This is a genomic window from Embleya sp. NPDC059213, assembly GCF_042754445.1.
In the GTDB taxonomy this organism is placed as follows: Bacteria; Actinomycetota; Actinomycetes; order Streptomycetales; family Streptomycetaceae; genus Embleya.
In genome coordinates this window covers 1-57,671 of record NZ_JBHZAV010000035.1, presented here as the reverse complement: position 1 = coordinate 57,671, position 57,671 = coordinate 1, and the positions used below count along the sequence as shown (strand labels likewise).

Sequence of the window (57,671 nt, the reverse complement as noted above, 5' to 3'; positions counted from 1 at the left end):
CGCGTTCGTTGAACGGTTCACTGAAGGACCTCGCCGTGTCCACCCTCGAAGCGGCCGGGCACGAAGTACGGGTGAGCGACCTGTACGCGATGAACTGGAAGGCCGTGGTGGACGCGGCGGACTTCGCCGAGCACGCCACGAACCCGCTTCAGGTGGTGCCGAGTTCGGGCCGGGCGTACCAGGCCGGTGCGCTGACGCCCGACGTGGTGGCCGAGCACGAGAAGCTGCTGTGGGCCGACACGGTGATCTTCCAGTTTCCGATGTGGTGGTACACGATGCCGGCGATCCTCAAGGGCTGGGTGGACCGGGTGTTCTCGTACCGCTTCGCCTACGGCGTCGGGGTGCACGACGAGACCCGGTACGGCGAGCGTTTCGGTGAGGGGACGCTGAAGGGGCGGCGGGCGATCCTCTCGGTCACCGTCGGGGGCCCGGAGTCCCACTACGGCGATCGTGGGATCAACGGCCCGATCGAGGACCTGCTGTTCCCGATCCACCACGGGATCCTGTACTACCCGGGCCTGGAGGTGCTGCCGCCGTTCGTGCTGTACGGCGCCGACCGGATCGCGGGCGGCGACTTCGAGGACGCCGCGAAGGCGTGGAAGGAACGGCTGCTGTCGCTGGAGGCGACCGAGCCGATCGCGTTCCGGCGGCAGAACTTCGGTGACTACGAGATCCCGTCGCTGCGGTTGAAAGAGGGCCTGGAAGCGCCGGGCCGCAGCGGTTTCGGCCTGCACGTGCGGGGTTGATCGCCGGCGCGGGACCGGACGGGGGCGGGCCGGCCCGTGTCGGTTCGTCGCGGTCCGGGGCGGCCGCGGTCGACCGCCCCGGTGGCGCGGGTTCAGCCTGCGGCGGCGCGGAGCAGGGATTGCGCCCGGGGCCAGGGGCCGAAGCCGGCGGCGGGGTTGAGGTGTCCGACCGGGCCGAGTTCCACCAACCGGCTGCCCCACGCGCGGGCCGACTCGGCGACCCGCTCGGCCGACGCCAGGGGGTCGTCGGAACTCGCCGCGACGATGCCAGTACGTCGTCCAGGGCCGCGACGCGCGCGGACCTGTGCTCCCTCGACCGCCGACAGCGCGGCCTGCTGCGCCCCACGAGCAGCGAAACGCTCCCCGCCGGCCCGGCGATCCTCGCGCCGGGGGACCGGCCGCTGCTCATCGCGCTCGGCGCCGACGGTCGGCTCGGCTACGGCGAACTCGCCGAGCTCACCGGCATGAGCGAGTCGACCGTGCGCCGCCGGCTGGGCCGGATGTTGCGCGAGGGCACCGTCGTGCCACGCTGCGAAATCGCGCAGAGCGTCTCCGGATTCCCCACCTTCGTGCACTACCTCGCCGACGTGCCCAGCACCGAACTCGCCCACGTGGGCGCCTCGATCGCCGCGGTCAACGAAGTCCGCATGTGCGCCGCGATCGCCGCCCGGCACGGCCTGCTGATCACCGCCTGGGTGCGCTCCCTGCCCGACACCCGACGGCTGGAGGCACACCTGGCCGAACGTTTCCCGCACCTGGTCGTCGAGGACCGCCGGCTGACCCTGGCCAACCCCAAGCGCATGGGCCACCTGCTGGACACCGAGGGCCGCAGCATCGACTTCGTCCCGATGGACATGTGGTCCTGAGCGGCCGCGCCGGCGCGTTCGGCGAGGGGCGGGTCGGGACGCGCTCGGCCGGCTCGGCGACGCGTTGTTCGGGAAAACCGGTCCTGCGGGGTCTTCGCGGGCGACACGATACGGGCACGACCACCGATCGGCCGTGTGGCCGAGCCCGGGAGTCGTGGACCGAACCGGCGGGAGCGCCCGCGGAGTTCGGGGTTCGCGTTCGTCCCGGCCGTCGAGCCGAGGCATCGGCGGGATTGCGCGGGCAGGCGGCCGTCCGCCCCGACAGGCGGTGAATGTTGCTCAACCCCGCGGCCCGAGGGCGCAACCGGTTGCCCCGGGCCGCCCGGCATGGGTGCACTGGACCCGTTCCCGCACAGCCGCGGCGTCGTCGACGCGCCAGGCGGGAGCGCTTTCGGTCCTCCCACCGCGAATCGGGGATCCCATGCTGTCCGCCCGACATACCCTGCTGCCACGATCGGCACGTATCGCCCTGGCCCGGGACGCCCGGCTCGGGGGTGGCAACCTCTGGCGTACCGCGCTGGAGTACAGCCGAGCCCCCGACGCGCCCCTGCTCGTGTCGGATCCGCCCCTCGTGGTCGAAGACGGGACCCTGCGGCGGGAGTTCGGCATCGCCGCACTCGACGCCCTCGCCGACGCGTGGTCGTGCCACTACCTCGACCGGGGCGTGCGACCGCGCGACCGGGTCGCCCTCTACATCGAGGACTCCTTCGAGGACCACCTGCACCTGGCCGCCCTCGCCCGGATCGGGGCCATCGCGGTCGTGCTCAACGGCCGGCTGCCGCCCGAGGCCGCGCTCGGTCTGCTGGAGCGGGCCGACCCGGTCGGTCTGTACACCGACCCCGCGCACCTGGAACTCCTGGGCGGGCGGCACCGGGCACTGCCCGGACTGCGCTGGACGCACACCCGCGCGGACGGGGCCGGGCCGGGCAACGCGCGACTGCCCGACCGGGCGCGATACCGGCACGCAGACAACGACCCGGTGTTCCTGTGCCACTCCTCGGGTACCACCGGCCGGCCCAAACTGGTCACCTGGACCCACCGGCAGAGCGTCGCGGGAACCCGGTTCCGGCTCGCCACCCAACCCGAACCCGAGGATTCGCTGCTGCTGTGCGCGGCTCCCCAGAGCCACGGGGCCGCGATCGCGATCACCTTCTTCGCGCTGGCGGCCGGTCTGCCGGTGGTCTCCTCGGCCGACCGCAGCGCCGCCGGCCTGGCCCGCGCCGCCGCCGCGCACCGGCCGACGACGATCTTCGCGTTCAACCACACCCTGGCCGAACTCGCCGTCTCCGACCCGGACCCGGCGTGCTTCGCGTCGGTGGCGGACTGGGTGAACGTCGGCGACTCCGCCCACGAGGCGCACGTGCGTCCCCTGGTGCGGATGGGCGGGCGCACCGTGGCGGGCCGGGCCGCGGCGGGCTCGGTCTTCAACGACATCCTCGGCTCGTCCGAGCTGGGCTGGGCGGCACTGCGTCGCTCCACCACACCCGACACACCGTCGTCCCCGCGCCACCTCGGCCGGCCCGGCTCGGCGATGAAGGTGGCGGTGCTGCGCGAGGACGGCAGCCACGCCGACGTGGGGGAGGTGGGCCTGCTCGGGGTCCGCGGCGAATCGGTGACCACCGGCTATTGGAACGACTCGGACACCTACCACCGCAGCTTCCTCGGCGGTTGGTTCCTCTCCGGGGACCTGGTGCGCCGGACCGCGGCGAACCACTACTTCCACGTCGACCGCGTCGTCGACACCATCCACACCGCGGGAGCGCCCGGTCACTCCGTCCTGATGGAGGAGGTGATCCTGCTCGCCCTGCCCGAGGCGGCCGACTGCGCGGTGGTGGGCGCGGGCGATCGCGGCGCGGAGGTGCCGGTGGCGGTGGTCCGGCCGCGGGAGGACGGCGCGGATCCGGCGACCCTCCTCGATCGGGCCAACACCGCGCTCGCCGCGGCCGGCCAGCCCGCCCTGGCCGCCCTGGAGATCGCCACCGCCGACACGGACCTGCCCGTCGGCGCGACCGGCAAGGTCCTCAAACGGCAACTGCGGGAGAAGTACCGCGACTTGCCCGGCCATCTCGCCACCGTATCAACGCAGTTCGTGGCGGCCGTCGACGAATCGGGCCGCCCGACACGGCAGGAGGAAGCCATGACTCGTCGAACCACCCCGGACGCCGCGGACGTGCGCGCGATCGTCGCTGCGGTCCTGGAGACGGAGGCCGAACGCATCACTCCCGACGCGGCCTTCCACGCGCACCTGGAGATGGACTCGCTCCAGAAGACCGAACTCGTCGCCCGGATCGAACGCGCCTTCGGGGTGCGGTTTCCGGCCGAGCAAGCGGCCGGGCTGGACTGCCTGGCCGATGTGCTCGCCGCGTTGATGCGGCACGGCGTCGACAACGACCCGAAGACCGAACGAGGAGACTCCCGATGAACCCCGTCGACCTGCTCCTGTTGCGGCACCTCGCGGCCGGCCGCGGCGCCCGGACGAGCGTCACCGACCGCACCGGCTCCCTGACCTATGCGGAACTGACCGACGCGGCACGCGAGTACGCCGGCGCACTGGCGGCCGGCGGAATCCGCCGGGGTTGCCGCGCGCTGGTGGTCACCGACGACACGGCGGACGCGATCGTCGCCGTCCTGGGCCTGTGGTGGTACGGGTGTGTGCCGGTCGTGCTCAACCCGATGCTCCGCGACGCCGAACTCGCCTTCATCGCCCGGGACTGCGCCGCCGAATACGCCGACCTCGACCTGCCGCGCGAGCGCCGCGACGAACTGGCCGCGGCCCTGGGCCCGCTCGGCTTCCGGCACGAACACCTGGACCAGGAAAGGGGGTTCGTCGATCCGGACGCACCGGCTAGGTTCGCCGAGGAAGCCGAGGTATTGGTGCAGTACACCTCGGGCAGCACCGGCCGGCCGCGCGGCGTCCGGCACTCGACGGGCGGCCTGCGCGCCGTATCGACCGGCTTCGGCGGCGTGCTCGCGCTGACCGAGTCGGACACCGTCCTGTCCACCGCCAAACTCTCCTTCGGCTACGGCTTCGGCAACTCGCTGCTGTTCCCCCTCGCGGCGGGCGCCCGCTCGGCGCTGCTCACCGGCCCGGTCGACGCGTTCACCGTGACCGCCGCGATCGACCGGTACCGGCCGACCGTGTTGTGCGCCGTGCCGAGGGTGTACGAATCCCTGTTGGCCGCGGTCGCCGACCGAGGAGCGAGACCGGACACCTCCTCCGTTCGCGTCGCGGTCGCCGCGGGCGAGCACCTGCCCGCCGACCTGGCCCGCCGGGCGACCGAGACCTTCGGATTCCCGCTGGTCAACGGCCTCGGAGCGACCGAGGTCCTGCACATCGTGCTGGCCACCGCGCCGGACGCCCCACCGCACGGATCCACCGGTCACCCGGTACCGGGCGTGACGGCGACCGTGCGGGACGACGACGGACGGTCGGTGCCGACCGGGACCCACGGCCGGCTGCACATCGCGTCCGCGTCCGCCGCGATCGGCTACCTCGACCGGCCCGAGGCCCAGGCGCGCACGTTCGCCGACGGCGGCGTCTACCCGGGGGACGTCGTGTACCGCACCCCCGAAGGGGACTTCCGGCACGTCTGCCGTACCGACGACCTGCTCAACATCGGTGGCCACAAGGTCGCGCCGGCGGAGATCGAGGCACTGCTGAAGGCGACCGAGGGCATCGCCGACTGCGCCGTCGTCGCCGACCGGGACCCGGCCGGCCTGCAACAGGCCGTCGCCTACGCCGTTTTGGTACCGGGCGCCGTGCCGGCGCAGGTCCGCCGGAGCGCCTTGCAGGCCATCCGCGACCGATTGCCGCCGCACCGGCGCCCCTCAAGGATCGAACTCATCGACGCGCTCCCGACCACCTCCACCGGCAAACTCGCCCGCTTCCGGCTGGGCGCCCCCGAGGAGGCCCGATGACCTGGGACATCGTCGGCATGGGTGCGGTCGCCTGCCTCGGGAACGAACCGGAGGCGATCCACCGGGCACTGTGTCGCGGCGAGAGCGGAGTCGCTCTGCTGCGGGCCTTCGACCGTGCCGCGTTCCGGGTGCAGAACGCGTACGAGATCGACGATCGCGCGGTTCCGGGCCGCGACGAGCCCGGCCGAGCCACCCGTTGGCTGCGCGCCGCGGTCGGCGGGGCGCTCGCGGACGCGGGACTGACCGAGGGGGGAGCGGGCGGCGTCGAACGCGGGGGCGACACCGAACGCGCGGGCGGCGGCGAACCGTTGCGGGGTGTGCCGGTCGGCGGGATCGCGGACGTCCCGGTGATCGTCGGAACCACCCTGCGCGAACTGCGCTCGGCGGAACTGTGGTGGCGCGACGGCACCGAACTCGAACCCGCCGACCTGCACTTCGCCCGGGCCATGCGCGAGGCGTTCGGCACCACCCGAACCGACACCGTGGCCGGCGCGTGTGCCGCGTCCCTGTACGCCCTCGGCATGGCCACCGACCTGATCACGCTCGGCCTGGCCGAGACCGTCGTGGTGGCCGGTACCGACTCGATCACCGAAAGCGCCTTCGGTGGACTCGACCGCGTGCAGCACCCGGCGCCGCACTCGATCCGCCCGTTCGATCGCGATCGCAAGGGCATGGTGATGGGCGAGGGCGCGGTGGCCGTCGTGCTGCGCCGCGCCGACACCCACCACCGCCCGGCGCTCGCCCGGCTGCGCGGCGTCGCGATGAACTGCGACGCCGCGCATCCGACGGTGCCCGACCCGGCGGGCGTGACGGCGGCCGTGCGCGAGGCGCACCGGCGCGCCGGGGTCCGGCCCGAGGACATCGACCTGGTCGTCGTGCACGGCAGCGGTACCCGACACAACGACGTGGTCGAATCCCGGGTCCTGGGCGAGGTGTTCGGGCGATCCGGATCCGGCCCGCTGATCACCTCGATCAAATCCGGGCTGGGACACACCTGCGGTGGCTCCGGCTTGATGAGCCTGGTCGTTGCCGTCTTGGCGCTGCGGTCCGGGGAACTCCCGCCGATCGCCGACCTGTACGACCCGATTCCCGAGGCCGGCAACCTGCGCCTGGTCGTGGGCGAACCGGCCGTCGGCAGCTTCGCCACCGCGCAGATCCACGCGATCGGCCTGGGCGGCATCAACGCCGTCGCCGTGGTGGGGAAGGCGCCGTGATGCCCACCGGAACGCCGCACGAGATGTCACCCGTGATCACCGGCTGTGGGCTCGCGGTCTCCGGCCTGCACGACGAATACGACCTGCTGGAACCGGCCGAGGCCGGGGTCGGGTCCCCGGCCGGAGCCGACCGCGACGGCGACGCCGCTCGCGCCGATGCCGGGATGCGGCACAAGGACCGGGCCTCCCGTCTGGCCCTGCACGCCGTGCGCCGGGCCCTGGCCGGCGCGGCGCTGCGCGACCCCGCGACCACCGCCGTCATCGTCAGCAGCAACTTCGGCAACCTCGACACCGTCTGCGACTTCACCGACACCATCGCCGCGGAGACCGTCACCGGCCTGAGCCCGATCCGGGTCCCGCACATGTCGAGCAACGTCACCGCCGGCTGGGTGGCGATGGCGCACGGCCTGCGCGGACCCAACATCACCCTGTGCAGCGGCACGACCGGCGGCCTGGACGCCGTGTTCTGGGCCGCGGCGCTGCTCGCCGCCGGCCGTGCCGAGGCCGCCGTCGTGGTCGGCGTCGAACCGGACACCGCGCCGGTGGCCCGGTTGCACCGCGAGCACGGCGGCGGGCGGTGGTTGGACGGCGCGGCCTGCCTGGTCGTCGAGCGGCCCGAAGACGCCCGCGCCCGCGGCGTGCGAGCGCGGGCCGTGATCGCCGGATACGGCCGAGCGGCCGGCCGCGCCGAAGCGGTCGGGCAGGCGACGAAGGTCTACGACGGCCCGCTCGGGCTGTGGGTGGCGCCCGGCCACCCCGCGTCGACGCTCGATCTGACCGCCCGACTGGGCCGGTGTTCCGGCGCGCTGGGCGTGCTGCAATGCGCGGCCGGGGCGGCCCGGTTCGACCGGTCGCAGGACGACTTCGTGCTGGCCGTCGCCGGCGACGACCACACCGGCGCGGCCGACGGCGAGGGTGATCCCGGTGGTGTGGCGGCCGTGCTGCTCGGCCGCCCCGGCTCCGGGCCCGGCGGGAGGTGGTCGGCATGACCCCCGGGGCCGACGAACACCGGGCCGTGCTGACCGGCCTGGGCGCCGTCTCCTGCCTGGGGGCCGGGGTCGGCGGGTACTGGAACGCGCTGCTCGCCGGTGGCGCCGCGCCGCGCGAGGTCGACTTGCCGCACCTGAACATGCGGGCCAGGCGGATGTATCGGGTGCCCGAGGCCGCCGTCCCCGAGCACCCGCGCCGGCATGCGGGCGTCCCGCTCGGCGCGGTGCCGCGAATGGCGGTGGCGGCTGCCCTCGAAGCGCTCGACGACGCCGGGATCGAGCACCGCGACCGCGCCGACGTGCCGGTGGTGCTGGGCTGCGAAATGGGCAACGCGAGTGTGCAGGAGGAACGACGCGGCGCCGACGGGGCCGGCCATCCGCAGTGGACACCGCTCGCGGTCGCCGCTGCGGCCGTGGGATCGGCCATCGGCTCGCGACGCGGCAACATCAGTGTGGGCAACGCCTGTTCGGCGAGCGGATACGCGCTCGGCATCGCCTCGGACCTGATCCGCTCGGGCGAGGCGTCCGTGGTCCTGGTCGGCGCCGCGGACGGGGTGACCCGGGTCGGCATGGGCGGCTTCGACCGGCTCGGCGCGGCCGACCCGCACAGTTGCCGCCCGTTCGCCCGGGACCGGGCCGGCACCGTGTTCGGTGACGGCGCGGCGATGGTGGTACTGGAATCGGCGGCGCACGCCCGACTTCGCGGTGTCCGTGCGTACGCCGAACTCGCCGGGGTGGCCTGGAGTTGCGACGCCCGACACCCGACCGCGCCCGATCCGGACGCGACCCAGCTCGTGCGCGCGATGCGCGAGGCCCTCGCCGACGCGGACTTGGCTCCGGACCGGGTGGGCTGCGTCCTGCCGCACGCGACCGGGACCCCGCTCAACGACGCGGTGGAGAGCCGTGCGCTGCGCCGGGTGTTCGGCCAAGTGACGGACCGGCTGCCGCTGTTCGCGCTCAAGGCGATGATCGGGCACACCTCCGCGGCGGCCGGGATCTTCGCCTGCCTGACCTCGGCGTTGATCCTGTCCCGAGCGCGGATCCCCGCGAACGCACCGGTGGAGCAGGACCCGGATTGCGAGGTGTGGCTGCCCCGGGAGGCCGCGCTGCGGCCGGCACGCCCGGCGGTGCTGGTGAACACCTGTGCCTTCGGCGGCAACAATTCGTCCTTCGTGCTCGCCGGGCGGGGGTGGCCGGCATGACCGCCCCGGCGCGGATGCGCGTCACCGGCCTGGGAGTGATCGCTCCCGGCGTGGACCGACCCGATCGGGCGCTCGGACCGCGATCCGCGCCCCAGCCCGGCTGGTTCGAGGTCGCCGCGGCCCTGCCCGGACGCGGCTATCGTCGGTTGCCCGCCGGCTGCCTCCACCTGCTCGCCGCGGCCAGGGCGGCTGTGATCGACAGCGGCCCTCGGTTCGCCGAGGTGCCCGCACACCGCCGAGCCGCGATCGTGGGAACCAACAACGCCGGGGCGGCCCTGATCGAGGAGTTCGACCGGACGATCATCGATCTCGGCGCCGCGGAACTGCCGCCCGGCCGCGTCCCGTACATGGCGACGAGCATGTTCGCGGCCCGATTGGCGCCCGAACACCTGCTGCGCGGCTTCGACCTCACCACCAACTCACCGGCCGTGGCGGGGCTGGACGCCCTCCAGAGCGCCGCACGCGCGCTCGCGGCGGGGCGCGCCTCGGTCGTCCTGGCCGGCGCGGTGGAGGAACCGCCCTCGGCCACACAGCGGTCCGGGGCCCGGTTCGCAGCGGCACCGGTCGACATCGGCGCCGCGGTCCTGGTGTGCGAGCCCGAGGAGGTGCCCGCGGGCGGTGCCGCGGGGTACGGCTATTGCTCGACGTACAGCGCGTTTGTTCCCGGCGCCGGCGCGGGCGCCGATCCCGACCGCGCGCGGGCCGTCCTCGCGGGGTTGTGGAGCCGACTCGCCGACGACGGCCCGCCGCGCCGGATCGATGCCGTGCTCGACGACTCCGCGCTCGGCGCGGCCGTTGCCGCCTGGTTGCCCGCATGCGCCCCCGACAGCGAGATCACGGCCGTCCCGGCGGCGATCGGCGGCGGTTGCCTGACGCCGGTGCGCCGTGTCGCCGGTCGGCTCGCCACCCCCGGCGGCCTCACCGATCGCGTCGCGGTCGTCGCCGCCTCCGCCCACGGCCACCTCTCGATCACCGACCTCACCCCGGCCGCCGCCGGCCCCGGGCACCGCATGCCGCCGGTCGACGACCGGACGACACCGGCCACCACGAAGGGACACCGATCATGACCAGGCCCACCCCCACCCGCGAGGAACTGCGCGACTTCTTCGTCGAGGAACTCGAACACGCCGACGAGATGGTCGCCTACGACAGCGAGTTCGCCGTCGACCTCGGCATCGACTCGCTCACCACGATGGAGCTGATGGTGCAGTTGGAGAAGCGCTACGGCGTCCGGCTCGCCGAGTCCGAATTCGCCGAACTCACCTCGGTGAACGCCGTACACGAATTCCTGTCGGCCCGACTCGGGGCGGCCTGAGCATGGCGGACACCCGGCGGCCGGTCGCGCTGGTGACCGGAGGATCGCGCGGCATCGGACGAGCCGTGGTGAACCGGCTGGCCGCGGACGGATTCGACGTCGCCTTCTGCTACCGCTCCCGGTCGGACGCCGCCGCGAAGGTGGTGGCCGAGGCGGGCGCGGCCGGCGCGACCGTGCTGGCCCATCGGGCCGACGTCTCGGCCGCACCCGAGGCCCGCGCCTTCGTCGCCGTCGCCGAGGCGCGACTGGGACCGCCGTCGACCCTGGTCACGTGTGCCGGCGTCGTTCGGGACCGGCCACTGGTGCGGATGTCCGACCACGATTGGGACGAGGTGATCCGCAACAATCTCGACGGGACCTACCACGTGTGCCGTGCCGCCGCCCTCGCGCTGATGCGGCACGGCGGCGGCTGCATCATCACCGTGTCCTCGGTCGCCGCCGCGCACGGCAGCGCCGGACAGAGCAACTACGCCGCGTCCAAGGCGGGCATCGTCGGCTTCACCACGTCGCTGTCCCGGGAACTCGGCCGCTTCGGGGTGCGCTCCAACGTGGTCGCCCCCGGCCTGATCGGCACCGACATGACGGCGGAACTACCGGCCGCGGCACGGGCGGCCATCATCGACCGGATCCCGCTGCGCCGACCGGGCAGCCCCGAGGAGGTCGCCGACCTGGTCTCCTTCCTCGCCTCCGACCGGGCCCGCTACATCAACGGACAGGTGATCGGCGTGGACGGCGGGCTGATCCTGTGAGCGCCCGCCCGACCTTCTTCGAGTGCCGCCCGGGAGCCAGGAGTTCGCCATGTACGACGTGATCGTGGTCGGTGCCCGCTGCGCGGGCGCGCCGACGGCCATGCTGTTCGCCCGCGCCGGATACCGGGTCCTGCTGGTGGAACGGGCCCGGTTCCCCCGGGACACGCTCTCCACCCTCTACATCCATCAGCCCGGAGTCGCGCTGCTCGACGCGTGGGGCCTGCTCGACCGCGTCACGGCCACCGGCTGTCCGCCGATCACGGCCGTGACGCACCGCCTGGGGGAGGTGACCCTGGCGGGAGCGCCGACGCCGATCGGGGGAATCGCTGCGGCCTACGCGCCGCGGCGACATCTGCTCGACCACATCCTCGCCGAGGCGGCGACCGCCGCCGGAGTGGAATTCCGCGAGCGCTGCCGGGTGACGGACGTGGTCTTCGACGGCGACCGAGCCGTCGGCGTGCGCTGGCGTGCCGGGACGAGCACCGGTACCGAGGCCGCCACGCTCGTCGTCGGCGCGGACGGCATGCGGTCCGTCGTGGCGGAATCGGTACGGGCCCCGGTGACCCGGGAGGACCCCGTGCTCAGTTGTGTCTACTACGGCTATTGGGAAGGGGTGCCCGCGAACGGATTCGAGGCGTACGCCGTGCGCGGACACTGGGTGGGCTGTGTCCCGACCAACGACGGGCGCACGCTGATCGGGGTCTATCGGCCGCAGGCCGCGTACGCGTCGCTGCGGGCCCGCCCCGAGGCCGGCTACCTCGACGGCCTCGCCGCGGCGGCGCCCGAACCGTACGAGCGGGCCCGCGCCGGCACCCGGGTGGAGCGGTTGTTCGGCTGCGGCGCGCAACTCAACTACTTCCGCCGCGCGTTCGGCCCGGGGTGGGCACTGGTCGGCGACGCCGGGCACCACAAGGACTCGATCACCGCGGACGGCATCACCGCGGCCTTTCGCCAGGCCGCCCTGCTCACCGCCTGTGTGGGCGCCGACCTGCACGACGAACCGCTGCTGCGGGCGGCATTGCGGCGCTTCGCCGGACATCGGGACCGGCTGCTCGCCGACCGCTACACCGACGCCCTCACGCTCGCGCGGCTGCGCCCCGACCGCGGGCAGCGCCTCCTGGCCACGATCGCGGACGATCCGGTGTCGACCCAGCGGTTCCTGGACCGGGCGGCGGGTCCCGCCGCGGAGCCGACGGAGGCATCGGTCCCGGACCCGACGGACGTCCCGGACCCGACCGACGTACTACAGGAGGGTGGGGTATGCGGATGACCACCGGATTCGGTATCGCCTTCCCCGGCCAGGGCACCAAGGCGGCGGTGCTCACCGCGGCCCTGCGCGCGCACCATCGGCACGCCCTCGTGGCCCGGCTGCTGGACACCTTCGACGCGGCCGACCCGGACGCCCTGGACCTGACCGACACCGCCGTCAACCAACCGGCCACCTGCGCCGTGGGCATCGCCGCCGTCGAGGCGGCCTTCGGGCCGGGCGTCCGGCCGCCCGCGGCGGTGGGACACAGCCTGGGCGAACTCACCGCCGCCGCGTGTGCCGGATTCGTGGACGTGCACGACGTGTTCGACCTGGCGGTGGCGCGCGGCGCGCTGTGCCGGGCGCAGCACCTTCGCCGGCCCGGTGCGATGGTCGCGGTGGTGGGCGCCGGACCGGCCGACATCGAGTGGCTCCGCCGCCGCGTGCTGGCCGAGAACGGTGGCATCCTGGAAATCGCCGGCCTCAACAGCGCACGCCAGGTCGTCCTGTCGGGCGATCCGGTCGCCGTCCGGGAGACGGTGCGATTGGCCGCCGAACTGTGCCTGCGCGCCGAGCCGTTGCCCATCGCCGGAGGCTTTCACAGTCCGCTCATGATGGACGCGGTCCCGCGCTGGCGCCGCCGACTGGAGGCGGTGCGGTTCCGCCCGGGCGGCGCACGGTTCGTCTCGGCGATCGACGCGCGAGCGCACACCGACCCCGACGAGATCCGCGAACGACTGGCCCAGGGGCTGGTACTCCCGGTCCGCTGGCACGAGGCGATGCACGCGGTCCGCGACCTGGGGGTCCCCGGGCTGATCGACGCGGGGCCCGGGGACACGCTGCTGCGACTCGGGCGCAGGGATCGGGCGACGCCGTTCGTCGGGATCGGGGAGGTGGCGGTGCGGTCGACGGCCGCGACACCCCTCGGCCACGACGACCGGACCGACCGCCGGCCCGATCCGCCGCCCTCGGATGCGTCGACGCGCCGCCGGTGCTCGGGAGGTGTCGGATGATCCGCGAAGACGGCCCCGGCGCGGCCCGAACCGGCCCGGTGCGGCGCGGCGCGGATCCGGGTGCGGACGCGTTGCTCGACCCGGACATCGCCCCGACGGCGTCCCCCGTGTCCGCGCCCGGGCCGGCCGGGTCCGATCGCCGCGTGCTGCTCACCGGCGCGACCGGCTTCCTCGGCGCCTTCCTCCTGCGCGAACTCCTGGACCGCACCGGCGCGGACGTGTGGTGCCTGGTCCGCGCCGACACGCCGCAGCACGCGCGACATCGCCTCCAACAGACGATGCGGCGCTATCTCCTGTGGGACACCGACACGGCCGCTCGGATCGTTCCGATCGCGGGCGACCTGACCCGACCCCGACTCGGCCTGACCGCGCGACAGTGGTCCAGACTCGCCGAGCGGGTCGACGTCGTCCAGCACAGCGGGGCCCGGGTCGGTCATGTGGCCCGCTACGAGTCGCTCCGCGATGCCAATGTGCTCGGCACGGCGGAGGTACTGCGGCTGGCCTGCGCGGACCACGTCAAGCCGGTGCACTTCGTCTCCACCGCCGCGCTGCCCACCGATCCCGCCGATCCCGCCGGAGAACCCCCTCGGCCCGGGACGGCGGGGGCCGGCTACGTGCTGAGCAAGTGGGTCGCGGAGCGCCTGGTGCACCAGGCCGGCGCGCGGGGCGTGCCGGTCGCCGTGTACCGCCCCGGGCGCATCGGCGGCCACTCGGTCACCGGCGCGTGCCAACTCGACGACGCCATCTGGAACTTCGTGCGCGCGGTCGTGCTGCTGGGAGCAGCCCCGGAGGTCACCGGCTCCCGGGTGTCCTTCATGCCGGTGGACCACGTGGCCCGCGCCATCGTGCGCGGGCAGGCCGCGGATGCGCCCGCCGGGCCGGTGCGACACCTGCTCGACCCCTCCGGGATGGCGCTGCGCGAATTGCTCGGGTACGTGGCGGAACGTTTTCCGGTCGGGTTGGTGCCGCCCGAGGTGTGGCTCACCCGCCTGTGGGACGCGCGGCACGGGTACGACGGTGCCCTGACCAGGGCGAGCCTGTTGCTGGCGTCCTACCGGGCCCTCCTGGACGGAACCGCGCAGCCGCCCGTCGGCAACGTCGGGGGCAGCCCGGGCGGGGCGGGCGGTGCCGACGTCGCATGCCCGCCGATGGACGGCGGATCGATCAACGCCCATCTCGACTACTTCGAGTCCGTGGGATTCCTGCCGTCCGCCGCCGCTCGATTCCCGGCATAATGGGCAACCAAATCTTCGGATACGGTCCGAGCGTCGATCCTTTGCGGCGGTGCCGGCCATTTCGGATGGGTCTGCACCCGCGCCATATTGTCGGTGTAAAGAAACACGCAGGCCGATGCCAAGAATCCTCACACGGCTTTGACGCGCGTCTCCCTAGTGTTATCCGGACACGATCCACAGGGAGCTCGATCATGGTCCAGTCGCTCGCATTAACGATTCCCCCCGCCGTTCTCATCATCAGCGACACCCCGGAGTATTCCGCCGGCGGAACGCAGCTCTTTCCGGGCCTGCGCACCATGATCGGCACGGTCGCCGGCCGCCGACCCGAGTGGCTTCGGGTCGGACCGGCCGGTCACGACGCGGTGCCCCGCGAGCGACTTCGTGCCTCGGCCGCCGGCGCGCACGCCCTGGTTCTGCTGACCGCCGTGCGCAACAACTCCTGTTCGGGCGAGATCAAGCTCGCCCTCGATCAGCTCGCGGACGGCCCGGTGCGCCGCAAACCGGTGGGCCTGGTCTCGGTCGGCGCGGTCCAGAGCAGCCATGCGGTCGACCATCTCCGGGTCGTATTGGCCGCGTTGGACGCGGTGGTCATCCCCGGCACGCTGACCGTGCCCGGTCCCTCGGCCGTCACCCGGCTTCCCGAGACCCGGGTCGCGCGGCAACACGGCATGCTGAGCGGCTTCGTCGAGGAACTCCTGTGGTTCACCGGTCGATTGCGCGCGGACGCGCCGAGCCCGACCACGCCCCCCGAGGCCGACGCGGTGGCCGAGCAGGTCGACACCGCCGTGTCCTTCATCCGGGAACGATTCGCCGACAACGAACTGACCCTCGGCCTGGCCGCCCGAGCCGCCCACATGAGCAAATACCACTTCTCCCGGACCTTCAAAAGACGAACCGGTCACAGATTCATCGATTTCGTCACAGAGTTGCGTATGGAGCTCGCCCGTTCGCTCCTGCTGGAAAGCAACCTGCCGGTGGCCGATATCTGCGTCAAGGTCGGCTATCGCGACCTCAGCCATTTCCAGCGCACTTTCAAGGCGACCTACTCGTTGTCGCCTTCCGTGTTTCGCTCCGCAGCGCAGGCCGGGCTCGCGCCGGTCGGCAGTGAAGCGCCCGAAAAGGAGCATTTCGGGGCACGACAACCCGTCCTGTGCGCGCCGGGTGAGGGAAGCCGACCTTGACCGGCCCGATACCGCACTACCTCTGTGGCCGCCGGCACCCGCCCGCCGACGCCGGGGTCGTGCGCCGACACGCCGTGCACGGACACGAGGTCTTCCGGGTCACCGCGACCGGGATCGACGCCGGCCCGGCGTTCGAGTACGCCCGCTCGGTGGGGCTTCCCGCGTTGCGCCGTGCCGACTTCGCCGAGCGGGCCCGATGGATCACTCGGCTGGCACGCCATCTGGCAGGCCACCGCGAGGAGTTCGTCCGACTGCTCGCCCACCTGGGCACCTCCCCGGCCGACGCCGCACGGGACGTGGACGGCGGATTGGCGACGATGCGGCACTGCGCGGCGGCGATCGTCCGCCGCTCGGCCGGCGGCGCAGCCACGGCGGACGGCCGGCTCCTGGTGGAAGGCGGGCTCCCGTGGGAAGACCGAGCCGATCCGCCCACCGGTCGGGCGAGTCGCTCCCTCCTCGACGGGCCGCCCGGTGTCGCGGTGCAGATCAGCGGCTTCAGTCTGCCCGCGGCCACCATGCTCGGCGCCTTCGCCCCCGCGTTCATCGCGGGCATGCCCGTGATCGTCCGGCCCTCGCACCGCACCGCCCAGGTGGTGGCGCAGCTGGTGCGACGGATCGTCGAGTGCGACGGACTCCCGGATGGAGCACTCCAGTTCGTGTCCGGCCCGACCCGCCTGGCCGACCACCTCACCGCCCACGACCTGCTTCGCTTCACCGGGACATCGGCCACCGCGCGGCGGGTGCGCGATCGGCTCGCGACGCCGGCGGTCGCGCCGCACCAGGACTTCGGCACTCAGGCGCTGGACTGCGCGGTGCTGGGCGCCGACGCCGCGCCGGGCACGGCGGCCTTCGCGATGTTCGTGGACCGACTGGTGGCCGCCATGACGGCGTACACGGGTCAGACCCGGGCGACGGCGCGCCGGATCTTCGTACCGGCGCCGTTCCTGGACGCGGTGGCGGATGCGGCGGCCGCCGCCCTGGACGAGATCCGACCGGGTGACCCGTACACGCCCGGCGTCGGCATGGGGCCGCTGATCGACGCGTCCCATCGGCGCCGCGTCCTGGCCGGCGTCGCCCATCTGCGGGGGGCGACCCGCACGATTCGCGGGACGCCGGCCCGGATCGCCGCGATGGCCGACGAGCGCGGGTTCGGCGCGTTCCTGCCGCCGGTCCTGCTCGTCGCCGACGAGCCGGGGCGCCGCGAGGTGCACGAGGTGGAGGCGTTCGGGCCGGTCGGCACGCTGGTGCCGTACCGCTCCTCGGCCGACCTCCGCGACGCGCTCGCCCTGGGCGGTCGCGGCCTGCACGGCTGGGTGGTCACCGAAGACCCGGCAACGGCACGTGAGTTGGTCCGGGGACTGGCGCCCACACACAGCCGCATCGAGGTCGTCGATCCGCAGGCTCCGCCCGCCGGCCCGAGCGCGCCGGACGACGCGGAATGCCTGCGTGCCGTCGACCGCCACCTGAACACCGCCGGCGTGCACGCCGCGCCCGGACACCTGGCGGCGGTCACCGATCGATGGGAACCGGGCGCCGCGCGCGTGCACGGTCCGACGCATCCGCTGCGGCGGTACCTGAGCGACCTGCGCGCCGGCGACGCGGTGACGGTCGGCCCGCGCACCGTCACCCGGGCCGACATCGACCGGTTCGCCGAACTCACGGGCGACCACTACTACTTGCACACCGACGAGGCCGCCGCGACCGGGCATCCGCTCTATCGCGGGATCGTCGCCCACGGCTACCTGGTCCTGTCCCTCGCGGCGGGCATGTTCGTGCCACCCGAACCCGGGCCCGTACTGGCCAACCGGGCACTGGAGAACCTGCGCTTCCTGGCCCCGGTACGGCCGAACGACGCCCTGACCGTCACGCTGACCGCCCGGCGGGTCACCACCCGGCCCGGTGCCCGACACGGCGAAGTGCGCTGGCACGTCGAGGTCGTCAACCAGGACGCGCGGCCCGTCGCGGACTTCGAGCTGATCACCCTCACCGCCGACCGGCCCACCGAGGCCGGGGACAAGGACGTGCCACATGCGCGCCACCACCATTCACGGCCCCTATGACATCCGCGTCGAGGACGTCCCCGACCCGCGCGTGGAGCAGCCCGGCGACGCGGTGGTCCAGGTCCTGCGTGCCTGTGTGTGCGGCAGCGATCTGTGGGCCTACCGGGGCGAGTCCGCCCGGGTGCCCGGACAGCGCATCGGGCACGAATTCCTGGGCACCGTCGTGGAAACCGGCTCGGAGGTGCGCACGGTGCGCCCCGGCGACCTGGTCATCGCGCCGTTCACCTGGTCCGACGGGGCCTGCCTGTTCTGTACGGAGCGGCTGCCCACCTCGTGCACGAACGGCGGCATGTGGGGCGCGGTCGGGTCCGACGGCGGCCAGGGCGAGGGCGTTCGGGTTCCCTATGCCGACGGCACCCTGGTCGCGGTGCCCGCCGAGGCCGCCTCGGACGATCGGCTGATCGGTGCGCTGCTCGCGCTGACCGACGTCATGGGCACCGGCTACCACGCGGCGCTGAGCGCCGGCGCACGACCCGGTGCGACCGTCGCCGTGGTGGGCGACGGCGCGGTCGGGCTGTGCGCCGTCCTGGCCGCCCGCCTGCTGGGCGCGGAGCATGTCATCGCGCTGGGCCGACACCCGGACCGCCTGCGGCTGGCCCGGGAGTTCGGCGCCGCCGGCACGATCACCGAACGGGGCGAGGCGGCCGTGACGGCGGTCCGCGAGGCGACGGGCGGCCACGGCGTACACGCCGCGATCGAGGCGGTGGGCAGCGAGGAGGCGATGCGTACCGCCGTCGGCGTCACCCGCCCCGGCGGTGCCATCGGCTGGGTGGGTGCCCCGCACGGAAGCGGCGACGGACTGGACGTCGGCACCCTGTTCATGAACAACCTCACCCTGCGCGGCGGTATCGCCCCGATCCGTGCCTACCTCCCCGAACTGCTGCCGCGCGTGCTCGACGGCACGCTCGACCCCTCGCCGGTGTTCGACGGCACGATGGCCCTCGCGTCGATCGCCGACGGATACCGCGCCATGGACGACCGCAGCGCACTGAAGGTGCTGATCACCCCCTGAACCCCGCAACCCCGCCGCACCGAGGAAGCGCGTACCGAAATCGCCGCCGGGATACGGCGGTTCGTTCAGGGCGACCGCGTCGGACCGGTGCCGGCCCGATGCCGGATCGGTTCCGCACCGTCCCGGTTCGCCGCCGCCCGCATGGTCGCGTAGAAGGCTTCGCCCTCCGGGGTGAGTTCGATGTTCTCTTCGAGCCCGCCGTGGCCGATGACGTCCTCGACCATGACGATCCGGGCGCCGCGCGGCGTGAAGCTGCTGAAGACGGGGACCCGACCGCGGTCGGCCAAGTCCCGAAGCGTGGCGTCGAGGTCGGTACTGCCGAAGCCGAAGTGGTGCAGTCCGGGACCGCTCTCGGCCAGCCGTTCCGAGAAGACGGTGGCCGATCCCGGCAGTGGCTCGACGAGTTCGATCATCAGCCCGCCGGTGTAGCTCAGCGCGATCCGGGCACCCAGGGGAGTCGGGACCCCACGATGGACGGTGCCGTTCGGCTCGGCTGTCGGTTCCGGTCCCAGGAACCACGGACCTGCGCCGAAGCACGCGCCGAAGTCGGCCATGGCCGAGTCCAGATCGTCGACGACGAAACATATCTGCAGGAGCGGGGTCGCCCCGGCAAGTCGGGGAGCCGGAGCAGGAGTTCGGGTCATGGCGTTCTTCCTTCTCGCCCTACTCGAAGTAGCGGCGCGGGTTGTCCACGAGGATCGTCTCGAGTTGCCGGTCGGTGACGCCGCGGCGCCGCAGTTCGGGGAGCACGTCGTCGCTGATGTGACGGTAGTTCCAGTGCGGCAACTGGGCCTTCTGCGCCGCCGGATCCCAGAAATCGATGAAGCAGGACGCGTCGTGCGAGATCACGATGTGGTCGAGGTAGCCGCGTTCGATCAGGGCGACCACGGTGCCGACGCGATCGTCGAACGAGAGGAAGCTGTCCAGGCCGAACCGGTCCAGGCCCAGCAGCGACCCGGCGTCCGCGAGCCGGGTGAGGTAGTCGAGGTCCTTGGTATCGCCGGAGTGACCGATGATCACCCTGCGCGGATCCACACCCTCCTCGCGGAATACCTGCTGGGCGATCAGGCCGGTCTGTTCGGCGGCGTTGGTGTGCACGGTGATGGGAGCGCCGGTTTCCGTGCTCGCCCGCGCGACCGCGCGCATGGTGCGCTCGACGCCGGGGGTCAGCCCCGGTTGGTCTATCGCGCATTTGAGGAAGGCCGCGCGCACTCCGGTGTCGGCGATTCCTTCGGTGAGGTCGGAGACGAAGAGCTTGGTGAGCGGTTCGGGTTCGTCGAAGAGGAGCCCGGGGCCCTTGTAGTGGAACTGCATGGGGATGTCGTTGAACGTGTACAGACCCGTGGCCACCACGATGTTGAGTTCGACGCGCCGGGCGATCTCCTGGATGCGCGGTAGGTAGCGCCCGAGGCCCAGGACGGTCGGGTCGAGGATCGTGTCGATTCCCCGGGATTTCAGATCGGTCAGATCGGACACCGCCTGGTGCAGCATCTCCGATTCACGCCAGTCGTGCTGGTAGTTGAGGCGGTGCTCCTCGCCGAGTACGAAGACGTGCTCGTGAACGAGGGTGCGCCCGAGGGCCGTGCTGTCGACCGAGCCACCCGCCGTGGGGATCGAACCCATGGTGCCTGCCTTCTGTGTCGTGGATGTGTCGTCGTGGATGTGTCGCGGCGGCCTCTCGGCACTGCCTTCGCCGAGGCCGGCCGCACGCCGACGACCATGTCAGATAGTGAACTTGTGGTCAATAAATGAAATCCGTGACCCGACAGGTCTTGCCGCGACCCCCGGCGGAGGCTAGGTTCAGGATTTGAAATCTGCTTCAGATAGTGAAATGGAGGAGTCATGGGACGTACCGTGGCTGATGTCATCGCGGCGGCCCTCGCCAGGCACGGGGTCACGACGATCTACGGCCAGAGCAACCCGACGGCACTGTTGTTGGCGGCGGAGCAGATCGGCATCCGCCAGGTCCTGTACCGCACGGAGAACGCCGCGGGTGTGATGGCGGACGGCTTCGCCCGGATCTCGCACCGCATCGGCGTCGTGGCGGCGCAGAACGGACCGGCGGCCACGCTTTTGGTGGCGCCGATGGCGGAGGCCCTCAAGGCGTCCATTCCGCTGCTCGTTCTGGTCCAGGAGGTGCCCGCGGCCGCGCGCGATCGCAACGCCTTCCAAGAGCTGGATCACACCGCCCTCTTCGGCGGCGTGTCGAAGTGGACCCGGCGCATCGACGACCCCGCGCGGGCCGAGGACTACGTCGATCTCGCGATGACGGCCGCGACCGGCGGACGTCCCGGACCGGTGGTGCTGCTCCTGCCGAGGGACGTGCTCGATCTTCCCGAGGAGCCGAGCCGATTTCCCCGGTCGGCGACGCTCGGCAGCTTCCCGCTGGATCGCCCGCGCCCGGCGGCCCGAGCGGTACGCGAGGCGGCCGAACTGCTCGCCTCGGCTCGTTCGCCCATCGTGATAGCCGGTGGGGGAGTGCACGTGTCGGGCGCGGTGGCGGAACTCGTCGCCCTTCAGGAACTGGCACAACTCCCGGTGGCGACCACGCACATGGGCAAGGGCGCGGTCGACGAGACCGCACCGCTGTCACTTGGGGTGGCCGCGAACATCACGGGCCTCAACGGCCCGGCGCACTTCCACCTGCCGTTGATCGCGGAAGCGGACGTCGTCCTGCTCGTCGGCACCCGCACGAACGAGAACGGGACGGACGCGTGGACACTCACCTCGCCGACGGCCCGCTACATCCACATCGACGTCGACCCCGAGGAGATCGGCCGCACCTACGAGGCGCTGCGCCTGGTCGGCGACGCGCGCTCGGCGCTGAGCGATGTGTGCGAAGAGCTGAAGCACCTCGACCTGTCCCGGCGAACATCGGCCGCGGCCGGCCTCGTCCGCACGATCGCCGAGGGGCGTGCGGCGCACCGCACGCGCCGAGACGCCCTGGCGTGCTCCGCCCACACGCCGATCTCCCCCGAACGTGTGCTGGTGACCCTGGACCGGCTGATCGGGCCCGACGACATCGTGGCGGCCGACGCCAGCTACGCCTCGATCTGGGTCACCGGTTACCTCACCGCGCGTCGGGCCGGTCAGCGGTTTCTGCTGCCACGGGGTCTGGCGGGCCTCGGCTGGGGCCTCCCGCTGGCGCTCGGCGCGAAGATCGCCGCACCGTCCTCGCGGGTGATCGCCATCGTCGGCGACGGCGGCTTCGCCCACGTGTGGTCGGAGATCGAGACCGCCGTTCGTGCGGACATCCCCGTGGTCGTGGTGATCCTCAACAATTCGATCCTCGGATATCAGCGGCATGCCGAGAACTACTTCTTCGGCGCCACGACCACGGCGATCACCTTCGCTCCCGTCGATCACGCGGCCGTGGCCAAGGCGAGCGGCGCCCGGGGCAGCACCGTCAGCGCACCCGAGGAACTGGAGGAAGCCCTCCGCGCAGCCCTGGAATCGCACACCACCACCGTGCTCGACGTCATCGTCGACCCGGACGCCTATGCCCCGGTGAAGGCTTGGGACGCCCGCGCCGACCGGCTGAACCTCCCCTCGGCGGAAGGCTGATCCATGATCGCCTGTGATATTTTCCGACGGTGAATCCCGCTGACAGGACGCCCAAGCAACCCACCCTGCAGACGGTTGATCGCGCACTCACCTTCCTGGAATACGTGGCATCGGCCCCCGAACCGCCGACCGTGCAGCAGGTGTCGGAGGCCCTGGGGCTGAACATCACCACCTGCTACCACCTGTTGCGCACGCTGGTCGCCCGCCGGTACATCGCGCGCCACGAGAACCTCACCCTCACGCTGGGGGACGGGGTGGGCGCACTGTTCCGCTCGTACCAGCAGCGCTTCGACATCGACGACAACCTGAAGGCGTGGGTCGACAAGCTCGCGGCGAAGACCGCCGAGACGTCGTACTTCTCGGCGCTCGAGGGAAATCGCGTGATTCTCAAAATACTCGTCGAGGGCTCGCAGCCGCTGCGCGTCAGCGGATTGTTCGTCGGTCAGTCCGGGAATGAACACCTGCGGTCGTCGGGTAAAGCGGTGCTGGCCCATCTCGACGACGAGCGACGCGCCGCGCTGCTGGCGAAGATCGTCGACGGCCATTCCCGCTCCGAGGAATCCGCACTCCTGGAGAAACTCGACCTCGATCTGCGGATGACCCGCGAGCGCGGCTGGTCGATGGACGAGCAGGGCTCGGACATCGGTATTTCGAGTGTCGGCGCGCCGATCTTCGACGCGCGTCAGGACGTCTACGGTGCCGTGGGAATCGTGGTTCCCACCACGCGGATGGCCAAGCATCGGCAGCGCTACGTCGAGTGCGTGACGGCGACGGCGGCGGCGATGACGTCCTTCCTCGGCACTGCCGGCGTGCGGTAGCAGCCGACCCGTTCCCGATCGGTGCGGCAAGGGTCGACCGAGGTCATTCGGTGGCCCGGTGGTCGACCCCGAATTTCGTACGCACTGTGTTCGTTTCGCTATATGAAACGAATCCCGGATATCGACATCCAATTCAATGTGCGGCCATCCTCCGACGACGGCCGCATCGTCTCCCGAATGCAAAAGGATGTTCTTCGATGACCCCACCAACGCCGGCCCCCGTGGTCTGCCTCCATTCTCTTTTTCTCGACCCGCGAATGTTCGACGGCCTCGTGGCCGCGGGGGAGGGCCGAATCCGGGCGATCGTGCCGGAACTCCCCGGGCAGGTCTCCCGGGTCGGTGAAGTCTCCCGAACGGTGACGATGGACGACGTGACGGAAGACGTCCTCGGCACCATCGACGAATTGGGACTCGAGCGCTATTCACTGGTCGGCCAGTCGATGGGCGGCGACGTCGCCGTTCGCATCGCCGCCCGGCGCCCCGAGTCGATCGACAAGATCGTCCTGCTCGGTTCGTCGGCGCGGGCCCAGAGCCGGGAGGACCTCGGAGAGTTCGCCGACCTGCCCGACCGGATCGAACGCGAGGGCTTCACCCCCGAGATCGTCGACATCGTGATGACGATCATGTTCGGCGCCACCACGCTCGCCGACGACGGCCGCCGGGACATCCACGGGACGTGGCGGAGCCGGATCGGCGAACTGTCACCGCGCCTTGTGCACGCGGTGCGCGGCGTCTTCGAACGGGAGGGATGCACCAAACTCCTGCCGTCGATCACGGCGCCGGCGCTGATCGTCTCCGGCACCGAGGACCTCGGTCGGCCACCCGCCTGGTCGGACGAACTCTTCGACGGCATCCCCGATGCCCGACTGCTGCGCTACAAGCAGGGCCACAGCCCGGTCCTCGAAGCACCGGCACTGGTCGTCCCGTTCGTCCTCGACTTCCTGACGACGTGACCGCCGCGCCGATCGGCACATAGCCGGGTGCGCCCCGACGCGCACCCGGCCGCCGACGAAGTCTCGCCCGCTCCGCCACACCGCCGCCGGGCCGCAGGGTGGCGGAGCGGGCGTCACACCCGGGCGGCGGGCAGGCGTTAGCCTCGGGTGCCATGATCGTATGGCTCAACGGCACCCACGGTGCGGGCAAGACCACCACCAGTGCCCTGGTGCAGCAATTGCTTCCGGATTCACGGGTGTTCGACGCCGAGAAGGTCGGCGAGACGCTCATGGACATCACGCCGGGGTTGCCCGCGACAGACAACTTCCAGCATTGGCCGCCGTGGCGGCCCCTCGTCGTCGAGACCGCCCGCCGCGTCCTCGACTACACCGGCGGCACGCTGGTGATGCCGATGACCGTCCTGGTCGAGCGGTACTGGCGCGAGATCAGCACGGGTCTTGCCCAACACGCCATTCCCGTACGGCACTTCGTGCTCCACGCCGACCAGGAAACGCTCCGCGGGCGGATCGAGGGGGACACCGTCCTCGGCCCCTCGCTCTTCCGTCTCCGCTACCTGGAGCCCTACGCCGAGGCGGCCCGCACCTGGCTGCACGGTGCGGCCGAGGTGGTCGACACCACGCACCTCACGCCGGCCCAGGCCGCCCGGCAGATCGCGGAGGCCGTCCGGGACTGAGGTCCGGCCGGCACGCGAGGACCGGCGCGGAAGGCCCGCGTCGCACGATTCCGTCGACCGCGACCTGGCGATATGACGGTGTTTCAGGTGTGGTGGTCGGCAATTCCGGCCGAGACCCTTCCGGCGCGCTGCGACATGTGCAATGTTACATGTCGCATATCGAGAGGCTGCGTGCTCCCACGCGGCCAACAACGGCTCCGGAGGCCCCACAAATGCGTTCCTCCCGGATATCGAAGGCCAACCTGCGCAGACTCCCCGCGTTCGGCGTGGCCTTCTTCCTAGCGCTCGGCCTGTTCGCGCCACAGGGCCAGGCCGCCGCTGCCGGCGCCGCGGCCCCGACCGCCGCGAGCGTCGGCAAAACCGCGGCCCCCGCGCCGCGGGCGATCCCGGTCCCCAGGTCACCCGACGCCAGGACCGACATCCTCGGCGCCAAGATCTCCTCGCAGGAAGGCGCCGAGGAGTCGGCCCCGCCGGCCGCCGCGACCGCCGAGGCCGGCCGGCAGTTCTCGGCCGCCGCGGACGAGTGCGGCGACCTGTCCGGCGTGATCAACGCGACGGGCGGCACGCTGATCCAACAACTCAAGGCGCTGCCCAGGGTCACCTGTACCTACCCGCTGTTCAACCTCACCGGGGCGAACGCGGGCACGGCCTTCAACGAAGCCAAGATGGTGACCGTCGCCGACGCGCTGCGCGATGCCGCCGCGACGTATCCGGGCAACAACACCACCTCCATCGGGCAACTGGTGATGTTCCTGCGCGCCGGCTACTACGTGCAGGACAACAACGCGGACGCCGTGGGCGCCTACGGCCCGGCACTGGACACCGCGGCCCGCGGCGCGCTGGACGCCTTCTTCGCCTCCCCGCACAGCAAGGACGTCACCGACGCCAACGGCGAGACCCTCAACGAGGTTGTCACGCTGATCGACAGCACCCACACGGCCGGCCGGTACGTCGGTGTGGTCAAGTGGCTGCTCACCGGCTACGACGCCACTTGGCCCAGCCGGATGACCCTCTCGGTGGAGCACGTCGAGTGGGTCGTCGAGAACGGCTTCAAGGCCAAGAACGACAGCCGCGGCTGGCGGGCCGCACTCAAGGCCGACCCCGCCATCCTGGACACCTGGGCCGCCTTCATCACCCGCAACAACGCCCAGTTGAACCGCCTGGACGTGGTCGGCAACGTCGGCCGCTACCTCGGCTACGCCCTCGACATCCCCGAGCTCAAGGACCGGGTCCGGCCGCTGCTGAAGGACCTGATCAACCGCTACCCCAACGTCGGCCCCACCGCACCGCTCACCATGAACCTGGCCTGGTACACGCGCCAGTTCGACCGGAACAACTGTGCGGCCTACGCCATTTGCGATCTCGCCGACCGGGTGCTCCCGGTGGTCCTGCCGATCCAGCACACCTGCAACCCGAACCTGAAGTTCCGCGCCCAGGACATGTCTCCCGGGCAACTCGCCACCGCCTGCGCCGGCCTGGTCAACCAGGACGCCTACTTCCACCGGGTGATCGGTGACAAGGGCGCGATCCCCGGCGACGTGAACACCAACCTCGAGGTCGTCGCCTTCGACGACTACACCCAGTACGCGCTCTACGCCTGGGCCATCTACAACATCGACGTCGACAACGGCGGCATGTACGAGGAGGGCAACCCCACCCAGGCCGGCAACCAGGCCCGCTTCATCGCCCACGAGGCCGACTGGCTGCGTCCTTCCTTCGAGATCTGGAACCTCAACCACGAGTACACCCACTACCTCGACGGTCGCTACAACATGTACGGCGACTTCGACGCGAGCCTGACCACACCGACCATCTGGTGGGTCGAAGGCATCGCCGAGAACATCTCGTACGGCTACCGCAACGAGCGCAACTCCGCCGCCATCGCCGCGGCCGGCAGCAAGACCTACAAGCTCAGCGAACTGTTCGACACCGTCTACGGCCAGGACGAGGACCCCGACGTCAACTCGGACCGGGTCTACCGCTGGGGCTTCCTGGCCGTCCGCTACATGCTGCAGGCGCACCCCGCGGACGTCGAGACCGTGCTCGGCAAGTACCGCACCGGCGACTGGAACGGCGCCCGCACCTTCCTGAAGCAGACCATCGGCACCGGTTACGACGCCGGCTTCGCCACCTGGCTGACGACCACCTGCGCCACCGACGACTGCGGCCCGCTGCCGGAGGCGTCGGCCACCCCGCTCTGCACCATCGCCGACCCCCGTCAGTTCGACAGGAACTGCCGCCGGGAAAACCTCGCCGCCACCGCCGGCAACTACAGCTACCACTTCCTGTACCTGCCGGCCGGCACCAAGGAACTGACCATCACCAGCAGCGGCGGCACCGGCAACGCCGACCTGTACTACGGCGGCGGCACCTGGGCCACCACCGGCAATTACCAGGCGAAGTCCACCAACGCCGGCAACGGCGAAACCCTGACCGTCACCGCCCCGCCGTCCGGCTGGGTCTACTTCAGCCTCGCCGCCACGCAGACCTTCGGCGGCGTGAGCGTCACCACGCAGTACAAGTAACCCGGATCCGCCGAACCCCGCCCCCTGGGGGCAAACCATGGCCGAGGCCACCCGACGCTCGTGTCGCCGGGGCCTCGGCCATGGCGGCGCAACGATGCCGACGGACGCGCACCTTGCTGGGCGCCGAGCCTCCCGGCCCTACCTCGCCGGGGCCGGGAAGCTCGGCGCGCCGCCGGGCCGCCCCCGGCGCCGTCCGTCCGTGATCCCGAACGGGGCGCCGGGGGTGGTCGGGTCGGGCAGACTGGCCGGTGACGTTGATGTTGCCGTTCGGCAAGGAGCTGCCATGTCCGAGACCTTCCGCCTGGACCCGGCGAAGACCGCGCTCGTTCTGATCGAGTATCAGAACGACTTCACCAGCGAAGGCGGGGTGCTCAACGAAGCCGTGGCCGCAGTGATGGCGAAGACCGGCATGCTCGCGAACACCGTGGCCCTGGTCGAAGCCGCCCGCGCCGCGGGCGTGACCATCATGCACGCCCCCATCACCTTCGCCCCCGGCTACGGCGAACTCTCGCGTCACCCGTACGGCATCCTCAAGGGAGTCGTGGAAGGCTCGGCATTCGTCAAGAACACCTGGGGCGCGGCGATCGTGGACGATCTCGCCCCGGCCGAAGGCGACATCGTGATCGAAGGCAAGCGCGGCCTGGACACCTTCGCGAGCACGAACCTCGACTTCATCCTGCGCAACAAGGGGATCGACACGATCATCCTCGGCGGCTTCCTCACCAACTGCTGCGTCGAGTCGACGATGCGCACCGGGTACGAGAACGGCTTCCGCGTCATCACCCTGCCGGACTGCCTCGCCGCCACCTCCCAGCAGGAGCACGACAACGCGCTCACCTACGACTACCCGATGTTCTCGGTGCCCATGACGTCGGCCGAGGTCATCGCCTGCCTCTGAGCCCGTGCGGCGGACCGTCAATCGGGACGCGTGTCGGCGAGGCGGTCCAGGTGCTCCTGCGCGGTACGCGCGACGGTCGACGCGTCGTGGGCCGTGCGCTGCGCGCGGGCCAGTTCGGCCTCCGCCTCGTCGGCCGCTTCGTCGAGGCGGGCCGCTTCCGTTCGGGACTCGTCGAGTCGACGGGCCAGTTCCTCGGCGGCGGCGTCGGCCTCGCGGTGGCGCTCCCGGGCGGCCTCGGCGTCCGCGCCGCGTTCTTGGGCCGCGCGGGCGGCGCGGTGTGCGGACTCCCGGGCGGTCTCGGTGTCGGCTCGGGCGCGGGCGAGGTCGGCCTCGTACCGTTTCCGGGCGCGTTCATCGGCACGCCGATCCGCCGTGCGGGTGGGTTCGGCGCCCGCTTCCTCGGCCTCGGGAGTACTGCCCCGGCCGCGTTCGGCCGTTCGGTGCGATCCGGGGCGCTCGGCGACGGCGGGCGTGCGTGCCGCCGGCTCGGCGGTCGCGGTGGGACCGAAGGCGCCGTCGGGGTGCAGTGGGCCGGTGAGCCTGCCGTCGGCGAGCATCCGTGCCGCGTCCGGGTCGGCGAGGGCCGTGTTCAGGGTGTCCTGGAGGTCGCGGCGGGCGGCGTCGCCGACGGCGGGGTGTCCGCGGGCCGCGGCGAGGGCGAGGGCCTCGCGTTGGAGGGCGTCGATCACCCGGTGGCGCCGGCGGGAGAGGTCCCGCAGTTCGGCGCCGTGCAGCTGCTCCTGGGCGGCGCGCATGGCGGCACCCAATTCGAGGAACGCGTCGATCTCCTCCCGCTGTTCGCGGACCAGGAGGTTCGCGAGCCAGGCCGCGAGCACCGGTCGCCGCAGCCCGCCGATCCGCCCGGCCGCGGCCCGGTCCCCGGCGGCCCGGGCCGTGCGGGCACGCGCGTCGCGGGCGGCGACGAACTCCTCGGGGTCGAGCCCGTACAACTCGTGGACGACGGCGTCCTCGTCGACGCCGTCGCCGTCACGACTCGGCGTCTCGCGCGTACTCATGACCCCATGGTGGTCCTTTGCCCACCGCCACGCCCGCCGTCGGGCGGAAGCCGGCGTGTCGTGAACGCCGCCGGGAACACCCGACCGAGCCCGGTCCGCTTTGCGGCCGGCTTCTCGGGGACGTCGGCGAGCGGCCCGACGCGATGATCGTGCTCACCGAGGTCAGTCCACTCCTGGTGTTGGACGCCGCACGGCGGCTCGGTTGCCGCGTCCCGGACGATCTGCTCGTGGTCAGCGCGAGCGAGGACGGCGTGGCCGCGCACACCGACCCCGCGGTGACCACGCTCAGCATGCGGCCCGCGCTGATCGCCGAGGCCGGCATCCACCTGCTGGTGGAGGTGCTGGATCTGGGCATCACCGAGTCGCGCGGCGTCGAGGTGCCCACCCGGCTGGACATTCGGGCGTCCTCGCTGCGCGCCCGGTAGGCCCGGGGGCCGCCGGGGGCACCGCCACCGACGCGTCGGGCCTGCGGGCATGGGGTGCCCGCGGCGGATTCGGGCCCGGCGTATCGGCGTTGCGGCTCACCCGTTGGCGAACGCCTCCATCGGCAGGTAGGCGCCGCCGTTGAAGGTCATCACGTGCTTGATCTGCGTGTACTCCTCCAGGGCGTACACCGACATGTCCTTGCCGTAGCCGGATTGCCCGAAGCCGCCCTGCGGCATCTCCGAGACGAGCGGCAGGTGGTAGTTCACCCACACGCAGCCGGCCGCGAGTTCGCGGGTGAAGCGGTTGGCGCGCACCAGGTCGTTGGTCCAGACCGACGCGGCGAGACCGTACGGCGTGCCGTTGGCGAGGGCCAGCGCCTCGTCGTCGGTGCCGAACGGCTGGATGGTGACGACCGGTCCGAACACCTCGTTCTGGACGATCTCGTCGTCCTGCCGGACGTCGGCGACCACGGTCGGCGGGAAGAAGTAGCCCGGGCGGGGCATGCGTCGGCCGCCGGTCAGCACGCGCGCGTGGCTCGGGAGCCGGTCGATGAAGCCCTCGACGGCCGCCAGGTGGTCCGCGGTGCTCATCGGCCCGTAGAACACGCCCTTCTCGTGCGGTGCGCCGCAGGTGATCCGGTCGGTGGCGGCGACGAAGCGGGCGGTGAAGTCGTCGAAGACGCGTTCGTGGACCAGCAGGCGGGTCGAACCGGTGCAGTCCTGGCCGCCGTTGTAGAAACTCGACATGGCGAGCGGCTCGACGATGGTGTCCAGGTCCACGTCGTCGAACACCACGGCCGGGGCCTTGCCGCCGAGTTCGAGGTGCAGCCGGGTCAGTTGCGCGCCTGCCGCCGCCGCGACCTGGCGGCCCGCGCGGACCGATCCGGTCAGCGACACCAGGCCGGCGACGGGGTGCCGGGCCACCGCCTCACCGGTCGCGCGGTCGCCGGTGACCACGTTGAACACCCCCGGCGGCAGCACCCGGGCGGCGAGTTCGGCGAGCAACAGCGTGCTGGACGGGGTGGACTCGGCCGGCTTGAGGACCACGGTGTTGCCGGCCGCGAGCGCGGGGGCCGCCTTCCATACGGCCATCGGAAGCGGGAAGTTCCACGGGGTGATCTGGCCGACGACGCCGATCGGCTCCCGGCGTATGTAGGACGTGAAGCCCTCCAGGTATTCGCCGGCCGCCCGACCTTCGAGCACCCGCGCGGCGCCCGCGAAGAACCGCAGGTCGGTCATGGCGGTGGCGATGTCCCACTGCTCCAGGGTGTCGCGCGGCTTGCCGGTCTCGCGCGATTCGAGGTCGGCGAACTCGCCCGCGTGCCGTTCGACGGCGTCGGCGAGCAGGTGGAGCGCGCGCTGCCGCGCCGCCGGGGTGGTGCGGTTCCACTGCTCGGCTGCGGCTTGGGCGGCCTGGTAGGCGGCGTCGACATCCGCGGCCGAGGACAGCGCGGCACTGCCGAAGACCTCCTCGGTCGCCGGGTCGACCAGATCGCTGGTGCGCCCGTCGAGTGCCGGGGTGTACGCGCCGTTGATGAAGTTCTCGCGCCGGATCGTCATTTCCTGCTCCGTTCGGTGCCTACGAGTGGTCGGTCGACTACTTGTACCGCAGTCGTGACGACAAGTGCTACCACTTGGTCTAAATTGAGGGGTGGGGATGCGGGGCAGCCTGCGCGGCTTGATAGCTTTGCCGCCCGTCGCCTGCCAAGAGGGTGTGCAATGGCTGTCCGCAAGGCCGCGCGTCACTACGCGACCGGGTTGTCCCGCCGCGCGCAGATCCTCGACGCCGCGGACGGGTTGTTCCGCGAGTCCGGCTTCGGCTCCCCGTCGCTGCGGGAGATCGCGAAGGCGGCCGGCTTGTCGCACCCGGGCCTGTTGCGCTACTTCGCCTCGAAGGAGGAACTGCTCGACGCGCTGCTCGACCGCTACGAAGGGGCGACCCGGGCGCCCGGCGGGCCGATCGCCGGACGGCCGCCGCCCCTGCTCGGCGACGGGCCGGCTGCCGAACCGGAGGCCGGGACCCCCGCCGAGCCGCCCGGCCCGGACCGCATCGTCGCGGCCGCCCGCCGCAACGCCGCCGTCGCGGGATACCCGGACCTCGTCACCGCACTGGGGGGCGAGGCGACTCGGGCCGACCACCCGGCACATGCGCGGATGGGCCGCCGCTACCGCGAACTCCGCGCGTGGACCGAGCAGATGCTGAGTACCGCCGTCCCGGCCGGCGGGCTGCGCGCCGAAGCCGATCGGGTGGTCGCAGGCTGGGAGGGCCTGCAATTGCTCGCGCTCTACGACCCGTCCGGAATCGACGTCGCCGCGTGCCTGGAACGCTACCTGCACGGGCTCGGGCCCGAGCCCGCGGCGAACACCGCCCCCGCCGCGCCACCGTGCTGGACCCTCGACGAACTCGTGGCACGTGACGCCGAGGAATTCGACCGGCGCACCGGCTATGCCTCGGGCCGGGAGCGCCGCGCCCGCATCCTCGACGCCGCGACCGCGTTGTTCGGCGCGCGCGGCTTCCACGGCATCAGCATGCGCGAGGTCGCCAAGGCGGTCGGAATCTCCCACTCGACGTTGCTCTACCACTTCGACGGCAAGGACGAGTTGCTGCACGCGGTCCTCGCCCGCCAGGACTATTTGACGATCAGCCTGGGCGCCGTCGCCGGCGAAACCGGGCTGCCCGGCCGGTTGAGCGCCGTGGTCGAGGCGTCCCGGCGCGTGGCCTACGAGACGCCGGGGCTGCGCGAGCTGTTCTCCGTCCTGTCCGGCGAGGCGGTCGCCCCCGGCCATCCCGCACACGCCTACTTCGAGAAGCACTTCGCGGTGAGCCGCCGGTACTTCACCACCATCTTCGAACACCTGGCCGCCCGGGGGGAGTTGGCCCCGGGACGCGACCCGGATCAGGAGGCGGTGTGGCTCCTGGCGCTGTGTGAAGGGTTGCAACAACAACGGCTCTACGACCCGGAGATCGACCCGCCCGGACTGCTCGCCACGAGCATCGGACGGGTGCTGGACGTGCCCGCGCCGCCGGCCGGCTGAGCGGGTCGCGCCGTCTCGGGTGACCTGCCGGCGACTTCGGCGCCCCGGTCCGCCGGGGTGCCGTCGGCCGAGTGGGGTCGGCACCGATCAGATCCGGCGCCGACCACGACCACGCGCGGGTCGCCCGCCGCCGACGCAGCCGAGGGCGAGAGCAGTCCGCCGGGGAGCGCGGACACCGCCGCCACCATGCCGGCCGCGCCGAGGAGTCGACGCCGGTTCAGGACGGCCCTTCCTGCGCCGCGCTCGCGGCGGCGCTCGGTGTTCTCGGCGATGGTGCCCGCGAGTTCGGCGGCGGGCAGCCGCGGCGGCGGGCCTCGCGGCGCAGCGAGATGGCGGCGCCGAACGGATCGGAAGTGCCGACTCGGGTGGTGGAACGCAGCAGCGATTTTTCGGGCTTCACGGAAGAGTCTCCCTTCATCCGGGAACGCAGAAAACGCACGCGGGCCATGCCAAGAGGAGGGCAATTCCCAACGCTACAAAGGTGGTTCGCCCAGTGGTCGCAACGTGTGTGCGGACCCATTCGTCGGAGTGAATCGTGTACTTTCCACGATGTCAACGGCGTTCCGGCTCGCGCCATTGGAAGACTTTTCCCGCACTCGAAAACTGTGCCCTTTTCGATGCCGTCGACGCTTTCCCGTCGCACCGGTCGGCAATCCGCGCGATCTCCCGCACCGTGTCGCGACCCCTGCCGCAGCCGTCGCCGCGGAACGACTGCCGAGTCCGCCTGCGCCGTCGCGTCCCCCGCTCGCGAGCGGCATCGGTGGGTACGAGAGAATATTGCTCGTCCCGGACGAGAGCAGCGGCTCGCCTTCGGTGATCGACGGATGTCTGGACCAGGAGACGACGGGGAGTCGGATCGATCGTGAACCGGGTACGCGGAACTCTCTCGCCGGCCGTTCTGGTTTCGGCCCTGCTCTTCGCGATGGTCGGCTGTCAACCGGGGGACAAGGAGGGCGAGGAGTACTTCACCGGCGTGACGGATACGCGACCGTACGACCAGTGGCTTGCCGCGCGGTCGGAGATACCGGCCGATCTCGCGCTCGGCGGGCAATTCCGCACCGTGCCGGGTCATGACGCGGCCAAGGGCGGGGATCGGGTGCTGCGTTATCGCGTTCAGGTCGAGAAGGGCCTCGAACTCGACGGGCGAAACCTCGCCCGCGCGGTGCACGAGACGCTCAACGACGCGCGCAGTTGGGGTGGCGACGGCACGATCGGCCTGGAGCGCGTGAGTTCGGGTGCGTCTTCGTTCACCGTGACCGTGGCCAGTACGGGAACGGTCAATTCGTGGTGTGCGAAGGACGGTTTGGATACCGGTGAGCAACGGGTCTCCTGCAATGTCGCCTCCACCCGCCGGGTGATGCTCAACGCGTGGCGCTGGGGGAAGGGATCCGCCACCTACGGCGACGATCTGGCGAACTACCGACGCATGTTGATCAACCACGAGGTCGGTCATCGCCTCGGTCACCTGCACGAGACGTGTGCCCGATCCGGCGCCCCCGCACCGGTCATGATGCAGCAGACCCTGACCCTGGTCACGGGCGGCGCCACGTGCCGGCCCAACCCGTGGCCCCGTCCGTAGTCGGTGCCCGGGAGCACCACCGCGCAACGGGACGACGGCATCGGCCCGTTCGGCACCGAGCGCGGCCGTAGGGGCCGCACCGGGTGCCGAAGACCCGGGTCAGCTCTGCCCCAGGACCTCCTTCGCCGCCCGCTCGCCCTCGGTCGCGCCGCCCTCCATGAAGCCCTGGAAGTCGTACGACGTGTGCTCGCCGGAGATGTGTATGTTGCCCTGGCGGGTGCCCTCGTAGCCCGCATGGCGGTGCAGGTAGCCGACCGGCCAGTACGAGTAGGCACCCAGCGAGTACGGGTTGTTGGTCCACGAGGAGAGCTGGGCCTTGCCGGTCCACTGGGCCTTCGTGCCGGGGAAGAGGTTGTCGATCTGCCCCAGGTAGGTGCCGGCCAGGTTCGCGACGTAGGCGTCCTGCTCGGCGGTGTTGAACGGGCCGGCCGGGTGGAGACCGGAGGCGCGGGTGCCGCCGCCGTACTGGATGAGCACGCCCTTACCGCCCGGCTGGCCCTTGGTGGTGTCCCAGGTCTGCTGGAAAGGCAGGTCGGTGAAGGCGTCCCCGGCGGCCACGCCCGGCCAGGGTCCCAGGCCGTTGCCGTTCGCCCCGAGCCAGGTGCGCTTGGCGAACTGCATGTTGAGCTTCGAGACGTGGCCCATGCGCGCGTCGCGGAGCAGGTTCGTCATCGGCGGGTCGAAGTTAGCCCGGGTCGGATCGAGGCCCTGGAGGATCGGCAGCGGCACCGCCAGGATCGTGTGGTCGGCCGTCACCGTCGTCGTGGTGCCGTCGTTGTCGAAGGTGAGCGTCTGGGTGCCGTCGCCGTTCGCCCGGACGGCGACCAGCCGGTGTCCCATCCGCACGGTGCCGGGCGGGAGCGCGGCGTTGATGGCTTGCGGCACCTGGTCGTTCCCGCCGACGACGTGGTACCGCTCGTTGGAGCCGCCCCAGATGTTGAAGTGCCCCGGGTTCGACTGCCAGCCGAGCATGCACACGGCGGCGTAGGCGGACTGGTCCACGGTCTCCGCGCCGTATTCGACGGTGTAGGCCACGTCGAGGAACCGGCCGAGCTTCGACGAGGAGCCACCCGGCGTACGAGAGTCGATCCAGTCCCGCAGGGTCGTGTTCGAGATCGTGGTGCCGGCGGGGGTGGTCCGGTTCCAGGTGACGTCGCCGCACTCCTGGTAGTCCCGGCGGACCGCCTGGTACATCGCCTTGAAGTCCTCGTCGGCCTGCGCACGCGGGTAGTAGGTGTTGTCGAACCACAGGGTCTCGACGGCGCCGTTGGGCCCGGAGCCGGCGAAGTCCACGGTGGTCAGCCCGAATCGACGGCACAGTTCGAGCATCTTCTTGTGCCCGGTGTCGATCAGCTCGCCGCCGATCTCCGAGGTCTGGCCGCCGCCCCAGTAGGTCTGTTGCGAGTACATCCGCCCGCCGATACGGGTGGGATTGGCCTCGTAGACCGTGCACTTCACCCCGGCGTCGGCCAGGGTCAGCGCTGCCGTCAGGCCGGCGATGCCGGCGCCGACGACGACCACCCGGCCGGGGTTCACCGGCGGTCTCGCGGCGGTTTCGCCGGCGATCGCCGGCCGGGACATCCCGGCGCCGGCCAGGCCCAGGCCCAGACCCACCACGCCGGCGCGCTTGATCAAGGTACGCCGGCTCGGTCCGGTCGGGTCCGCGGCGGCCTCGGCACGGATCTCCCGGAGCTCGCCGACGGGCATGCGCAGGGCCGCTGCGGCCCGGTGGTCGGCGGCCATGCCCTGCAGGGCGGCCATGGCACGGGTTCGGCTCATCGTGATGCTCCTTGGCGAGAGGTCGGTTGCCCGGCCCGGAGGCCGGATGTTCCGGGCATGGCGAAGCCCCCGGGTTGTACGCGGAACCGGAGGGGAAGTACGTACGGCCCGGGGGCCGGTGGGGCGGGCGGGGCTCAGCGTTCGGCTGCGTCGTCCAGGATGATGCGGCCCATCTGCTCGTAGCGTTCCGGGCGTCGGTGCTTCATGTAGAGGGCGAGGGCGATGCCGGCGAGGAAGAAGCCGCCGACGATGTAGGGGATCAGTTCGAAGAGCAGGGTGTCCGCCGCCGCGCCGGCCGCGGTGTCCATGTTGTAGACGAGCAGTCCGACCACCACGCCCATCGCGAGGCCGCCGGCGATCGGCGCGGTGAGGGTGTTGAACCAGTGTTTGGTTTCCGGGTGTTTGTGCTGCACGTGGAAGTAGCCGACGACGGAGAAGGAGCACAACGTCTGGACGATCAGGATCGCCATCGTGCCCAGCAGCGCGAGCAGGCCGTAGAGGTGCACCGACGGGTCCATGTCCGCGACGATGAACGCCGCCACGAGGATGATCGCGATGACGGACTGGACGAAGGACGCGATGTACGGCGAACCGTGCCTGGGGTGCGTCCGGCCGAGCGCGGGATGGATGAAGCCCTCACGGCCGATCGCGTAGAGGTAGCGCGAGGCACACTGGTGGAAGGCCATCGCACAGGCGAAGGAGCCGGTGACGACCAGCCATTGGAAGATCTTGACCGAGGTGTCGCCGAAGTGCTCGCCCAGCGGCGCGAAGAACAGCGTGCCCTTCGAAGCCGCATCGGCCAGACCGGACTTGCCGGCCGCGGAGACCATCATCCAGGACACGAAGATGTAGAACAGGCCGACGCCGACCACCGAGATCAGGGTGGCACGGGGAACCACCTTCTTCGGGTCGCGGGATTCCTCCCCGTACATCGCCGTCGACTCGAAGCCGACCCAGGACCAGAAGGCGAAGAACAGCCCGAGTCCGGCCGCGCCCATGCTGCCGTTGACCCCGTCGAACGCCTTGAGCGGGTTGACCGCCTCGCCGATGATCCCGTCCGGGCCGCCGCCGGTGAACAGCACCGCGAAGGAGACGACGGCGAGCACCGCGATCTCCAGGACGAGCGCGACACCGAGGAACTTGGCCGTGAGGTGTATGTCGAAGAACGCCATCGCCGCGATGACCACGAGCCCGAACATCGCGTAGTAGCCCCAATGCAGGTCGAGCCCCCATTGGTCGCTCGCGAGCTGCTTGAACGAAGCGGCGAAGAAGCCGATGATCGAGGCTTCGAAAACGACGTACGCCAGGACCGCGAGCAGGCCCGACGCCATGCCCGCGACGCGCCCCAGGCCGTGCGAGATGAAGCCGTAGAACGCCCCGGCCGCCGTGATGTGCTTGGCCATCGCGACGTAACCGACGGAGAAGACGGTCAGTACGAGGGTGGCGAAAAGGTAGGCGGCGGGGGCGCCGATGCCGTTGCCCGAGCCGGCGATGATCGGCAGGTTGCCCGTCATCGCGGTGATGGGGGCGGCGGTGGCGACCGCCATGAAGACGACGCCGAGCAGGCCGACGGAGTTCGCCTTGAGCCGGTCGACCTGTTCGCCGGGAACCGGGACCGCCGCGTCGACCTCGGCGCTGTCGAGGGGCTGTTGCTGGGTGGACATCCCACCTCCGTGAAGGGTGTGGCCGCGCACGGCACAACACGTGTAACGGACGCCTGTTCCCCGGTTTCCTGGTGATCAGGGTGCAATCCGACGGGCCGTCAGCTTCCCGTCGAAGCGGAACACCCCGCAACCGGCAATGCGTCAGAAGAAGACCCAAGGCATCGACACTGTGACCGTTGCCACGGCCGACCGAAGACCCGGGTGTCGACCCCCTGTTCCCCCACATGTCCACTCGTCCGGGCGAACGACGATGCGTCCATCCGGTTGTAAGGGTGCCCCGGTTCCGGACGGGAAACCCGCGGCCACCCTCGGGCACGCCGGCGGGCCGACTCGGCGACCGCCGCGCCGCATCGCGGCGGTCCACCGAGCGCGGCCGGCGGGAACGGCCCACGCACGTCCCGATCGGCCGCCTCACCCCGCACCGGCCACCCGCCGACGTCCTTTGACGCACCCCCGGCCGGCCTCCGGAAACTCAGCGGGCCAGCAGATCCCGGATCGCCGCAGTGATCTCGTCGGGGGCCTCCTCGGCCATGAAGTGGCCCGCCCGGGTCAGGCGGTGGTCCAGGTCCGGGGCCCAGGCTCGCCACAGCCCGGCCGCGTCGTAGGCCAGTCGGGCGCCCCAGTCCTGCTGGACGACCGTCACCGGCATGGCCAGTTGCGACCCGGCGTCCAGGTCCGCCCGGTCGTGCGTGACGTCGATGCCGGCCGAGGCCCGGAAGTCCGCGACGATCGACGGCACCGCCGCGGCGCTCGCCCGCAGGTACTCGGCGCGCACCTCCGCCGGCATGGCGGTCGGGTCGTCCGCCCAGGCGTCGAGGAACGAGCCGTGGAAGGCGTCCGCACTGCCCGCGATCATCGTCTCCGGCAGGCCCGGCGGCTGCGCCATGAGGAAGAGGTGGTAGCCGACCGCCGCCGAGACGCCGCGCAGGACGTTCCACATGTCGAGCGTCGGCACGATGTCGAGGATGCCCAGGTGCGTGACGGTCTCCGGGTGGTCCAACCCCGCCCGGAAGGCGACCAGCGCGCCCCGGTCGTGGCCGACCAGGGCAAAGCGCTCGTGGCCGAGTGCGGCCGCCAGGGACACCACGTCCGCGGCCATGGTGCGCTTGGCGTACACCTCGGGGTCGTCGGCCGCCGGCTTGTCGCTCGCGCCGTAGCCCCGCAGGTCGGGGCAGATCACCGTGTGCTCGTCGGCGAGCCGCTCGGCGACGTGTCGCCACATCAGGTGGGTCTGCGGGAAACCGTGCAACAACACGACCGGGCTGCCACTGCCGCCGACGGCGACGGCCGACCGCACCCCGTTGGCACCGGGCAGGCGCAGGAGATCGAAGCCGGGAATGGTGAGCGTCATGAAAGGCCATCCGTTCGGGTTGGGGGGAGCGACCGGATCAGCCTGTACGACGTCGATCAGCAGCCGATCAGTACGGCTGGCCGCGGCCGACCGCCGGCACCGAGGATGAGGGCATGCGAATCGACGTGCTCGGTGCCGTGCGAGCCCTCCGCGACGACGGCAGCCCGGTCGACCTGGGGGGACCACGCCACCGCGAGGTACTCGCCCGGCTCGTCGCCGCCGAGGGACGCATGGTCGCCACCGACACCCTCGTCGACGACCTGTGGACCGATCCGCCGGCCCGCGCCGTGGGTGCCTTGCGTACCTTCGTCGCCGCGCTGCGCCGTGCCCTCGAACCCGACCGGCCGCCCCGTGACCCGCCGCGCGTACTGGTCACCGAAGGTCCCGGGTACGCGCTGCGCCTGCCCCGCGAGGACGTGGACGCCCATCGGTTCCAGGACACCCTGGCCCGCGCCCGACGCGACCCCGACGCGGTGACCGAGCTCGGCGCGGCACTCGCGGACTGGCGCGGGCCCGCCTACGCCGATGTGCCCGGCTCCGCGTGGGCGCAGCGCGAGCGGACCCGGCTGGAGGAGCTGAGGTTGGCGGGGGTGGAACTGCGCGCCCGGATCCTCCTCGACTCCGGGCAGGGAGCCGACCTCGTCGCCGAACTGGGTGCCCACGTCGCCGAACACCCGTGGCGCGAGCCGGCCTGGGGGCTGCTTGCCCGCGCGTTGGACCGCGCGGGGCGCCGGGCCGACGCGCTGGCCACCCTGCGCCGCGCCCGCGCGATGCTCGTCGAGCAACTCGGGCTCGACCCCGGCGCGGACCTGCGGCGGCTGGAGACGGACATCCTCACCGGGGCCGTGTCGCGCGAGGGCGCACCGGACGGGTGGACCGGTCCCGGTGTCCGGCTCGGCCCGCGCACCACCGTGGATCTGGCCCGTACCCTCGCCCTGGCCGGCGGCGACGCCCTCGTGCACTCGCGGCGCGACCGCCTCGCGGCCATCCGGGCGGCGGAACGCACGGGAGACCTCGCGCTGACCGCCCGGGTCATCGGCGCCTACGACGTGCCCGCCATCTGGACCCGCGCCGACGACCTCGAGCAGTCCCGCGCCGTCGTCGCGGCCGCCGAGCGCACGCTCACCGCACTCGGCCCCGACGGCCCCGCCGACCTGATCGCCCGGCTCCTGGCCACGGTCGCCGTGGAGAGCCGCAGTGCCGAGTTGTCCGCGCCCGAACTGCAGCGCGCGCGGCAGGCGGCCCGGCAGGCCGAGGCGTCGGCAAGGGACCTGGCCGATCCCGCGCTGTTGGCGTTCGCCCTCGACGGGGTGTTCCTACAGTCCTTCACCCGCCCCGGGCTCGCGGCGGTACGGGATCGGATCGGCGTCGAGATCCTGGATCTGGCCACCCGGCACGAGCTGCCGAACTTCGCCGTACTCGGCCGACTCGTCCGCCTGCAATCGGCCTCGTCCCTCGGCGACCTCGACGCCGCGACCGCGCACGCCGAGGCCGCCGAACGGCTCGCCGCCGGCACCGAGGCGCCCCTCGTCCTCGTCCTCACCGCGTGGTTCCGGGCCCGGGTCACGGCCGCCCGCAGCACCGAACCCGGCGGACCGAGCGCCGCCACGGCCGCGGCGCACTACCGCGCCGCCGAGGACGCCCTGCGGACGGCCGGCATGCCGGGGCTGCACCGCGGCCTGTTCCCGCTCGCCCTCCTGGGGCTGCGCCTGCTGCACGATCGACCCGCGCCCACCGACCCGCACCTGGACTGGGGTCCGTACCGCCCCTGGGCCCAACCCCTGGTACTGCTCGCCCGGGACCGGCGCGAGCAGGCCCGGGCCGCCCTGGCCGCGCTGCCCGAACCCCCGGGTGACCACCTGCAGGAGGCGCTGTGGTGCCTGACCGCCCGCGCCGCCGTACGCCTGGGCGAACGCCGCATCGCCGCACACGCCGCGACCGTCCTGCACGATGCCCGTGCGGAACACGCGGGCGCCGCCTCCGGCATGCTGACCCTGGGCCCGGTGGCGCGCTACCTGGCGGAGGCGCAGGCGTGCGCCGGAGGTGGGTAATCGGCGGGGGCACGTGCTGCCGGGACGGGGCCCGCTCCGGCCCGGGAGGTCACGGTCGGTCGGCGATGCGGTGCGCCAACCAGGCGAGGGCGGGCGGCATCCGGTATTCGACGGCGTGGTGGCCGCCCTCGAACAACTCGAAGTGCACGACGTCGTCCGGCACTTCGACTGCGGCCAGCGCATCGCGGAAGGCGAGTGCGCCCAGGTCGAGGAACCACTCGTCGTGGGTGCCGGCGTCGATCCGGATGCCGCGCTGGGAGCGGAGGGCGTCGGCGTGCGCGCCGGCCATCCGGACCGGATCCCACGCCAGCCAGCGCCGCCACTCGTGCTCGCGCAGCGCCCCGGTGCGGGGATCGAACGGCAGGGTGGGGGAGCCGTCGGGGCCCGGGGAGAAGCAGGCGGAGACGCCGAGGATCTCCAGGAGGTTCAGGTCCTCCGGCTTGGTGAAGGCGACCCGCGAGCGGAAGTCGTCCCACCAGCGGAGGATGTCGCCGTCGTAGGCCCGCAGTTGGCGGGCCGCCATGAGGAAGTGCGGCTGGTACTGGGCCTCGGACAGCGAGTCGCCGGAGTGGGTGGCGAAGGCGCCGAACAGATCCGGGCGGAGCATCGCGGTGATCGCGGCACCGAGTCCGCCGCTGGACTTGCCCGCGATGGCTCGGTGGTCGCGCGAGGGGAGCGTGCGGTAGTGGGCGTCGACGTACGGCACGATTTCCTCGCACAGGTAGGAGTGGTAGCGGCCGGTGCCGGGTGAGTCGATGAACTGGCTGCCTCCGTACCTGGTCCAGGCGTCCACGAAGACCAGCAGCATCCCGGGTGCCTGGCCGCGGGCGAAGATCTCGTCGGCGAGTTCGGGGACCGGCTTGCGAAAGGCCGTGCGATTGCCCCAGACCGGGAGCGTTCCCGCGTAGCCGAGCAGCAGATACGTGACGGGGTAGCGGCGTCGGGGCGCGTCGTCGTACCCGGGTGGGGTGTAGACCCACAGCGGGCGTCGGGTCGGGTCGTCGAGGGGATTGCCGTGTAGCAGCGCGCTGTCGACGACGTGTTCGTCGATGCGGCCGGCGAGGGTGAAGTTCGACATGCTCCGGGACAGTACTATGATTTCAAAATATTTGAATCCATAGTTTCCGGAAGATGGGGTGACGCCGTGACAGCACGGCATTCGGCGGCGGAATCGGCCCGGCCAGGGGACTCGATCGATCGGCACATCGCCCGCTGGGGGCACGAAGTCCCGGGCCTGGAGCCGGACTTGGAAGGTGCCGTCACCCGCATGCAGCAGCTCGTATCGCATCTGCGGCACCGAAAGGAGGCGGCGCTGGCGCGGCACGGCCTGAAGCTGTGGGAGTACGAGATCCTGTGGCGCCTGCGCTCGGCGGGGCAGCCCTACCGAATGGCACCCACCCGCCTCGCCCAGGGACTCGGCGTGCATCCCGCGACCCTCACCCACCGCCTCGACCGCATGCAGGCGGCGGGCCTGATCACCCGTGAGCACACGACGGAGGATCGCCGCAGCCTGCTCGTCGGCCTCACCCCCCGAGGGGCACAGACCTGGGCGGCGGTGATCGACGACCAGCGGGAGGCCGAGGCCGCCTTGCTCGCCCCCCTGGCCAAGGAGGAACTGGGCCACTTGGCCGCCCTCCTGCGCACCGTGGCCCTCGCCATCGAGGAACACGGCCCACCACTCATGCCGGACGTCGACTGACCCCGACCGAAACACGCCGAAGGCGTCGGCGGAGCCGGGAGTGGGCGTTCGTACCCGGGCGTTGTCGTGCCCGGTCGGGGCCGCCTCGGTGTGGTTCTTGTCCGCGTGGGGCGGTACGTTCCGTACGCCTGAACGGGGGCGTAGGACGGACCCATCGTCGAGAGGTGCCGGAGCCGTGTCCAGCTGGTTGACGTTGGTGAAGATCGAGCCTGCGCTGCTCGGCGAACTGCGGGAACGTGCCGATCCGGTGGGCGAGTTGCTCGGCACGCGCGGGCGGGGCGGGGACGGTGACGCGCACGGTGAGGACTACCGCTCCCTGTGCGGTGTTGCCGAGGGCCGGGCCGAGGTCGAGGAGGGGACGGCCGACTGGACGGCGGTGTATCCGGCCCTGGCCCGGGCGGTCGGCGACGGGGGCGGCGCCGGTGAGGTGCTCGATCCGGGCGACGGGACCGCATTCGTCCTGACCCCGGAGGAGGTCGCGCGCGTTGCCGCCGGGCTCGCCGACGAAGGCTGGATCCGCTTTCTCGACATCGCCCGCTTCTATGTTGCGGCCGCAGCCGAAGGCCGAGCCGTTCTCGGACAGGTGAACTAGGCGGCCGGCCGCGGCGGCTCGCGGGCGCGTTCGCCGGTCGCGCGCCGGGAACCGGGCCAGGGCCTGCGCGGGTGCCTCCAGGCCGGCGAAGGCCACACCGCCTACCTGAACCTTGCCGCCGTACCCACCCGCACCGCGCTCGTCTTCGTGGCCACGGTCCGGGAACGACCCGCAGCCGCTCGACCGCGCGTCCTCGGTGCGGCCCGGGCCGTTGTGCGCCACAAGCACCCGGCCACGCCCGCCCCGGCGGGGCGGGCGGTCGGCTCACCGTCGCCGGCCGGGCGTCGGTTGTTCGGCCGTGTGTCGTTCAGGTCGGGGCGTCCGGCAGGTGCATGACGTAGTGCCACTGTCCGTCCTGAAGTCCCGTGTACCGCAGGTTCGCAAACGCCGCGTGCAGTGCCTTGCGTGCGGCCTGGTTCCCGACCCGGATCTGGGCGTGCAGCACCCGCACCTCGGCTGCCCGGGCCAACGACGCGACTTCCTTGACCAGTCGGGGGCCGAGGCCGCTTCCCTGGTATCGGTCGAAGACCAGGGCGGCGAGGTCGGCCTCGTGCGGATCGCCGTTCAGGCCGTACTCGGCCCAGCCCACGATGCGGCCGCCGCGCTCGGCCACGTACGCGTTCCAGGTGTTCTGCGCCCGGCCTTCGGTGATTCGGGCCAGGTACCAGTCGGGGATGCCGGCGCCGGGTACGCCGAACCGTCGGGCGAGTGCGTCGGGTGAGATGTCGGCGGCGGCCCGGCCGAGTCCGTCGATGTCGTCCGGGTGCCAGGAACGCAGGTGCACGGTGTCGGGGGCAACCACGGCGGTCATGGTGATCAGCTCCGGGTGCGGCGGGTGATGCCGAGGGCGGCGACGGCGGATCCGGCGGCGGTGGCGGCGATGAACCACCAGGCGTGCCGGAAGGTGGGCGTCGGATCCGGTGTGCTGCCGGCCGTGCCGAGGACGGCGACCAGGATGGCGACGCCGAGGACGTAGCCGAGTTGGCGGCTGGTGTTGACCACCGCGCTGCCGGTGGCGGCCTGGGCGCCGGGCAGTTCGGTGGTGGCCCGGGAGAGCATGACGGGCATGGCCAGGCCGATGCCGACGCCGATGACGAGCCAGCCCGGCAGGATCTGCGTCGCGTACCGGGGATCGGCGGACGCACTCGCGGCCAGCAACACGGCACCGCCGGCGAACAGCAGGTTCCCCGCCGCCACCAGGGCCCCGGCTCCGACGCGGGTGGCCAGGTGCCGCCCGACGATCGCGAACAGCGGCACCATCAGCGGACCCGGCGCGATGGCCAGGCCGGTGACCAGGGTGGAGTAGCCGGCCGGACCCTCCAGCCACAACACCACGGACGGGAAGACCGCGCCGAAGGCGGTGCAGAAGGTCAGGACCGTGATGTTCGCCCAGACGAACTCCGGTGTCCGGAACAGGGCCGGGTCCACGACCGGTGCCGGGTGACGCAGTATTCGCACGACGAACACGGCGATACCGACGGCGGCGACGGCGAAGGTGGCGAGGGTCGCCGTTCCGGTCCACGCCCACTCCTGGCCCTTGACCAGGCCCAGCGAGAGCGCGCCGAAGGCGACGATCAGCGCCGCCGTGCCGAGCGGGTCCGGCATCCGCACGGCCGAGGCGTCCCGCAGGTCGGGGAGCAACCGCCGGGCCACCACGAACGCCGCCACGCCGACCGGGATGTTGATCAGGAACACCCAGCGCCAGGACAACTCCACCAGGCCGCCGCCGACCACCGGGCCGACCGCTGCGGCGAACGAGCTGGTGGTGGCCCAGATCCGGACCGCCCCGGCCCGCCGCGTTTCGGGCAGCGTGGTGAGCAGCAGCCCGAGGCCGGCCGGGGTGAGCACGGCCGCGCCGATCGCCTGTATCCCGCGGAAGAACACCAGCCACCACAACTGGGGCGCCAGCGAACAGGCGGCGCTCGCAGCGGTGAACAAGGCCAGTCCGGCGAGGAACGCCGGTTTGCGGCCGTACCGGTCGGCCAGGCGCCCGGCCGGGATCAGCAGCGCCGCGTAGACGATGGCATAGGCGTTGAGGACCCAGCTCAGCTCCGCGAGCCGCACGCCGAAATCGGTGCCGATGTCGGTGAAGGCGACGTTGACCACGAACACGTCGAGCATCGCGACGAATGCCGCGGCGCACACGACGAACGTGATCGCCGACGATCCGACCGGGTCCTGCCGTCGCACGCCCTCGGTGGCTGGTGTGGTCTGCGCGGCCATGGGAGTCCCCCTGCGATCCATGCGAGCTACCGGATATCCGTCGAAGACAGCGCTCCGCCGGCTGCTCCGTCGGAGCGAGAGGCAGGGCTGACTATCTGTGAGTATAGGTAGGTAGGGTCTGGCTATACAAGGAGCAAGCCAAAGCGGGTACGATGGGCGGCATGCCGGTTGTCATGGAGGGCGCGCTTGCCGACCTCGGCGCGTGGAAGACCGACCACTGCTCACTGGTCAAGGCGCTGGAGGTGGTCGGAACCCGCTCCGCGCTGCTGATCCTGCGTGAAGCCTGCTACGGCACGACCCGGTTCAGCGGCTTCGCCGGCCGCATCGGCATCACCGACCGGGCCGCCGCCCAGCAGTTGCGCCGTCTGACCGAGGCCGGCCTGCTCGCCAAGCGTCCCTACCGGGAGGACGGCGGCCGCACCCGCGACGAGTACGTGCTCACCGAAATGGGCAGCGACCTGTTCCCGGTGATCGTGGCCCTGATGCAGTGGGGCGACAAGCACCTACAGGACGGCCCCGCGCCCTTGCACTACGTCGACCACGAAACCGGCGCCCCGCTCCACGTCGAACTCCGCACCGAAACCGGCGACACGCTCGAACTGGAACAGGTCGGCGTCCGGAAGAACCCCGCCTGGCACGCACCGAACCGAACGCCGCAACCGAACTCGCCTTCCTGACCGCCGCCGCCCCCGGCGTCGGACGTCTCGGCCGGTCACGATCGGCGGCGCCGCGCGAGCGGGAAGGTGCGCTCCTTCTCGGTGCGGCGGTCGGGCCTTGTGGGGCGGTCGGGGCGGGAGTTTGCGGGGCGATCAGGACGGGAGCCAGGCCGGTTCAACCACACAGTTGAGTCGCGAAGTCGCCGATCACGCCGAAGTTCACCCCTTTCGCCCACCCCTGCGCCGCCCGCGTGCCGACTCGACTCGATGGCTCCATGCGGGCCGGTCGTGCGTGCGGGGCGTTGCCCGTGGCTGCATATGTGCGATGTTCAAATGTCTGACCTTTGTATGTATGCTGTTTGCATGAAACGCATCAGCACACCGCGTAGGTCGGCAAGCCTGTCCGCGCAGCTCGTGGACAGCCTTCGCGCGCACATCGAGGCCGGGGGATGGCCCGTGGGCACGCGGATCCCGCCGGAGCAGGCCCTGGTCGAGGAGCTCGGGGTCGGCCGCAGCACGTTGCGCGAGGCGCTCGGTGCGCTGGTGCATCTGGGGCTGCTGGAGGCCCGGATCGGCGATGGCACCTACGTCCGTTCGTCGAGTGAGCTCCAGTCGGTCATGGTGCGGCGAGCCGGTGCCGCGCAGCGGGACAACGTGCTCGAACTGCGTACCGTCCTGGAGGAGTACGCCTCGGGCGCCGCCGCCCTGCGTCGCAGCGAGGAGCAACTGCACCAACTGCGCGAGCTGTTGGCCGACGCCGACGCGGCCTGCGCGGGCGAGGACATGGCCGCGGCCGGGAGCGTCGACGCGTTGTTCCACCGGGCCGTCGTCCGGGCGAGCGGAAACGACCTCCTGATCGAGGTGTACGACTACCTCGGTACGGCTCTCGCCACCTCGCTGGGGGGCCTGCCCTGGGACGCCACCGGCGCCGAGGAGCACGCCGACCTGCACCGGCGGCTCGTCGACGCGATCGAGGCCCGGGACGAGAGCGGTGCCCGCGACGCGGCGGGTGCGATCGTCCGGCTCACCCGCGACCGCGAGGCCCGGGCGGCACGACCCGCGGAGGGACGGTGAGCGCACAGCCGTCGTCGATATCCGACCCGCCCGCCGCCTCGACCCCGCCGGCTGTCGACCACACCCGATCCGTCGTGTCGATCGGGCTCCTGTTCGCGATCTGCCTCGTGGCGGCGAACCTGCGTACCACCCTCACCGGCGTCGGCACGCTGTTGCCCGCGATCGAGCACGGCAGCGGTCTGACGGCGAGCTGGGGCGGACTGCTGAGCACCCTCCCGCTGCTGACGTTCGCCGCGACGTCGCCCCTGGTGGCCCGGGCCTCCCATTGCTTCGGCACCGCCCGCCTGCTGGTGGCCGCCCTCGCGGTGCTGGCCGTCGGGACCGTGATCCGGTCGCTGCCCTCCGTGATCTGCCTGTTCGCCGGGACCGTGATCCTGTCCGCCGCCATCGCGTTCGGCAACGTGCTGCTGCCCGCGCTGATCAGGCGGAGCGTGCCGGCACACCGCATCCAGGGCGTCAGCGCTCTCTACGTCACCGTCATGGGCGTCACCGCCGCGGTCTCCTCCGGTGTCTCCGCACCGCTTTCGCACACCCTGCCGGGCTCGTGGCACACCGCTCTCGCGTGGGGTATCGCCTTCACCGTCGCGGCGTTGCCGGTCTGGCTGCCCCGGATGCGGGGCGACCGGCCGCAGACCTCCGGCGGCGTCACCCGCAGCCCGGTTCCCTGGCGGTCGCGACTGGCGTGGCAGGTCAGCATGTTCATGGGCCTGCAATCCCTGGCCTTCTACACCGCCGTCGCCTGGCTGCCCAGCATGCTGATCGACCACGGCACGAGCAGCACCACGGCTGGCTGGATGCTCTTCTACTACCAAGTGATCGCCCTGACCGCCGGCAGCCTCCTGCCCCTGCTCACCCGGGGCCGGCACGACCAACGATGGTTCGCGGCCGGGGCCTCGCTCCTGATGGCCGCCGGCTTCGTCGTACTGCTGTTCGCCCCCGCACTGTCCGTCGTGGCGTGCACGCTGCTCGGCCTGGGCGGCGGCGTGTGCCTCGTGCTCGCGCTGACCTTCCAGAGCCAACGGGCCGGCAGTGCCGGCGAAGCCGCCGCGTTGGCGGGCATGGCACAGTCCATCGGCTACCTGGTGGCGGCGGCCGGCCCCCTCCTCCTCGGCATCCTGCACGACGCCACGGACAGCTGGACCCTTCCGCTCGCGGTCCTGGTCGTCCTCGGCCTGCTCATGGCCGGTGCCGGATACGGCGCGGGACGCGACCGCCAGGTACGGCCCGCCGCCGGCTGACGAGTGTGCACCACGGGGACCGTTCCCCGCGCCGGAGCCGCAACGTTTCGGCGCCGGCGCGGGTCGACCGGCCTGCCGTCGGGACGCGGGAGACCGCCCTGCTGCGGGTGTGGTCCCGCCGTTCGTGGGGGTTTCGTCGGGGTTCAGAGTTTCCGCAGGGAGGTCGCGATGTTGGTGATCGCCTCGCCGACCCGCTCCATCGTGTCGGCGGTGTAGCACAGCCGGAAGTAGCCGGGCGAAGGACAGTGCATCTCGCCGCCGGGAAGGAGCAGGACCCTGGCGTCCGTTCGCAGGAACGCTTCCAGGAGCGCTTCGCGTCGGTCGATCTCGTGGTTGATCAGGACCAGGTCCTTGGGGAACTTGGCGCTGTCCAGGTAGGCGCTCAGGTCGAGAAGGAAGAACTGGGTCGCGTTGCGCGAGACTTCGCTCATGCCGACATACGGGATTCCCGCCTCGCGGAGTCGGTGGGCCGCGTCGTCGTGGGCGGATTTCAGTCGTGCCGGGTAGTCCTTCATCAGTGTCGTGGGGAACTCGCTCGGCCGGTCGGTGGTGCCGAACAGTTCGCGCACGTACGCGCACTTGAGCGAGTCGAGGGGGCCGAACCAGGACAGCGACTTCCACGTCTCGTCGCCCTGCATGACCCTGCGTACGTCGTTCGACTTGGAGACCAGGAAGCCGATCCGGAATCCGGACAGTCCGAAGTCCTTGGTCAGTCCGTACACGAGGTGGATGCGGTCGGGGGCGGTGGCGTAGGCGTCCAGGGAAAGGACGCTGGTGAACGCGTCCTGGCCGGTGCTCTGGGCGTGCGAGTAGATCTCGTCGGAGACGATGTGCATCTGGCGGTCGAGCGCCCAGCGACAGATGTCCTCCAACAGTTGCCTGTCGTAGTTGACGCCCAGTGGGTTGTGCGGGTTGGTGAGTACCAACAGCTTGGGCTTGGGGTCCGGGGCGGCGTCGTAGGCACGGTCCAACGCGGCGACGGTCAGGGTGAGTCGGTCGGCACCGTCCAGGCGCGCGGGCACGCATCGGAGCCCGGGTCGCTGTTCGAAACACCACAGGAAGCCGGGCCAGAAGGGCGCCGGCAGCAGCACGCGGTCGCCCGGGGTCAGTACGCCGCCGTGGATCAGCGCGAAGGCCAGCGACTCCAGTGCCCCCGACCCTCCGGCGGTGGCGTACACGTCGTACTCGGGGTCGATGCCGGCCGAGAACCTCTTCCGGAGGAATGCCGTGATCGGGCCGAGCAGTTCCGGCACCCCGTACGGGGGCGACGCGTATTCGGCGTCCGCCTCGGTCAGGACCACCTTGGCGAAGACGTTGTCGCGGAGCAGGTCGAACAACAGGACGTTGTTCGCGATGCCGAGGTTGAAGACGTCCTCGGTGGCGATCCGGGCGTAGGCGACCAGGCGTTCCTCGGGGTCGGTGATCCGGCGCAAGCGCTCCACCGCCACGGCGTGTTCGACGCCGGCGACGAGCGCGGCGTCCGCGTCCTGCCCGGTGGTCGTGCGTGCGGAGGTCGTCGTCATGTCGGACTCCTTGTGGTTGCGGCGGATCGGGCCTTCCGGCCGCGAGGTCGCCGGGTCCTCGGGCCCTTCGACCGTGCGTCCGCCGGACGCCTGTCGGCCAATCCGGACAGCCACTCGGACCATGAAACCAACTCGTTGTGATGGCGTTCGCCGGGTGCGGCGCCGCCTTCGGTGCGGCGCCGACTCGAATGGACCAGCCAATTGGTTCGAGTGTCCCGCCGCAGACCCCGATGAGGGGGCGGCCACGGTGGGCGAGGGGAGTGCGATCTGTCGGATGTCGACGCCCGGCCGGGGTTCGCCCGGGGCGACGCGATTCGCCGATCGGCGGGAGGGAATCCAAACAACCGTACCGTCGTCCTTGACGACGGGTCGTCCCAGGGAGGTCACGCGGTGGGTACGCACGTCGACATCGTCAAGCCACTGCCGGAACTGCTCGGGCAACACGCCCGGCGACTGGGGGACAAGGTCTGTTTCCGGGACCCGTTCACACGGGTGACCTACCGGGAGTTGGAACGAAGGACCGCACGGCTGGCCGGTCACCTGGTCGGGCTGGGTGTGGCCCGTGGCGACCGGGTGGCCGTACTGCTGGGCAACCGTGTCGAGATGGTGGAGAGCCTGCTCGCGATTACCCGGGCAAGCGGCGTGGGTGTGCCCCTGGATCCCGGGAACTCGGAGCAGGAGTTGGCCCGTTTGCTGGACCACAGCGGCGCGCGGGTGCTCGTCACCGATGTCGGTTGCCTGACCCGGCGGCCGGCGGCGGCGCGATCCGGGCCGAGCGTGGTGGTGGTCGACGGCGGCGACGAGGACGGGGACGGCGTGGCCGCGGTCGCGGAAGGGGTCTTACGGTACGAGGAGTTGGCGGGTACGGAGCCGCGGACGCCGGCCCGGGACGACCTCGCGTTGGACGAAGTGGCTTGGCTGCTCTACACCTCGGGCTCCTCCGGCACGCCCAAGGGTGTCCTGTCCACCCAGCGCAACCGCCTCGCGCCGATCGCGACCGGCCTCGTCGGCATTTTGGGTCTGTCCGAAGGCGACCACGTGCTCTGGCCGTTGCCCCTGCACCACGCGATGAGCCAGGTGGTGTGCTTCCTCGGGGTGACCGCGGTGGGGGCGAGCGCGGTGCTGCTGCCCCGGTTCTCGGTGGCCGGGGTGCTCGGCGAACTCCGGCACGAGGACGCCTCGTTCACCCTGCTCGGCGGCGTCCCGACCACGTATTCGGCGCTGCTCGACGCGATCCGGGGGGAGGAGGGCGACGGGGACGGCGGCGGTCTGGGCGCCCCCGCGCTGCGCGGTTGCGTCAGCGGCGGCGCCGCGGCGGGGTCCGGCTTCCGCGAGTCCTTCGAGGCGATCTGCGGTGTGCCCTACCTGGAACACTACGGCAGCACGGAGGCGGGCCCGGTCACCATGCCCGCGCCGGGCGAGGCGACGGCGTCCGGGGAATGGGGGCGCGTGCTGCCCGATACCCGGGTCCGGGTCGGCGGGGGCCCCGACGGCCGGGACACGGGCGAGGGCGAGCTGTGGGTCAACGGGCCCGGGGTGATGGCCGGTTACCACGACAGACCACAGGAGACCGCGGCGGTACTGCGCGACGGCTGGTTCCGCACGGGTGACCTGGCCAGGATCGATGCCGTCGGTGGGTTTGCCGTCACCGGCCGGGCGAGTGATCTGATCATTCGAGGCGGGGTGAACATCCATCCTGCGGAAGTGGAGGCGGTGCTGCGGCGGTTGCCGGGGGTGGCGGACGCCGCCGTGGCCGGACGCGCGCATCCGGTCTTCGGCGAGGTGCCGGTCGGCTATCTGGTTGCCGCAGCCGGTCGCGATCTGCCGGACCGAGGGCTCATCCTCGCCGCCTGCCGAGCGGAACTGGCCGGTGTCAAGGTCCCCGTCGAACTGTTCGAGGTGGCGGACCTGCCCCGTACCGGGTCCGGGAAGATCCTGCGACGCGAACTCCCCGGCGGTCCGGCGCGGGCACTGGGCGCGGAGGCGACCGGGAAGCCGGCGCCGGACCTGTTGGCCCTGGTACGCGGCGAGGTGGCCGCGGTGCTCGGCCGCACGGTTCGAACGGTCGAGCCGGGCACGGCACTTCGGGACCTGGGCATGGACTCCCTGACCGCGACCGTGCTGCGCGAGCGGTTGTCGGCGGCGACCGGCCTGCCGCTCTCCGAGGCCGTCGCCTTCGACTTTCCCACGGCCGCCGCGCTCGCCGCCCACCTCGGGGCCCGGAACGCCGCCGCGCCGGCCGGCGTCGCGCCCGGGCGATGCAGTGCCGCCCGGTCCGACGAGGACCCCGTGGTGATCGTGGGGATGGCCTGTCGCTATCCCGGAGACGTGACCTCCCCCGAGGAACTGTGGCGGTTGGTGGCCGACGGGAGGGACGCGATCGGTCCCTTCCCCACCGACCGGGGCTGGGACACCGGGGCGCTGTACGACCCGGACCCCGGGCGATCGGGGCGCACGTATGTGCGCGAGGGCGGCTTCCTCACCGGCGCGGACCGCTTCGATCCCGGCTTCTTCGGCATCTCGCCTCGCGAGGCGTTGGCGATGGACCCGCAGCACCGACTGCTGCTCGAAGTGGCCTGGGAGACCTTCGAACACACCGGCCTCGTCCCCGACACCCTGCGCGGCTCGGCGACCGGGGTGTACGTCGGGCTGATGTACAGCGACTACGCCCGGCACCTGACCAGGACGCCCGAGCAGGTCGAGGGATACCTCGGTCTCGGCAACGCCGGCAGCGTCGCCTCCGGGCGGATCGCCTACACGTTCGGCCTCGAAGGCCCGGCCCTCACGGTGGACACGGCGTGTTCCTCGTCCCTGGTGGCCCTGCACCTGGCGGTCCAGGCGCTGCGCCGGGGCGAGTGTGCCTTCGCGTTGGCCGGCGGCGCCACGGTGATGTCGGGACCCTCGTCGTTCGTGGAGTTCAGTCGGCAGCGGGCACTGGCTCCGGACGGCCGCTGCAAGGCGTTCGGCGCGTCCGCCGACGGCACGGGATGGGCCGAGGGCGCCGGGATGTTGCTGCTGAGCCGGTTGTCCCGGGCGCGCCGCGCCGGACTTCCGGTACTGGCCGCAGTGCGCGGCTCGGCGGTGAACCAGGACGGGGCGAGCAACGGGCTGACCGCACCGCACGGCCCGGCGCAGCAGCGGGTGATCCGACAGGCACTCGCGGACGCCGGCCTCGACCCCGGGGACATCGACGCGGTGGAGGCGCACGGCACCGGCACCCGGCTGGGCGATGTCATCGAGGCGGAGGCGTTCTTCGCGACGTATGGGCGGCAGGCGCGCCGACGTCCCCTCCACCTGGGCTCGGTCAAGTCGAACATCGGTCACACCCAGGCCGCCGCCGGAGTGGCCGGCGTGATCAAGATGGTGCAGGCGATGCGGCACGGGGTGCTGCCGCGGACGCTGCACGCGGACGAGCCGACGCCCCGGGTCGACTGGTCGACGGGGCGGATCGCGCTGCTGACCCGCGCGGTGGAGTGGCCTGCGGGGGAGTGTCCGCGCCGGGTTGGCGTGTCTTCGTTCGGTATCAGTGGGACCAATGCCCACGTGGTGCTCGAAGAGGCTCCGGTCGACGGGGCGGCCGTGGCGCCGGGTGCCGCGGCGGACGGCGGGGCGGTCGGTGGGCGGGTCGGGGTCGGGGCGGTGCCGGCAGGTGTAGTCGTTGGGCCGGAAGGTGCGGCTGCGGCGCCCGAAGGCGCGCCCGCAGCGCCGGAGGGTACGGCGGCGGTACCGGAGGGTGTGCCTGCGGTACCGGAAGGTACGGCGGCGGTGCCGGAAGGTGCGCCCGCCGTGCCGGTGGTTGCGCCCGCCGTGCCCGTTCCGGTGTCCGCCAGGAGTGCCCCGGGGCTGCGGGCCCAGGCGCGGCGGCTGTACGACCGGGTGGCCGCCGCCCCCGACCTGGCCCCGGTGGACGTTGGCTACTCGCTCGCCACCACGCGGGCGGCCTTCGAGCACCGGGCCGTGGTGGTGGCCCGCGACCGGGCCGAACTGCTCGACTCCCTGCGGGCCGTCGTGGAGGGCGGCGACCGGCCCGGAGTCCACACGGGCACGTCCCGCCGGCACGGCCCGCTGGCCCTGTTGTTCACCGGCCAGGGCAGCCTGCGGGTCGGCATGGGCCGGGAGCTGTACGAGTCGCGGGACCGGTATCCGGCCTTCGCGGGTGCGTGGGACGAATGTGCCGCCCTGTTCGACCCGCTGCTGCCGGTGCCGCTGCGGGACGTCGCGTTCGCCGGGCCCGATACGGAGACGGGTGCGCTGTTGCAGACCACCCGGTTCGCGCAGCCGGCGTTGTTCGCCCTGGAGACGGCCCTGTTCCGGCAGTTCGAGGCGTGGGGGGTACATCCCGACCTGGTGGCCGGGCACTCGGTGGGCGAGGTGACGGCGGCACACGTCGCCGGCGTGTTGTCCCTCGCGGACGCGTGCACCCTGGTGGCGGCCCGGGGCCGGTTGATGGACGCACTGCCGCCGGGCGGCGCGATGGCGGCGGTGGCCGTCGGCGCGGACGAGATGGCCGCCCATCTGGCCGAGACGGGAGGCGCGGCGGAGATCGCCGCGGTCAACGGGCCCGCCTCGGTGGTCGTTTCCGGTGACGAGGCCGCGGTGGGGGAGGTCGCCGCGTACTTTCGCGAGCGGGGTCGTTCGGTGACGCCACTGCGGGTCGCCCACGCCTTCCACTCCGCGCGGATGGAGCCCGTGCTGGCCGACTTCGCGGACGTGGTCCGGCGGTTGTCCTTCGCCGCGCCGCAAGTGCCCCTGGTCACCGCCCTGTCGGGTCGGGTGGCCACCGACGAGGATTTGGGCACACCGCAGTTCTGGGTGGACCACATCCGCCGTCCGGTCCGCTTCGCCGATTCGGTGGCGCGACTGGGCGAGCGCGGCACGGCACACTACGTCGAACTGGGGCCGGAGGGGGTGCTCACCGGCCTGGTCCGGGATTGCCTCGCCGGGTCCGGACGAGCCCAGGCGGACCCGGGTGAAGGGGGCGGCGGCGAGCGCGGCCCCGCGCCGCTGGTCCTGCCGACCCTGCGCGGGAGTCGGCCGGAAGCCGATGCCCTGCTCGACACGCTGGGCGCGCTGTACGCCCACGGCGTGCCCGTCGACTGGCGGGCCGTCTTCGCCGGACGCGCCGGGCGGCGTGTAACCCTGCCCACGTACGCCTTCCAGCGCCGCCGCTTCTGGTTGGAGCCCGACCCGGAACCGGCGCCCGGGTCCCCGACGGTCGAGGCCGCCGCACATCCGTTCCTGCGGTCGGGCACCCGCACGGCCGACGACGACGGGTTGTTGCTGAGCGGGGTGCTCTCGGTGCGCGAGCAGCCGTGGCTTGCCGACCACGTGGTGGCCGGGGAGATCCTGCTGCCGGCGACCGCCCTCGTGGAAATGGCCCTCTACGCCGGTGGGTTGGTGGGTGCGGACGTCCTGGACGAGCTCGTCCTGACCGCGCCGCTGCCGCTCCCCGCGGACGGTGCCGTCGCGGTGCAGGTGAAGGTGGCCGGGGCGGACGACGCCGGACGGCGGACGCTGCTCTTCCACTCCCGGCCGCACCCTCCGGCCGGTGACCGGCCCTGGCTCCGGAACGCCACCGGCACGCTCTCCCCGGCGCGGCCGGCCGCGGACCACGAAGAGACCGACGGCGCGTCCCGGCCGCACGTGTCCCGGCAACACGAGTCCCGGCCGCCGGCGGCGACGCCACTGGCTGCCGACGGCCCGGGAGCCGGACCGTACGAGCGACTGGCCGCCGCCGGGCTGCGTTACGGCCCCGCCTTCCAGGGCATGCGCGCCGTCCGGCGGCACGGGGACGAGCTGTACGCGGACATCGCGCTGCCCGAAGCGGCCCGCGCCGGGCATCCGGAGCCGGCCGGGCCGGAGTTCGTCCTGCATCCAGCCCTGTTCGACGCGGCGCTGCACGCCCTGGCCCTGGACGGCCTGGTCGGCAACGCCTCCGGGACGGCCGGCGGCGGGTTGTCCCTGCCGTTCGCCTTCGGCGGAGTGCGTGTGCACGCCACCGGCGTACGGCGTGTGCGGGTACGGACGAGTCCCGGGCCCGACGGGCAGGCCGCGGTGGAGTTGACCGACGAGCAGGGCGCACCGGTGGCGACGGTGCGTTCGCTGACGCTCCGGCCCCTGCCGGCGACCGGGGCGGCAACGCCGGACACCGTCGCCGGTGCCCTGCACCGGACGGACTGGGTGCCGCTGTCCGAGCCGCCCGCATCCGCGGCCATCCCCCGCTGGGGAGTGCTGGGTACGGCGGGCACATCGCCGGTGGACGCCCTCGCGCCCCCCGGTTCCGGCGTCCCGGTGTACCCCGATCCGGCGGCGTGCGACGCGGCGCACACCGTCATCATGGCCGTGTGCCCACCTGCCGACCCGAGCGGCGACGCGCGGGACCGGGCCGCCGCGATGCTGCGGGCGGCGGACCGGGCGCTGAGGCTGGTGCGGGAGTGGCTCGCCCAACCGCACCTGTCCCGCTCCCGGCTCGTCCTCGTGACGTCCGACGCCGTCGCCGTCGCCCACGAGGATCCCGCCGCGACCGGCGCCGGGTTCGGCGAGTCCGGCCGATCCGGCGAAACGGCGTCCCTGCCGTCGCATGCGCCGGTGTGGGGACTGGTGCGCTCGGCCCTGCGGGAAAACCCGGGCCGCTTCGCCCTGATCGACGTGGACGACCACCCCGCCTCCCGGACCGCCCTGCCCGCCGTGGCGGCCGGCGCGCTGCCGGAGGCGGCCGTACGCCGAGGCACGGTGTACGTGCCGAAGTTGGTGCCGCTGGCCGAGGGGGCATCGCAGCCGCGCACGCGGCGGCCGCTCGACCCGGAGGGCACCGTCCTGGTCACCGGCGGTACCGGTTCGCTGGGCATGCTGGTGGCACGGCACCTGGTCGCCGCCCACGGCGCCCGGCACCTGCTGCTCGCCGGCCGACGCGGACCGGATGCCCCCGGGGCCCGGGAACTCGTCGCGGAGCTACGCGAGGCGGGCGCCCGGGTGGCCCTGCACGCCTGCGACGTCGCGGACCGGACCGCGCTCGCCGCCCTGCTCGACGCGGTACCGGTGGCCCACCCGCTGACCGGCGTCGTGCACACCGCGGGGGTGCTGGACGACGGCGTCGTCACCGCGCTCACCACCGACCGGCTCCGGCGGGTGTTGTACCCCAAGGTGGACGCCGCGCTGGCCCTGCACGAACTGACCCGGGGGCACGACCTGGCCGTGTTCGCGCTGTTCTCCTCGGTGGCGGGCACCTTCGGCTCCGCCGGCCAGGCCAACTACGCGGCGGCCAACTGCGCGCTGGACGCCTTGGCCCGGCACCGCGATCGGCTCGGGCTGCCCGGTACGTCGATCGTCTGGGGCCCCTGGTGGCAGCACGACGGCATGATGGCGCACCTGGGCGACGCGGATCGGCAGCGGATGGCCCGCTCCGGGTTCGTCCCGCTCAAGCCGGCGGAGGGGCTGGCCCTCTTCGACGCCGCCGTGGCCGGCGACGAACCCGTCGTGGTGGCGGCCCGCCTCGCCCCGACCGCTCGCCGCGGCGGCGACCCGGCCGCGACCGGGCGGCGAACTCCCGCCGCCGACACGGGCAATCGAGGCGGTGCGGCGGTTGCT

The 57,671-nt window shown here is 72.2% G+C and carries 45 protein-coding genes (1 of these 45 running past the window's edge); 32 read left to right on the top strand and 13 right to left on the bottom strand.

The features are described from left to right. Positions 1–746, top strand: partial view of an NAD(P)H-dependent oxidoreductase gene (locus ACFXMF_RS15890; protein WP_360307011.1) — the 3' portion only. It extends 34 nt beyond the left edge of the window; only the last 746 of its 780 coding nucleotides appear in the window; its start codon lies beyond the left edge, outside the window; the stop codon is at positions 744–746. Positions 747–838: 92 nt separating this feature from the next. On the opposite strand, the gene ACFXMF_RS15885 is transcribed toward ACFXMF_RS15890, so the two are convergent. Continuing rightward, complete coding sequence (locus tag ACFXMF_RS15885; protein ID WP_380018043.1) at positions 839–985, bottom strand: alpha/beta hydrolase; 147 nt, start codon at positions 983–985, stop codon at positions 839–841. 63 nt (positions 986–1,048) lie between these two features. Here ACFXMF_RS15885 and ACFXMF_RS15880 point away from each other — a divergent pair, with 63 nt between their 5' ends. The 15 genes from ACFXMF_RS15880 to ACFXMF_RS15810 all read left to right on the top strand — a co-directional run bounded on the left by ACFXMF_RS15880 (position 1,049) and on the right by ACFXMF_RS15810 (position 18,746). Continuing rightward, a complete protein-coding gene (locus ACFXMF_RS15880; protein ID WP_380018042.1) occupies positions 1,049–1,612 on the top strand; it encodes an Lrp/AsnC family transcriptional regulator in 564 nt (187 codons plus the stop codon). A 421-nt stretch (positions 1,613–2,033) separates the two neighbouring features. Beyond that, positions 2,034–4,034: an AMP-binding protein gene (locus ACFXMF_RS15875; RefSeq protein ID WP_379992215.1), complete on the top strand. Its 2,001-nt coding sequence runs from the start codon at positions 2,034–2,036 to the stop codon at positions 4,032–4,034. Continuing rightward, on the top strand, positions 4,031–5,530 hold the full coding sequence (locus ACFXMF_RS15870; protein WP_379992216.1) for an AMP-binding protein: 1,500 nt from the start codon (positions 4,031–4,033) through the stop codon (positions 5,528–5,530). The genes ACFXMF_RS15875 and ACFXMF_RS15870 overlap by 4 nt, the downstream gene beginning before the upstream one ends. Continuing rightward, on the top strand, positions 5,527–6,744 hold the full coding sequence (locus ACFXMF_RS15865; RefSeq protein ID WP_380020665.1) for a beta-ketoacyl-[acyl-carrier-protein] synthase family protein: 1,218 nt from the start codon (positions 5,527–5,529) through the stop codon (positions 6,742–6,744). Before ACFXMF_RS15870 ends, ACFXMF_RS15865 begins: the two co-directional genes overlap by 4 nt. Beyond that, complete coding sequence (locus ACFXMF_RS15860; RefSeq protein ID WP_379990878.1) at positions 6,744–7,733, top strand: beta-ketoacyl synthase N-terminal-like domain-containing protein; 990 nt, start codon at positions 6,744–6,746, stop codon at positions 7,731–7,733. Before ACFXMF_RS15865 ends, ACFXMF_RS15860 begins: the two co-directional genes overlap by 1 nt. Continuing rightward, the gene (locus ACFXMF_RS15855; RefSeq protein WP_379990877.1) at positions 7,730–8,935 is read left to right on the top strand and encodes a beta-ketoacyl-[acyl-carrier-protein] synthase family protein; all 1,206 of its coding nucleotides are present in this window, start codon (positions 7,730–7,732) and stop codon (positions 8,933–8,935) included. Before ACFXMF_RS15860 ends, ACFXMF_RS15855 begins: the two co-directional genes overlap by 4 nt. Further along, complete coding sequence (locus ACFXMF_RS15850; RefSeq protein WP_379990876.1) at positions 8,932–10,002, top strand: beta-ketoacyl synthase N-terminal-like domain-containing protein; 1,071 nt, start codon at positions 8,932–8,934, stop codon at positions 10,000–10,002. Before ACFXMF_RS15855 ends, ACFXMF_RS15850 begins: the two co-directional genes overlap by 4 nt. Further along, entirely contained in the window at positions 9,999–10,250 is a 252-nt protein-coding gene (locus ACFXMF_RS15845) for an acyl carrier protein (RefSeq protein ID WP_380020663.1), read from the top strand. Before ACFXMF_RS15850 ends, ACFXMF_RS15845 begins: the two co-directional genes overlap by 4 nt. Before the next feature lie 2 nt (positions 10,251–10,252). Next, positions 10,253–10,999, top strand: a complete 747-nt coding sequence (fabG, locus tag ACFXMF_RS15840) for a 3-oxoacyl-ACP reductase FabG (protein WP_360307044.1) — start codon at positions 10,253–10,255, stop codon at positions 10,997–10,999. A gap of 49 nt (positions 11,000–11,048) precedes the next feature. Continuing rightward, positions 11,049–12,269 carry an NAD(P)/FAD-dependent oxidoreductase gene (locus tag ACFXMF_RS15835; protein WP_379990874.1) on the top strand — a complete coding sequence of 407 codons (1,221 nt, stop codon included), beginning with the start codon at positions 11,049–11,051 and terminating at the stop codon, positions 12,267–12,269. Beyond that, positions 12,266–13,258, top strand: coding sequence for an ACP S-malonyltransferase (locus ACFXMF_RS15830; protein ID WP_379990873.1), 993 nt, complete (start codon positions 12,266–12,268; stop codon positions 13,256–13,258). The genes ACFXMF_RS15835 and ACFXMF_RS15830 overlap by 4 nt, the downstream gene beginning before the upstream one ends. Further along, positions 13,255–14,493 (top strand): thioester reductase domain-containing protein, encoded by a 1,239-nt coding sequence (locus ACFXMF_RS15825; protein ID WP_379990872.1) that lies wholly within the window; start codon positions 13,255–13,257, stop codon positions 14,491–14,493. Before ACFXMF_RS15830 ends, ACFXMF_RS15825 begins: the two co-directional genes overlap by 4 nt. A 191-nt stretch (positions 14,494–14,684) precedes the next feature. Further along, positions 14,685–15,674 carry a helix-turn-helix domain-containing protein gene (locus tag ACFXMF_RS15820; protein WP_380017923.1) on the top strand — a complete coding sequence of 330 codons (990 nt, stop codon included), beginning with the start codon at positions 14,685–14,687 and terminating at the stop codon, positions 15,672–15,674. Beyond that, a complete protein-coding gene (locus ACFXMF_RS15815; protein ID WP_379990869.1) occupies positions 15,671–17,734 on the top strand; it encodes an aldehyde dehydrogenase family protein in 2,064 nt (687 codons plus the stop codon). The genes ACFXMF_RS15820 and ACFXMF_RS15815 overlap by 4 nt, the downstream gene beginning before the upstream one ends. After that, positions 17,703–18,746 carry a zinc-dependent alcohol dehydrogenase family protein gene (locus ACFXMF_RS15810; RefSeq protein ID WP_360307062.1) on the top strand — a complete coding sequence of 348 codons (1,044 nt, stop codon included), beginning with the start codon at positions 17,703–17,705 and terminating at the stop codon, positions 18,744–18,746. The genes ACFXMF_RS15815 and ACFXMF_RS15810 overlap by 32 nt, the downstream gene beginning before the upstream one ends. Positions 18,747–18,811: 65 nt before the next feature. On the opposite strand, the gene ACFXMF_RS15805 is transcribed toward ACFXMF_RS15810, so the two are convergent. Both ACFXMF_RS15805 and ACFXMF_RS15800 read right to left on the bottom strand, forming a co-directional pair. Then, the gene (locus ACFXMF_RS15805; protein WP_379990868.1) at positions 18,812–19,390 is read right to left on the bottom strand and encodes a VOC family protein; all 579 of its coding nucleotides are present in this window, start codon (positions 19,388–19,390) and stop codon (positions 18,812–18,814) included. Positions 19,391–19,409: 19 nt separating this feature from the next. Next, on the bottom strand, positions 19,410–20,369 hold the full coding sequence (locus ACFXMF_RS15800; protein ID WP_360307067.1) for a phosphotriesterase-related protein: 960 nt from the start codon (positions 20,367–20,369) through the stop codon (positions 19,410–19,412). Positions 20,370–20,588: 219 nt separating this feature from the next. On the opposite strand from ACFXMF_RS15800, the gene ACFXMF_RS15795 reads away from it, so the two are divergent. The 6 genes from ACFXMF_RS15795 (at position 20,589) to ACFXMF_RS15770 (ending at position 28,178) form a co-directional block, all read left to right on the top strand. Further along, complete coding sequence (locus ACFXMF_RS15795; protein ID WP_379990867.1) at positions 20,589–22,310, top strand: acetolactate synthase catalytic subunit; 1,722 nt, start codon at positions 20,589–20,591, stop codon at positions 22,308–22,310. Positions 22,311–22,339: 29 nt separating this feature from the next. Continuing rightward, the gene (locus ACFXMF_RS15790) at positions 22,340–23,128 is read left to right on the top strand and encodes an IclR family transcriptional regulator (protein ID WP_360307073.1); all 789 of its coding nucleotides are present in this window, start codon (positions 22,340–22,342) and stop codon (positions 23,126–23,128) included. A gap of 197 nt (positions 23,129–23,325) precedes the next feature. Continuing rightward, positions 23,326–24,081 carry an alpha/beta fold hydrolase gene (locus tag ACFXMF_RS15785; protein WP_379990866.1) on the top strand — a complete coding sequence of 252 codons (756 nt, stop codon included), beginning with the start codon at positions 23,326–23,328 and terminating at the stop codon, positions 24,079–24,081. Between the two features lie 152 nt (positions 24,082–24,233). Next, complete coding sequence (locus ACFXMF_RS15780; RefSeq protein WP_379992759.1) at positions 24,234–24,755, top strand: AAA family ATPase; 522 nt, start codon at positions 24,234–24,236, stop codon at positions 24,753–24,755. A gap of 212 nt (positions 24,756–24,967) precedes the next feature. After that, on the top strand, positions 24,968–27,280 hold the full coding sequence (locus tag ACFXMF_RS15775; RefSeq protein WP_379992760.1) for a collagenase: 2,313 nt from the start codon (positions 24,968–24,970) through the stop codon (positions 27,278–27,280). Positions 27,281–27,563: 283 nt separating this feature from the next. Next, entirely contained in the window at positions 27,564–28,178 is a 615-nt protein-coding gene (locus tag ACFXMF_RS15770; RefSeq protein WP_360307085.1) for an isochorismatase family cysteine hydrolase, read from the top strand. A 17-nt stretch (positions 28,179–28,195) separates the two neighbouring features. Here the strand turns inward: ACFXMF_RS15770 and ACFXMF_RS15765 are convergent, their stop codons facing one another. Next, entirely contained in the window at positions 28,196–29,194 is a 999-nt protein-coding gene (locus tag ACFXMF_RS15765) for a hypothetical protein (protein ID WP_379992553.1), read from the bottom strand. A gap of 17 nt (positions 29,195–29,211) precedes the next feature. On the opposite strand from ACFXMF_RS15765, the gene ACFXMF_RS15760 reads away from it, so the two are divergent. Further along, positions 29,212–29,619 carry a substrate-binding domain-containing protein gene (locus ACFXMF_RS15760; protein WP_379992554.1) on the top strand — a complete coding sequence of 136 codons (408 nt, stop codon included), beginning with the start codon at positions 29,212–29,214 and terminating at the stop codon, positions 29,617–29,619. Between the two features lie 96 nt (positions 29,620–29,715). On the opposite strand, the gene ACFXMF_RS15755 is transcribed toward ACFXMF_RS15760, so the two are convergent. Further along, a complete protein-coding gene (locus ACFXMF_RS15755) occupies positions 29,716–31,179 on the bottom strand; it encodes an aminobutyraldehyde dehydrogenase (protein ID WP_379992555.1) in 1,464 nt (487 codons plus the stop codon). A gap of 159 nt (positions 31,180–31,338) precedes the next feature. Here ACFXMF_RS15755 and ACFXMF_RS15750 point away from each other — a divergent pair, with 159 nt between their 5' ends. Then, positions 31,339–32,655, top strand: a complete 1,317-nt coding sequence (locus ACFXMF_RS15750; protein WP_379992556.1) for a TetR/AcrR family transcriptional regulator — start codon at positions 31,339–31,341, stop codon at positions 32,653–32,655. A gap of 217 nt (positions 32,656–32,872) precedes the next feature. On the opposite strand, the gene ACFXMF_RS15745 is transcribed toward ACFXMF_RS15750, so the two are convergent. Beyond that, the gene (locus ACFXMF_RS15745) at positions 32,873–33,055 is read right to left on the bottom strand and encodes a hypothetical protein (RefSeq protein ID WP_380017652.1); all 183 of its coding nucleotides are present in this window, start codon (positions 33,053–33,055) and stop codon (positions 32,873–32,875) included. A gap of 462 nt (positions 33,056–33,517) precedes the next feature. On the opposite strand from ACFXMF_RS15745, the gene ACFXMF_RS15740 reads away from it, so the two are divergent. Continuing rightward, the gene (locus ACFXMF_RS15740; RefSeq protein ID WP_360307103.1) at positions 33,518–34,234 is read left to right on the top strand and encodes a DUF3152 domain-containing protein; all 717 of its coding nucleotides are present in this window, start codon (positions 33,518–33,520) and stop codon (positions 34,232–34,234) included. A gap of 99 nt (positions 34,235–34,333) precedes the next feature. Here ACFXMF_RS15740 and ACFXMF_RS15735 read toward each other — a convergent pair whose 3' ends face one another. From ACFXMF_RS15735 to ACFXMF_RS15725, 3 genes are all read right to left on the bottom strand, one after another. Beyond that, positions 34,334–36,013, bottom strand: a complete 1,680-nt coding sequence (locus ACFXMF_RS15735; protein WP_360307106.1) for an FAD-dependent oxidoreductase — start codon at positions 36,011–36,013, stop codon at positions 34,334–34,336. A gap of 134 nt (positions 36,014–36,147) precedes the next feature. After that, positions 36,148–37,677, bottom strand: coding sequence for an APC family permease (locus tag ACFXMF_RS15730; protein ID WP_379989948.1), 1,530 nt, complete (start codon positions 37,675–37,677; stop codon positions 36,148–36,150). Between the two features lie 472 nt (positions 37,678–38,149). Continuing rightward, positions 38,150–39,028, bottom strand: coding sequence for an alpha/beta hydrolase (locus ACFXMF_RS15725; RefSeq protein ID WP_360307108.1), 879 nt, complete (start codon positions 39,026–39,028; stop codon positions 38,150–38,152). 113 nt (positions 39,029–39,141) lie between these two features. Between ACFXMF_RS15725 and ACFXMF_RS15720 the strand changes: the two genes are divergently transcribed. Continuing rightward, a complete protein-coding gene (locus tag ACFXMF_RS15720) occupies positions 39,142–41,079 on the top strand; it encodes an AfsR/SARP family transcriptional regulator (RefSeq protein WP_360307111.1) in 1,938 nt (645 codons plus the stop codon). Positions 41,080–41,128: 49 nt separating this feature from the next. On the opposite strand, the gene ACFXMF_RS15715 is transcribed toward ACFXMF_RS15720, so the two are convergent. Beyond that, positions 41,129–42,157 (bottom strand): alpha/beta hydrolase, encoded by a 1,029-nt coding sequence (locus ACFXMF_RS15715; protein ID WP_379989947.1) that lies wholly within the window; start codon positions 42,155–42,157, stop codon positions 41,129–41,131. A gap of 189 nt (positions 42,158–42,346) precedes the next feature. On the opposite strand from ACFXMF_RS15715, the gene ACFXMF_RS15710 reads away from it, so the two are divergent. Both ACFXMF_RS15710 and ACFXMF_RS15705 read left to right on the top strand, forming a co-directional pair. Next, a complete protein-coding gene (locus ACFXMF_RS15710) occupies positions 42,347–42,778 on the top strand; it encodes a MarR family transcriptional regulator (RefSeq protein ID WP_360307117.1) in 432 nt (143 codons plus the stop codon). Between the two features lie 175 nt (positions 42,779–42,953). After that, the gene (locus ACFXMF_RS15705) at positions 42,954–43,370 is read left to right on the top strand and encodes a hypothetical protein (protein WP_360307120.1); all 417 of its coding nucleotides are present in this window, start codon (positions 42,954–42,956) and stop codon (positions 43,368–43,370) included. Between the two features lie 307 nt (positions 43,371–43,677). Here the strand turns inward: ACFXMF_RS15705 and ACFXMF_RS15700 are convergent, their stop codons facing one another. Beyond that, complete coding sequence (locus tag ACFXMF_RS15700; RefSeq protein WP_360307123.1) at positions 43,678–44,181, bottom strand: GNAT family N-acetyltransferase; 504 nt, start codon at positions 44,179–44,181, stop codon at positions 43,678–43,680. A gap of 5 nt (positions 44,182–44,186) precedes the next feature. Next, complete coding sequence (locus ACFXMF_RS15695) at positions 44,187–45,593, bottom strand: DHA2 family efflux MFS transporter permease subunit (RefSeq protein ID WP_379989946.1); 1,407 nt, start codon at positions 45,591–45,593, stop codon at positions 44,187–44,189. Positions 45,594–45,754: 161 nt separating this feature from the next. On the opposite strand from ACFXMF_RS15695, the gene ACFXMF_RS15690 reads away from it, so the two are divergent. The 3 genes from ACFXMF_RS15690 to ACFXMF_RS15680 all read left to right on the top strand — a co-directional run bounded on the left by ACFXMF_RS15690 (position 45,755) and on the right by ACFXMF_RS15680 (position 48,561). Continuing rightward, positions 45,755–46,270, top strand: a complete 516-nt coding sequence (locus ACFXMF_RS15690) for a helix-turn-helix domain-containing protein (protein ID WP_360307129.1) — start codon at positions 45,755–45,757, stop codon at positions 46,268–46,270. A 342-nt stretch (positions 46,271–46,612) separates the two neighbouring features. Beyond that, positions 46,613–47,323, top strand: a complete 711-nt coding sequence (locus tag ACFXMF_RS15685; RefSeq protein ID WP_360307132.1) for an FCD domain-containing protein — start codon at positions 46,613–46,615, stop codon at positions 47,321–47,323. Beyond that, a complete protein-coding gene (locus tag ACFXMF_RS15680; protein WP_379989945.1) occupies positions 47,320–48,561 on the top strand; it encodes a CynX/NimT family MFS transporter in 1,242 nt (413 codons plus the stop codon). Before ACFXMF_RS15685 ends, ACFXMF_RS15680 begins: the two co-directional genes overlap by 4 nt. A 143-nt stretch (positions 48,562–48,704) precedes the next feature. Here ACFXMF_RS15680 and ACFXMF_RS15675 read toward each other — a convergent pair whose 3' ends face one another. Next, positions 48,705–50,084, bottom strand: a complete 1,380-nt coding sequence (locus ACFXMF_RS15675; RefSeq protein ID WP_379989944.1) for a pyridoxal phosphate-dependent aminotransferase — start codon at positions 50,082–50,084, stop codon at positions 48,705–48,707. A gap of 390 nt (positions 50,085–50,474) precedes the next feature. On the opposite strand from ACFXMF_RS15675, the gene ACFXMF_RS15670 reads away from it, so the two are divergent. Continuing rightward, on the top strand, positions 50,475–57,671 hold a 7,197-nt coding region (locus ACFXMF_RS15670), incomplete at its 3' end, for an SDR family NAD(P)-dependent oxidoreductase (protein ID WP_380020661.1).

What these genes read in the sequence shown, in the direction of transcription:
- ACFXMF_RS15875 (WP_379992215.1), top strand. Translation starts at nt 2,034, where the DNA reads ATGCTGTCCGCCCGACATACCCTGCTGCCACGATCGGCACGTATCGCC.
- ACFXMF_RS15870 (WP_379992216.1), top strand. Translation starts at nt 4,031, where the DNA reads ATGAACCCCGTCGACCTGCTCCTGTTGCGGCACCTCGCGGCCGGCCGC.
- ACFXMF_RS15865 (WP_380020665.1), top strand. Translation starts at nt 5,527, where the DNA reads ATGACCTGGGACATCGTCGGCATGGGTGCGGTCGCCTGCCTCGGGAAC.
- ACFXMF_RS15860 (WP_379990878.1), top strand. Translation starts at nt 6,744, where the DNA reads ATGCCCACCGGAACGCCGCACGAGATGTCACCCGTGATCACCGGCTGT.
- ACFXMF_RS15855 (WP_379990877.1), top strand. Translation starts at nt 7,730, where the DNA reads ATGACCCCCGGGGCCGACGAACACCGGGCCGTGCTGACCGGCCTGGGC.
- ACFXMF_RS15850 (WP_379990876.1), top strand. Translation starts at nt 8,932, where the DNA reads ATGACCGCCCCGGCGCGGATGCGCGTCACCGGCCTGGGAGTGATCGCT.
- ACFXMF_RS15845 (WP_380020663.1), top strand. Translation starts at nt 9,999, where the DNA reads ATGACCAGGCCCACCCCCACCCGCGAGGAACTGCGCGACTTCTTCGTC.
- fabG (WP_360307044.1), top strand. Translation starts at nt 10,253, where the DNA reads ATGGCGGACACCCGGCGGCCGGTCGCGCTGGTGACCGGAGGATCGCGC.
- ACFXMF_RS15835 (WP_379990874.1), top strand. Translation starts at nt 11,049, where the DNA reads ATGTACGACGTGATCGTGGTCGGTGCCCGCTGCGCGGGCGCGCCGACG.
- ACFXMF_RS15830 (WP_379990873.1), top strand. Translation starts at nt 12,266, where the DNA reads ATGACCACCGGATTCGGTATCGCCTTCCCCGGCCAGGGCACCAAGGCG.
- ACFXMF_RS15825 (WP_379990872.1), top strand. Translation starts at nt 13,255, where the DNA reads ATGATCCGCGAAGACGGCCCCGGCGCGGCCCGAACCGGCCCGGTGCGG.
- ACFXMF_RS15820 (WP_380017923.1), top strand. Translation starts at nt 14,685, where the DNA reads ATGGTCCAGTCGCTCGCATTAACGATTCCCCCCGCCGTTCTCATCATC.
- ACFXMF_RS15810 (WP_360307062.1), top strand. Translation starts at nt 17,703, where the DNA reads ATGCGCGCCACCACCATTCACGGCCCCTATGACATCCGCGTCGAGGAC.
- ACFXMF_RS15805 (WP_379990868.1), bottom strand. Translation starts at nt 19,390, where the DNA reads ATGACCCGAACTCCTGCTCCGGCTCCCCGACTTGCCGGGGCGACCCCG.
- ACFXMF_RS15800 (WP_360307067.1), bottom strand. Translation starts at nt 20,369, where the DNA reads ATGGGTTCGATCCCCACGGCGGGTGGCTCGGTCGACAGCACGGCCCTC.
- ACFXMF_RS15795 (WP_379990867.1), top strand. Translation starts at nt 20,589, where the DNA reads ATGGGACGTACCGTGGCTGATGTCATCGCGGCGGCCCTCGCCAGGCAC.
- ACFXMF_RS15785 (WP_379990866.1), top strand. Translation starts at nt 23,326, where the DNA reads ATGACCCCACCAACGCCGGCCCCCGTGGTCTGCCTCCATTCTCTTTTT.
- ACFXMF_RS15780 (WP_379992759.1), top strand. Translation starts at nt 24,234, where the DNA reads ATGATCGTATGGCTCAACGGCACCCACGGTGCGGGCAAGACCACCACC.
- ACFXMF_RS15775 (WP_379992760.1), top strand. Translation starts at nt 24,968, where the DNA reads ATGCGTTCCTCCCGGATATCGAAGGCCAACCTGCGCAGACTCCCCGCG.
- ACFXMF_RS15770 (WP_360307085.1), top strand. Translation starts at nt 27,564, where the DNA reads ATGTCCGAGACCTTCCGCCTGGACCCGGCGAAGACCGCGCTCGTTCTG.
- ACFXMF_RS15765 (WP_379992553.1), bottom strand. Translation starts at nt 29,194, where the DNA reads ATGAGTACGCGCGAGACGCCGAGTCGTGACGGCGACGGCGTCGACGAG.
- ACFXMF_RS15755 (WP_379992555.1), bottom strand. Translation starts at nt 31,179, where the DNA reads ATGACGATCCGGCGCGAGAACTTCATCAACGGCGCGTACACCCCGGCA.
- ACFXMF_RS15750 (WP_379992556.1), top strand. Translation starts at nt 31,339, where the DNA reads ATGGCTGTCCGCAAGGCCGCGCGTCACTACGCGACCGGGTTGTCCCGC.
- ACFXMF_RS15735 (WP_360307106.1), bottom strand. Translation starts at nt 36,013, where the DNA reads ATGAGCCGAACCCGTGCCATGGCCGCCCTGCAGGGCATGGCCGCCGAC.
- ACFXMF_RS15730 (WP_379989948.1), bottom strand. Translation starts at nt 37,677, where the DNA reads ATGTCCACCCAGCAACAGCCCCTCGACAGCGCCGAGGTCGACGCGGCG.
- ACFXMF_RS15725 (WP_360307108.1), bottom strand. Translation starts at nt 39,028, where the DNA reads ATGACGCTCACCATTCCCGGCTTCGATCTCCTGCGCCTGCCCGGTGCC.
- ACFXMF_RS15720 (WP_360307111.1), top strand. Translation starts at nt 39,142, where the DNA reads ATGCGAATCGACGTGCTCGGTGCCGTGCGAGCCCTCCGCGACGACGGC.
- ACFXMF_RS15715 (WP_379989947.1), bottom strand. Translation starts at nt 42,157, where the DNA reads ATGTCGAACTTCACCCTCGCCGGCCGCATCGACGAACACGTCGTCGAC.
- ACFXMF_RS15710 (WP_360307117.1), top strand. Translation starts at nt 42,347, where the DNA reads ATGCAGCAGCTCGTATCGCATCTGCGGCACCGAAAGGAGGCGGCGCTG.
- ACFXMF_RS15700 (WP_360307123.1), bottom strand. Translation starts at nt 44,181, where the DNA reads ATGACCGCCGTGGTTGCCCCCGACACCGTGCACCTGCGTTCCTGGCAC.
- ACFXMF_RS15695 (WP_379989946.1), bottom strand. Translation starts at nt 45,593, where the DNA reads ATGGCCGCGCAGACCACACCAGCCACCGAGGGCGTGCGACGGCAGGAC.
- ACFXMF_RS15690 (WP_360307129.1), top strand. Translation starts at nt 45,755, where the DNA reads ATGCCGGTTGTCATGGAGGGCGCGCTTGCCGACCTCGGCGCGTGGAAG.
- ACFXMF_RS15685 (WP_360307132.1), top strand. Translation starts at nt 46,613, where the DNA reads ATGAAACGCATCAGCACACCGCGTAGGTCGGCAAGCCTGTCCGCGCAG.
- ACFXMF_RS15675 (WP_379989944.1), bottom strand. Translation starts at nt 50,084, where the DNA reads ATGACGACGACCTCCGCACGCACGACCACCGGGCAGGACGCGGACGCC.